General features: G+C 42.1%; 64 protein-coding genes, 1 tRNA gene and 1 pseudogene (2 of these 66 cut by a window edge). 21 read left to right on the forward strand and 45 right to left on the reverse strand.

Annotation, left to right across the window (positions count from 1 at the left end):
• Positions 1 to 367, reverse strand: the 5' portion of a protein-coding gene (rsgA, locus tag PCY71_RS07910) for a ribosome small subunit-dependent GTPase A (RefSeq protein ID WP_048773915.1). The gene continues 512 nt to the left of window position 1, outside the view; only the first 367 of its 879 coding nucleotides appear in the window; the start codon lies at positions 365 to 367; its stop codon lies off the left edge, out of view.
• A gap of 234 nt (positions 368 to 601) precedes the next feature.
• Positions 602 to 5284, reverse strand: coding sequence for a Cna B-type domain-containing protein (locus tag PCY71_RS07915; protein ID WP_301412503.1), 4683 nt, complete (start codon positions 5282 to 5284; stop codon positions 602 to 604).
• Between the two features lie 195 nt (positions 5285 to 5479).
• Between PCY71_RS07915 and PCY71_RS07920 the strand changes: the two genes are divergently transcribed.
• A tRNA-Leu gene (locus PCY71_RS07920) sits at positions 5480 to 5562 on the forward strand.
• Positions 5563 to 5593: 31 nt separating this feature from the next.
• On the opposite strand, the pseudogene PCY71_RS07925 reads toward PCY71_RS07920, so the two are convergent.
• The 7 genes and pseudogenes from PCY71_RS07925 to PCY71_RS07955 all read right to left on the reverse strand — a co-directional run.
• Positions 5594 to 5986: pseudogene (locus PCY71_RS07925) on the reverse strand (hypothetical protein); the annotation flags it as partial.
• Between the two features lie 55 nt (positions 5987 to 6041).
• Positions 6042 to 6914 carry a 16S rRNA (adenine(1518)-N(6)/adenine(1519)-N(6))-dimethyltransferase RsmA gene (gene rsmA / locus PCY71_RS07930; RefSeq protein ID WP_048773912.1) on the reverse strand — a complete coding sequence of 291 codons (873 nt, stop codon included), beginning with the start codon at positions 6912 to 6914 and terminating at the stop codon, positions 6042 to 6044.
• 20 nt (positions 6915 to 6934) lie between these two features.
• Entirely contained in the window at positions 6935 to 7789 is an 855-nt protein-coding gene (locus PCY71_RS07935) for an SDR family NAD(P)-dependent oxidoreductase (RefSeq protein WP_048773911.1), read from the reverse strand.
• An 11-nt stretch (positions 7790 to 7800) separates the two neighbouring features.
• Entirely contained in the window at positions 7801 to 8391 is a 591-nt protein-coding gene (gene rnmV, locus PCY71_RS07940; protein ID WP_192837344.1) for a ribonuclease M5, read from the reverse strand.
• A complete protein-coding gene (locus PCY71_RS07945) occupies positions 8363 to 9133 on the reverse strand; it encodes a TatD family hydrolase (protein WP_009660099.1) in 771 nt (256 codons plus the stop codon). Before PCY71_RS07945 ends, rnmV begins: the two co-directional genes overlap by 29 nt.
• A gap of 95 nt (positions 9134 to 9228) precedes the next feature.
• Positions 9229 to 10470 carry an MFS transporter gene (locus PCY71_RS07950; RefSeq protein ID WP_048773909.1) on the reverse strand — a complete coding sequence of 414 codons (1242 nt, stop codon included), beginning with the start codon at positions 10468 to 10470 and terminating at the stop codon, positions 9229 to 9231.
• Between the two features lie 130 nt (positions 10471 to 10600).
• On the reverse strand, positions 10601 to 11683 hold the full coding sequence (locus PCY71_RS07955) for a helix-turn-helix transcriptional regulator (RefSeq protein ID WP_048773907.1): 1083 nt from the start codon (positions 11681 to 11683) through the stop codon (positions 10601 to 10603).
• 205 nt (positions 11684 to 11888) lie between these two features.
• Between PCY71_RS07955 and PCY71_RS07960 the strand changes: the two genes are divergently transcribed.
• The 3 genes from PCY71_RS07960 to PCY71_RS07970 are packed head-to-tail and all read left to right on the forward strand — an operon-like array spanning position 11889 to position 14010.
• Positions 11889 to 12365, forward strand: a complete 477-nt coding sequence (locus tag PCY71_RS07960) for a DUF2975 domain-containing protein (RefSeq protein WP_048773904.1) — start codon at positions 11889 to 11891, stop codon at positions 12363 to 12365.
• A gap of 8 nt (positions 12366 to 12373) precedes the next feature.
• Complete coding sequence (locus tag PCY71_RS07965) at positions 12374 to 12592, forward strand: helix-turn-helix transcriptional regulator (RefSeq protein ID WP_002899126.1); 219 nt, start codon at positions 12374 to 12376, stop codon at positions 12590 to 12592.
• A 2-nt stretch (positions 12593 to 12594) separates the two neighbouring features.
• On the forward strand, positions 12595 to 14010 hold the full coding sequence (locus PCY71_RS07970; protein WP_048773902.1) for a DUF4153 domain-containing protein: 1416 nt from the start codon (positions 12595 to 12597) through the stop codon (positions 14008 to 14010).
• Between the two features lie 131 nt (positions 14011 to 14141).
• On the opposite strand, the gene PCY71_RS07975 is transcribed toward PCY71_RS07970, so the two are convergent.
• A complete protein-coding gene (locus PCY71_RS07975) occupies positions 14142 to 14702 on the reverse strand; it encodes a DNA-3-methyladenine glycosylase I (RefSeq protein WP_048773901.1) in 561 nt (186 codons plus the stop codon).
• A gap of 11 nt (positions 14703 to 14713) precedes the next feature.
• On the reverse strand, positions 14714 to 15178 hold the full coding sequence (locus tag PCY71_RS07980) for a pyridoxamine 5'-phosphate oxidase family protein (protein WP_048774131.1): 465 nt from the start codon (positions 15176 to 15178) through the stop codon (positions 14714 to 14716).
• A gap of 24 nt (positions 15179 to 15202) precedes the next feature.
• On the opposite strand from PCY71_RS07980, the gene PCY71_RS07985 reads away from it, so the two are divergent.
• A complete protein-coding gene (locus PCY71_RS07985; RefSeq protein WP_048773899.1) occupies positions 15203 to 15820 on the forward strand; it encodes a YafY family protein in 618 nt (205 codons plus the stop codon).
• Positions 15821 to 15881: 61 nt separating this feature from the next.
• Here the strand turns inward: PCY71_RS07985 and rpmH are convergent, their stop codons facing one another.
• From rpmH to PCY71_RS08065, 16 genes are all read right to left on the reverse strand, one after another.
• On the reverse strand, positions 15882 to 16016 hold the full coding sequence (rpmH, locus tag PCY71_RS07990; RefSeq protein ID WP_075202721.1) for a 50S ribosomal protein L34: 135 nt from the start codon (positions 16014 to 16016) through the stop codon (positions 15882 to 15884).
• A gap of 138 nt (positions 16017 to 16154) precedes the next feature.
• The gene (locus tag PCY71_RS07995; protein WP_048773898.1) at positions 16155 to 16787 is read right to left on the reverse strand and encodes a hypothetical protein; all 633 of its coding nucleotides are present in this window, start codon (positions 16785 to 16787) and stop codon (positions 16155 to 16157) included.
• Positions 16788 to 16835: 48 nt separating this feature from the next.
• Complete coding sequence (gene jag / locus PCY71_RS08000) at positions 16836 to 17861, reverse strand: RNA-binding cell elongation regulator Jag/EloR (protein ID WP_002908633.1); 1026 nt, start codon at positions 17859 to 17861, stop codon at positions 16836 to 16838.
• Between the two features lie 21 nt (positions 17862 to 17882).
• A complete protein-coding gene (locus tag PCY71_RS08005) occupies positions 17883 to 18698 on the reverse strand; it encodes a YidC/Oxa1 family membrane protein insertase (protein WP_048773897.1) in 816 nt (271 codons plus the stop codon).
• Positions 18682 to 19041, reverse strand: coding sequence for a ribonuclease P protein component (rnpA, locus tag PCY71_RS08010; protein WP_002928077.1), 360 nt, complete (start codon positions 19039 to 19041; stop codon positions 18682 to 18684). The genes PCY71_RS08005 and rnpA overlap by 17 nt, the downstream gene beginning before the upstream one ends.
• A 148-nt stretch (positions 19042 to 19189) precedes the next feature.
• Positions 19190 to 20575: an argininosuccinate lyase gene (gene argH / locus PCY71_RS08015; RefSeq protein WP_048773893.1), complete on the reverse strand. Its 1386-nt coding sequence runs from the start codon at positions 20573 to 20575 to the stop codon at positions 19190 to 19192.
• 15 nt (positions 20576 to 20590) lie between these two features.
• Complete coding sequence (locus PCY71_RS08020) at positions 20591 to 21790, reverse strand: argininosuccinate synthase (protein ID WP_301412504.1); 1200 nt, start codon at positions 21788 to 21790, stop codon at positions 20591 to 20593.
• Positions 21791 to 21965: 175 nt separating this feature from the next.
• Positions 21966 to 22601, reverse strand: a complete 636-nt coding sequence (locus PCY71_RS08025) for a DUF6287 domain-containing protein (RefSeq protein WP_301412505.1) — start codon at positions 22599 to 22601, stop codon at positions 21966 to 21968.
• Positions 22602 to 22690: 89 nt separating this feature from the next.
• Positions 22691 to 24148 (reverse strand): glutamate--tRNA ligase, encoded by a 1458-nt coding sequence (gltX, locus tag PCY71_RS08030; protein WP_301412506.1) that lies wholly within the window; start codon positions 24146 to 24148, stop codon positions 22691 to 22693.
• A 106-nt stretch (positions 24149 to 24254) separates the two neighbouring features.
• On the reverse strand, positions 24255 to 25034 hold the full coding sequence (locus PCY71_RS08035) for an alpha/beta hydrolase family protein (protein ID WP_002916601.1): 780 nt from the start codon (positions 25032 to 25034) through the stop codon (positions 24255 to 24257).
• Positions 25035 to 25108: 74 nt separating this feature from the next.
• Entirely contained in the window at positions 25109 to 26776 is a 1668-nt protein-coding gene (locus PCY71_RS08040; RefSeq protein ID WP_301412507.1) for a ribonuclease J, read from the reverse strand.
• A 770-nt stretch (positions 26777 to 27546) separates the two neighbouring features.
• Positions 27547 to 27750 carry a CsbD family protein gene (locus PCY71_RS08045; protein WP_002899152.1) on the reverse strand — a complete coding sequence of 68 codons (204 nt, stop codon included), beginning with the start codon at positions 27748 to 27750 and terminating at the stop codon, positions 27547 to 27549.
• A gap of 76 nt (positions 27751 to 27826) precedes the next feature.
• A complete protein-coding gene (locus PCY71_RS08050) occupies positions 27827 to 28426 on the reverse strand; it encodes an Asp23/Gls24 family envelope stress response protein (protein WP_048773890.1) in 600 nt (199 codons plus the stop codon).
• Between the two features lie 14 nt (positions 28427 to 28440).
• Positions 28441 to 28611 (reverse strand): DUF2273 domain-containing protein, encoded by a 171-nt coding sequence (locus tag PCY71_RS08055; RefSeq protein ID WP_002905455.1) that lies wholly within the window; start codon positions 28609 to 28611, stop codon positions 28441 to 28443.
• 11 nt (positions 28612 to 28622) lie between these two features.
• Positions 28623 to 29204, reverse strand: a complete 582-nt coding sequence (gene amaP, locus PCY71_RS08060; RefSeq protein ID WP_048773887.1) for an alkaline shock response membrane anchor protein AmaP — start codon at positions 29202 to 29204, stop codon at positions 28623 to 28625.
• Between the two features lie 55 nt (positions 29205 to 29259).
• Positions 29260 to 29499: a GlsB/YeaQ/YmgE family stress response membrane protein gene (locus PCY71_RS08065; protein WP_002920347.1), complete on the reverse strand. Its 240-nt coding sequence runs from the start codon at positions 29497 to 29499 to the stop codon at positions 29260 to 29262.
• A gap of 293 nt (positions 29500 to 29792) precedes the next feature.
• Here PCY71_RS08065 and PCY71_RS08070 point away from each other — a divergent pair, with 293 nt between their 5' ends.
• On the forward strand, positions 29793 to 31274 hold the full coding sequence (locus PCY71_RS08070) for a M protein trans-acting positive regulator PRD domain-containing protein (RefSeq protein WP_048773885.1): 1482 nt from the start codon (positions 29793 to 29795) through the stop codon (positions 31272 to 31274).
• 150 nt (positions 31275 to 31424) lie between these two features.
• Here the strand turns inward: PCY71_RS08070 and PCY71_RS08075 are convergent, their stop codons facing one another.
• The 15 genes from PCY71_RS08075 to PCY71_RS08145 form a co-directional block, all read right to left on the reverse strand.
• A complete protein-coding gene (locus tag PCY71_RS08075) occupies positions 31425 to 32183 on the reverse strand; it encodes an ABC transporter ATP-binding protein (RefSeq protein WP_048773884.1) in 759 nt (252 codons plus the stop codon).
• A complete protein-coding gene (locus PCY71_RS08080) occupies positions 32180 to 33046 on the reverse strand; it encodes an ABC transporter permease (protein ID WP_048773883.1) in 867 nt (288 codons plus the stop codon). Before PCY71_RS08080 ends, PCY71_RS08075 begins: the two co-directional genes overlap by 4 nt.
• Before the next feature lie 97 nt (positions 33047 to 33143).
• Complete coding sequence (locus PCY71_RS08085) at positions 33144 to 33641, reverse strand: carbonic anhydrase (protein WP_002905460.1); 498 nt, start codon at positions 33639 to 33641, stop codon at positions 33144 to 33146.
• 163 nt (positions 33642 to 33804) lie between these two features.
• Positions 33805 to 34290: a GNAT family N-acetyltransferase gene (locus tag PCY71_RS08090; RefSeq protein ID WP_002908601.1), complete on the reverse strand. Its 486-nt coding sequence runs from the start codon at positions 34288 to 34290 to the stop codon at positions 33805 to 33807.
• 290 nt (positions 34291 to 34580) lie between these two features.
• The gene (locus PCY71_RS08095) at positions 34581 to 35276 is read right to left on the reverse strand and encodes a TIGR00266 family protein (protein WP_002908599.1); all 696 of its coding nucleotides are present in this window, start codon (positions 35274 to 35276) and stop codon (positions 34581 to 34583) included.
• A 113-nt stretch (positions 35277 to 35389) separates the two neighbouring features.
• Positions 35390 to 36106 carry a TIGR00266 family protein gene (locus PCY71_RS08100; RefSeq protein ID WP_002911557.1) on the reverse strand — a complete coding sequence of 239 codons (717 nt, stop codon included), beginning with the start codon at positions 36104 to 36106 and terminating at the stop codon, positions 35390 to 35392.
• 116 nt (positions 36107 to 36222) lie between these two features.
• Positions 36223 to 37590 (reverse strand): DNA repair protein RadA, encoded by a 1368-nt coding sequence (gene radA, locus PCY71_RS08105; RefSeq protein WP_075202720.1) that lies wholly within the window; start codon positions 37588 to 37590, stop codon positions 36223 to 36225.
• A gap of 5 nt (positions 37591 to 37595) precedes the next feature.
• Positions 37596 to 38228 (reverse strand): methyltransferase domain-containing protein, encoded by a 633-nt coding sequence (locus PCY71_RS08110; protein WP_002911546.1) that lies wholly within the window; start codon positions 38226 to 38228, stop codon positions 37596 to 37598.
• 52 nt (positions 38229 to 38280) lie between these two features.
• Complete coding sequence (locus PCY71_RS08115; RefSeq protein WP_002911545.1) at positions 38281 to 38796, reverse strand: histidine phosphatase family protein; 516 nt, start codon at positions 38794 to 38796, stop codon at positions 38281 to 38283.
• An 18-nt stretch (positions 38797 to 38814) separates the two neighbouring features.
• Entirely contained in the window at positions 38815 to 39273 is a 459-nt protein-coding gene (locus PCY71_RS08120; protein WP_002902132.1) for an isochorismatase family protein, read from the reverse strand.
• A 9-nt stretch (positions 39274 to 39282) separates the two neighbouring features.
• A complete protein-coding gene (locus tag PCY71_RS08125) occupies positions 39283 to 39729 on the reverse strand; it encodes a dUTP diphosphatase (RefSeq protein ID WP_301412508.1) in 447 nt (148 codons plus the stop codon).
• A gap of 94 nt (positions 39730 to 39823) precedes the next feature.
• Complete coding sequence (locus PCY71_RS08130; RefSeq protein ID WP_301412509.1) at positions 39824 to 40969, reverse strand: site-specific integrase; 1146 nt, start codon at positions 40967 to 40969, stop codon at positions 39824 to 39826.
• A 182-nt stretch (positions 40970 to 41151) separates the two neighbouring features.
• Positions 41152 to 41706 carry a hypothetical protein gene (locus PCY71_RS08135; RefSeq protein WP_301412510.1) on the reverse strand — a complete coding sequence of 185 codons (555 nt, stop codon included), beginning with the start codon at positions 41704 to 41706 and terminating at the stop codon, positions 41152 to 41154.
• A 104-nt stretch (positions 41707 to 41810) separates the two neighbouring features.
• Entirely contained in the window at positions 41811 to 42479 is a 669-nt protein-coding gene (locus PCY71_RS08140) for a Fic family protein (protein ID WP_301412511.1), read from the reverse strand.
• Positions 42480 to 42610: 131 nt separating this feature from the next.
• Positions 42611 to 43141 (reverse strand): helix-turn-helix domain-containing protein, encoded by a 531-nt coding sequence (locus PCY71_RS08145; protein ID WP_301412512.1) that lies wholly within the window; start codon positions 43139 to 43141, stop codon positions 42611 to 42613.
• A gap of 155 nt (positions 43142 to 43296) precedes the next feature.
• Between PCY71_RS08145 and PCY71_RS08150 the strand changes: the two genes are divergently transcribed.
• The 13 genes from PCY71_RS08150 to PCY71_RS08210 all read left to right on the forward strand — a co-directional run bounded on the left by PCY71_RS08150 (position 43297) and on the right by PCY71_RS08210 (position 49092).
• Positions 43297 to 43485, forward strand: coding sequence for a helix-turn-helix transcriptional regulator (locus PCY71_RS08150; protein ID WP_301412513.1), 189 nt, complete (start codon positions 43297 to 43299; stop codon positions 43483 to 43485).
• Positions 43486 to 43501: 16 nt separating this feature from the next.
• Positions 43502 to 44128: a Rha family transcriptional regulator gene (locus PCY71_RS08155; protein WP_301412514.1), complete on the forward strand. Its 627-nt coding sequence runs from the start codon at positions 43502 to 43504 to the stop codon at positions 44126 to 44128.
• Between the two features lie 201 nt (positions 44129 to 44329).
• Positions 44330 to 44545 (forward strand): hypothetical protein, encoded by a 216-nt coding sequence (locus PCY71_RS08160; RefSeq protein WP_125402840.1) that lies wholly within the window; start codon positions 44330 to 44332, stop codon positions 44543 to 44545.
• Positions 44546 to 44558: 13 nt separating this feature from the next.
• A complete protein-coding gene (locus tag PCY71_RS08165) occupies positions 44559 to 44693 on the forward strand; it encodes a hypothetical protein (protein WP_260425629.1) in 135 nt (44 codons plus the stop codon).
• Between the two features lie 26 nt (positions 44694 to 44719).
• Entirely contained in the window at positions 44720 to 45016 is a 297-nt protein-coding gene (locus PCY71_RS08170) for a hypothetical protein (protein WP_301412515.1), read from the forward strand.
• The gene (locus tag PCY71_RS08175) at positions 45006 to 45257 is read left to right on the forward strand and encodes a hypothetical protein (RefSeq protein ID WP_301412516.1); all 252 of its coding nucleotides are present in this window, start codon (positions 45006 to 45008) and stop codon (positions 45255 to 45257) included. The genes PCY71_RS08170 and PCY71_RS08175 overlap by 11 nt, the downstream gene beginning before the upstream one ends.
• Position 45258: 1 nt before the next feature.
• Positions 45259 to 45597 carry a hypothetical protein gene (locus PCY71_RS08180; RefSeq protein ID WP_301412517.1) on the forward strand — a complete coding sequence of 113 codons (339 nt, stop codon included), beginning with the start codon at positions 45259 to 45261 and terminating at the stop codon, positions 45595 to 45597.
• A gap of 6 nt (positions 45598 to 45603) precedes the next feature.
• Positions 45604 to 45879: a MerR family transcriptional regulator gene (locus PCY71_RS08185; protein ID WP_125402844.1), complete on the forward strand. Its 276-nt coding sequence runs from the start codon at positions 45604 to 45606 to the stop codon at positions 45877 to 45879.
• Entirely contained in the window at positions 45872 to 46684 is an 813-nt protein-coding gene (locus PCY71_RS08190) for a DnaD domain protein (protein ID WP_301412518.1), read from the forward strand. The genes PCY71_RS08185 and PCY71_RS08190 overlap by 8 nt, the downstream gene beginning before the upstream one ends.
• Before the next feature lie 11 nt (positions 46685 to 46695).
• Positions 46696 to 47418, forward strand: coding sequence for an ATP-binding protein (locus PCY71_RS08195; protein WP_301412519.1), 723 nt, complete (start codon positions 46696 to 46698; stop codon positions 47416 to 47418).
• A gap of 23 nt (positions 47419 to 47441) precedes the next feature.
• Positions 47442 to 47966 carry a hypothetical protein gene (locus tag PCY71_RS08200; RefSeq protein ID WP_301412520.1) on the forward strand — a complete coding sequence of 175 codons (525 nt, stop codon included), beginning with the start codon at positions 47442 to 47444 and terminating at the stop codon, positions 47964 to 47966.
• 74 nt (positions 47967 to 48040) lie between these two features.
• Positions 48041 to 48544, forward strand: coding sequence for a hypothetical protein (locus tag PCY71_RS08205; RefSeq protein ID WP_301412521.1), 504 nt, complete (start codon positions 48041 to 48043; stop codon positions 48542 to 48544).
• 203 nt (positions 48545 to 48747) lie between these two features.
• Positions 48748 to 49092, forward strand: coding sequence for a hypothetical protein (locus PCY71_RS08210; protein ID WP_301412522.1), 345 nt, complete (start codon positions 48748 to 48750; stop codon positions 49090 to 49092).
• Between the two features lie 635 nt (positions 49093 to 49727).
• On the opposite strand, the gene PCY71_RS08215 is transcribed toward PCY71_RS08210, so the two are convergent.
• On the reverse strand, positions 49728 to 50417 hold the full coding sequence (locus PCY71_RS08215) for a gamma-glutamyl-gamma-aminobutyrate hydrolase family protein (RefSeq protein WP_002902127.1): 690 nt from the start codon (positions 50415 to 50417) through the stop codon (positions 49728 to 49730).
• A gap of 228 nt (positions 50418 to 50645) precedes the next feature.
• Between PCY71_RS08215 and PCY71_RS08220 the strand changes: the two genes are divergently transcribed.
• Complete coding sequence (locus PCY71_RS08220) at positions 50646 to 52619, forward strand: peptide ABC transporter substrate-binding protein (RefSeq protein WP_048773880.1); 1974 nt, start codon at positions 50646 to 50648, stop codon at positions 52617 to 52619.
• Positions 52620 to 52735: 116 nt separating this feature from the next.
• Here the strand turns inward: PCY71_RS08220 and PCY71_RS08225 are convergent, their stop codons facing one another.
• Positions 52736 to 54505, reverse strand: a complete 1770-nt coding sequence (locus tag PCY71_RS08225; protein ID WP_048773878.1) for an ABC transporter ATP-binding protein — start codon at positions 54503 to 54505, stop codon at positions 52736 to 52738.
• Position 54506: 1 nt separating this feature from the next.
• Positions 54507 to 56213 (reverse strand): ABC transporter ATP-binding protein, encoded by a 1707-nt coding sequence (locus PCY71_RS08230; RefSeq protein WP_048773876.1) that lies wholly within the window; start codon positions 56211 to 56213, stop codon positions 54507 to 54509.
• A gap of 160 nt (positions 56214 to 56373) precedes the next feature.
• Here PCY71_RS08230 and PCY71_RS08235 point away from each other — a divergent pair, with 160 nt between their 5' ends.
• A protein-coding gene (locus PCY71_RS08235; RefSeq protein WP_048773874.1) for an NAD(P)H-dependent glycerol-3-phosphate dehydrogenase crosses the window boundary here: on the forward strand, positions 56374 to 56596 show its beginning. It continues 800 nt past the right edge of the window; the window shows 223 of its 1023 coding nt (coding positions 1-223); its start codon is at positions 56374 to 56376; its stop codon lies off the right edge, out of view.

The raw sequence follows: 56596 nt of genomic DNA on the forward strand, positions 1-56596 counted from the left end.
CCAAGCTCTGCTCATCTTCAAGCAGATCTAACTTGCTGATGTAGATAATAGGATGAATCTGTTTATGCTCTAAAAGCACCAGAAAACGATCCAATAGATTAGCATTGAAATCTGGCTCTTTCGCGCTCATGATTACAACTGCCTGGTCAATGTTGACAATCGGAGGCCGAACCAGGCTGTTTTTACGCTCTGCTATTTGTAAAATATAGCCTTCCGAGTCTTTTTCTGCTGAAAATTCGACTTCATCACCGACATAAGGTGTCTGCCCTTTTTTGCGAAAATTACCCCGCGCTCTGGTTTGATAAACCTGTCCATCCGACTCTACATAATAGAAACCAGCCAGAGCCTTAATGATTTTTCCTTGCAAGATTGCTCCTTAAAAGTTAATACACTCATTATAACAAAAAATGCGAGATTTAGCTTGCTTGTTTTACATAGAAGGCATTTCTTAAGGTTGGATCCATTTTTCATAGAAAGCAGCTGCTTTAAAATATTTGGAATAAAAACGGCATGATAAAAGCGAACAAGTCCAAAAGAACCTGTTCGCTTTTTTATATCGAATGAGATGCTCACTGTAATTTTCAGTAAGTCACAAAACTGATTAGCTGCGTTTCGCCTTAGCCATCAGCATTCCTCCTGCGAGAAGAGCCGCTAAGAAGCCAAGAATAGTAACAAGAAGACTTTCTTCCTGTCCAGTACGAGGAAGAGCTTTCCCTCCGACTTTCGGAGCTTGACCGCCTGGCTTATTAGTTATCGCTCCGTCAACAACCTCTTTCTTAGCAGGGATATGACTAAAGGTCAGCTGAGTACCGTTGATCTCAAGCTTGTAGCCATCAACTGGATCAGCCGCAACACTATAGACAATTTCCTTGCCATCCTTGTACTTAGGAAGGCCGCTAAAGTCATACTGCCAACCATTTTCTCCTGACACAACCTCTTCTTTGATTGGCTTGCCATCTGCCAAGAGGCGAACAGTAATCTTAGAAGGTCGTACCTTATCTTGATTTTCAGCATCTGACCATACCGCAGTTCCCTTAACAGCAATCTGTGTTGGTTTATAGCTGTTAGTCAAAGTGAAGCTACCATCTGTTGCTTGTTCTTGGCTGCTGCTATACCCCTCAACCGTCACTTCTTCAAGGACTGTATAGTTGATTTTCTTGCCCTTCCTATTCTTAGGCAAATCCTTAGACTCAAACTTCCAGTCAGTAGTAGCTGTTACTTCCAGTTCATCTACTACCTTGTCTCCGTCCAAAATCTTGACCTTGATAGATGCTGGGCGCTTGCCATCTTGATTATTAGCATCATCCCAAACCTTTTGACCAGAGACTTTAACGGTTTCTGGAGTATAGGAGTTGGTAACGGTGAACTTATCAATCTTAGTTTCATACTGAGCAACAGCATCTTCTTTAAGTGTGTAGGCAATCTCTTGACCATTTCTATATTTAGGCAGGTCTTTAGATTCAAACTTCCATCCATTAGCAGCTGTTACTTCAAGCGTATCAACAATAGTGCTTCCATCCATTACTTTAACTGTAATAGATGCAGGGCGTTTACCATCTTGATCATCTGCATCATCCCAAACTTTCTGACCAGAAACTTTAACCTGCTCTGGAGTATGAGAGTTAGTGATTGTCTGACCTTCTACTTTCGGACTGTAACCTTTTTCTTTCAAAGCGGCTACTGTTGCATCATCTTCTTTGACAGAGTAGGTAATCTCCTGTCCCTTGTCAAACTGAGGCAGATTGGTGAAGCTTGCTTTCCATGTGTTGTCATCTGCCTTATCAGCAGCCGTCAAGGTCAATGTCTTACCTGCGACAGCAACTGGCTCTTGACCGTTTACTGAGCTATACAGTTGCACTGTGATAGAAGCTGGACGCTTGCCATCTTGGTTATTAGCATCATCCCAGACCTTCGTAACAGCATACTCCGTACTTTGAGGAGTGTAAGAATTAGTAATGGTGAACTTATCAATCTTAGTTTGATAGTCCGCAACTGCTTCTTCAGTAACTGTGTAGGCAATCTCTTGACCTGCTGCATACTTAGGAAGGGCTTTAGACTCAAACTTCCAATCGTTAGCAGCTGTTACTTCCAGCTCATCTACGACAGTATCGCCATTTTTCACCTTAACCTTAACAGAAGCTGGACGCTTGCCGTCTTGGTTATCCGCGTCATCCCAGACTTTTTGACCAGAAATCTTGATCATCTCTGGAGTGTAAGAGTTGGTAACAGTGAAATCTTTGATTTCTTTAGTGTAGCCAGCTACATCATCTTCCTCGATAGAGTAATCAATCTTCTGACCATTTTCATAAACTGGCAGATTTTCAAATTTAGTTTGCCATTGATCAGCAGCCGTCACTTCCTTGCTAGCGACTTCTGTCTTGACACCGCCGACTGTCTTCATCAGCTTAATGCTAATCTTAGTTGGACGCTTGCCGTCTTGATTGTCGCTGTCATTCCAGGTCTTGCTAGCAGTGATTTCTGTCTTTTCTGGTGTATAAGAGTTAGTGATATTGTAGCCATTAAGATTAGTTGAATAACCCGGTACAGCTTCTTCCGTTACTGTATAGGTAATTCGTTGGCCATCCTTGTAGACTGGCAAGCCAGTAAAGTTGTAAGACCAGCCTTCTGCCTCTCCGACTGTTTGGGTATTGACTTTTTGACCGTCAGCCAGCAGATTAACTGTGATAGAAGCTGGACGTTTGCCATCTTGGTTATCGCCATCTTCCCAAGTCTTGCTGCCAGACACAGTCGTTGTCTCTGGAGTGTAAGAATTGGTGATGTTGTAACCCTCTACCTTACTAGTATAACCTGGAACAGTTTCCTCACTTACGGTATAAGTGATTTCTTGGCCTGCCGCATACTTAGGCAAAGCCTTGGACTCATACTTCCATTCGTTAGCGGAAGTCACATTTTGCTCATCAACAACCGTATCACCATTCAGAATTTTAACCTTAACAGAAGCTGGACGCTTACCATCTTGGTTTTCCGCATCATCCCATTTCTTCTGACCGGAAACCTTGACCGTTTCTGGGGTGTAAGAGTTGGTGATGTTGTAGCCGTCCACCTTGCTCGTGTAGCCCGGTACAGCTTCTTCTGCAACAGTATAAGCAATTTCTTGACCTGACGCATATTTAGGAAGAGGATTAGATTCATATTTCCAACCGTTAGCAGCCGTCACTTCCTGCACATCGACAATATCTTGGCCTTTCAAGATCTTGACTCTAACAGCATTTGGGCGCTTGCCGTCTTGGTTTTCCGCATCTTCCCACTTCTTCTGACCAGAAATCTTGATTGTTTCTGGTTTGTAAGTGTTGGTCACTACAAAGCCGTCAGCAGCATTGCCAGTTACCTGAGATTGATAGTGAGGGACCGCGTCTTCTTCCAGAGAATAAACAACTTCTTGTCCCTTTTCATATTTGTTCAAGTTGGCGAACTCGGTTGCCCACTGGTCAGCTTCAGTCAGAGTTCGGTTCGCAACTTCTGATTTCTGACCGCCGACTTCTTTATAAAGTTTGACAACAACATTGGCAGGACGTTTGCCGTCTTGATTCTCGGCATCATCCCATTTCTTGCTGGCTTTGATAGCGATTTTCTCTGGCGTACGAGTATTGGTAACAGTGAGATTCCCCTGATCTACTTCTGGAGCATCGTAACCATCAAGCTGATCTTCACCGATTGTATAGGTGATTTTTTGACCGCTTGCATCAAAGATTGGTAAATCAGTTGTCTGAGCTGTCCACTCCGCATCTGTACTACCGCCAGTTACGGTCACTGTCTTATCAGCCAGTTTTTGACCGTTAGCGTAGACATCTACAGCAATAGAAGCTGGACGCTTGCCGTCCTGATTGCTTTCATCTTTCCAAATTTTCTTGACTGTCAGCTTTTTGCTGGCATTTGGATCTACCGTATTCTTGACTGTTTTGACTGCACCATCAGCCTTGATAGTCACTTTCATCGGATTGCTGTCCAGTACATAGCCTTCCGGAGCTGTGACTTCTTCTACTGTGAATTGGCCTTTCTTGATTTCTTCACTTGAGAAAGGCTGTGTAGAAACCCGCCCGTTAGCATCAGTCGGCGGCAGAGTAATCTCTTGGCCGCTAGGAGTTGTCACCTTAAAGACAGCACCTTCCAGCATTTTGCCAGTCTTAGAATCCTGCTTATAGAGAACCAGACTGTTGCTGATATCCGCTGTGATAACACCGCCTTCTGTAATCCGGCTGCTGCGCTCTACCGTAGAGCTCGTCTGACCAGGACGATCATCTCTGAATGGCAGTTTTGTATTATCAACTTCCATCTCAGCCGTATTGGATACCAAAGAACCATCAGCTGGTGAAGTTGTCATATAGTTCAACATAAAGGCACGATTACCTGGATTATTGATAGTTAGAGTAAACTCTGTATAAGTGTCATTATAGGCAACCGTATAATCTTGACCTTCTTTCAAGATAACAGAATTCGCAATACTTGATAAACTCTGTGTGTACTCCCCTTGGCGAAGGACAAGTTGCTCCGGAACGAATTGCATTGGTGCACTGCTATCTGGAATGACGTCCTTGATAACAATCGGAGAATTATAGGTCTTTTGCTGAGTATTGATACGAACAGTCCAGTTATGCGAGTAGTCACCGCTCTTGCCTAGAATAGCCGAATTATATGGCTTCTTAGCAATGACCCCTCCAATCTTAGCGTAGTTTTCACCAGCTGTTGAAAAACTGTTTTGTTTGCGCTCGTTAATGGTTACCTTATGGCTCATCGCGCCTTGAGTTTCCTCAGGCTTATAATTCCAGTCTTGATCAGCACCTACTGTCGTCGCCTGAAAATCAAAGAAGAAGCTCCCTCTTACTCCACTAGCAGTTGTCTTAGACTTGTAATCTGCCAAATTCTGAATAGTAACCGTGATCAGACCACCCTTACCCGAACCATTCGACGTCATCTTAGCCGCTCCAAGTTGGACCTGCGTTTCATTATCCGTCAGAGTAAAAGTTGTACCATCAGCAATGGTTGCACCGTTCGGTACTGTAAAGGTAAAGGTATCCCCATCCTTGAGCTTGTTATCGTAAGCAGACAAATCAAAAACTAGCTCATAGCGATAATTCCCCCCTTGGACCAAATTGTAAGCACCGTTAACCTTGGTTGCTTCGCGGCCATTAGAATGATCCCAGATTTTAATGTCTGTGATTGCATTCTTCAAAGCATCAGCTTGAGCAGTTGCTGTAAACAGCTTCAAATCCAGCAAAAACAGAAGGGGCAGCATCAAAAACAGCAGCCATTTTTTCAGTTTCATAACATTCTCCTTTTTTATTTCGTTACCTAAATAAGTAATTAATCTTATTGTAACAAATACTTACTATAATGGCAATATTATAGAACTATTTTAGTAAAGAAAAAAATAGAAATTTTTCCGCTTTTTTTACTGTATGAAAAAAACTGATATTCTCTATTGGCATTTTCACAAAAATAAGTTATAATAGAATCTCAAGCGGAGGTGGTGGAACGGCAGACACGCATGCTTCAGGCGCATGTGCCCGTACGGGTGTGAGGGTTCAAATCCCTTCCTCCGCATAAAAAGCAATCCTATCATGATTGATAGGATTTTTTTGTTATTATGAAGTAGAATTACACTGCTGAGAAAAGCCAGAAAGGTCAGTCCCCCTGTTAAATACTTCTCTAATAGACTCGCGGTCACAAAGAAATTGAAAACAGTAGCCAAAAAGAGAAAAACAGTTCCACTTAAGATGATCTTTCTCAGAACAGAAGACTCCAAGCTACTTCTTAGCCAGCCTCCAAACGATAAATAACTGAAACTAAAGAAACCCCACAGCAAGAAAAGCAGGAAGTTGACAGGCCTCAGCCATAAAGGAAATACTATATAAGTGCCGCCAAATACCAAACATCCCAGAGGCAGACCTAGCATAAGCAGGAAATGGAGTAAAGACTGCGAAAACCAGAGCAGGGCAGAAAACAAAGACAGAAATTTCACTTTCATATTTACCTCATTAGCAAAATAGAAGACCAGCTATATAGAGCGATCTTCTATTTTTTTATAATCCTTCAGACTTCAAAGCGTCTGCCAAGCGCGCAAATTCCTCTAAACTAAGAGCTTCTCCCCGAACACTTGGAGATAAGTCAGCTCGTTCTAAAGCCGCTGTCAATTTACCTTTAGTCTCCTCTGACTTTCCAAAACAACTAGTCAGGTTATTCCAGAGAGTCTTCCGACGGTGGACAAAGCTGGCCTTGGAGACCTTGAAAAAGAATTTCTCGTCCTGTACCGCAACAGCAGGCTGGTCTCTGCGCACCATCTTGAGAATAGCCGAATCTACATTAGGCGCTGGCACAAAGACTGTCCTCGGCACGATAAAAGCAACCTTGGCCGTCATATAATACTGGACTGCGATTGACAAACTACCATAAGCCTTGGTATTCGGCTGAGCCGAAATCCGATCGGCCACTTCTCTCTGCATCATCACGACGAACTCACTAAAAGGAATTCCGCTTTCAATCAAATGCATAAGAATAGGCGTCGTAATGTAGTAGGGCAGATTTGCCACTACCTTGACAGGCAGGTCTGGATTTTTAAACTCTGCTATGTACTGAGCCAGATCAACCTTGAGGATATCTTGATTGACCACTGTCACATTGTCAAAATCGCGCAGAGTATCCGCCAAAATCGGCACTAGCCGATCATCAATCTCAAAGGCCATGACCTCTGCAGCATTTTCCGCCAAAAATTCCGTCAAAGCCCCAATACCAGGCCCAATTTCAATGACATTGACATTTTTATCAATCTCGGCTGTATCCACAATCTTCTGGAGGATGTTGGTATCAGTCAGGAAATTCTGACCGAAAGATTTTTTAAAAGTGAAACCGTGACGCTCCAGAATGGCACGGGTCACACTATGGTCTGCAATACGCATCTTTTCTCTTTTCTAATTCTTTATTCGTTATCTTTTAAGAAAGTCATTTGCTCAAGCAAAGTGCAAAGTTTTTTCTGCTCTTCTTCCTTGTAAGCAAATGCGTTAGCCTTTACTTCTCTGCATTTCTCATCATACAAAAAGCCCTCATAACCATCTTCTGTAGATAAGGCTGTATAGACTTTCGCCATTTCTTCAGGACCAATCGAAAATCTCGACTTAATTTTATACAGATTTTTCATAAAAGCGCTGAGGTGATCATAGCGGCGCATATCAACTTTGACATTGGTTACACGGATTGCCTGAATTTTGATGCCTTTCCACTGTTTCTGCATGTAAAGGGATAGAATCAACAAGGCCAGCTTATTCTGATAATATGTCTTAGCAGGACTGTAATGTTTTTGACCGGATAAATTTTCAAAATCAAGCTTCATGAAAGGATAAAGCACCAGTCCTTGAGAAGAAACATTAATAATTCGGCCACTTTCTGACTTTTCTAACAAGCCCTTCAACAAGGTAGAAAGTAAAAAGGGAGCAACCACGTTGGTCGCAAATTGTTTTTCCAATCCGTCTTTGGTAAGAATTGGCTTTTTGATTGATAAGTCAAAATCAGCCGCATTGTTAATTAAAACATCTAAAGTCACTTCTTTTTGGATATACTGCTCCACTGCTTTCCTGACGCTCTTCATCTCAGATAAATCAACCAAGATATAATCTACATGCGAATTTCCTGTTTGTTGACGGATTTTCTCACAGGCTTGCTCAGCAGCTTCTTTTCGCCGGCAGAATAAGGTCACTGACCACCCCTTTTCAGCCAACTGTTTTGCAGCCTGATAGCCAATACCACTATTGCCGCCCGTAATAATTACTTTTTTCATTTTTGACTCCGTTAGTCTGAATACTTAAGCATCACTTCTTCCACTTCCGTCAAGGTCACCCCAAACAATTCCAAGCGTTTAAGCAGCTGCTTGCCGTTAGAATAGCCGATGCGGAGCTGATCACCCAGATACTCTCGGCGCTGACGGCTGTCACTTCCCATAAGCAGTCCCAGTCTTACGAGGTCACTTTTGCTGATATCAAAATTATCCTCATCATCGAAATATCCGACTAGACCAGCCAATGCTTGCTGCAAATCTGCAAACGAAGCGTGCTCTACTCCCAGCGATTGACCTTTGTTCTTAGACTTGGGAGCCGCCTCATCACGGCGGAGAAAGGCATGCTGAGCAGTTGGCACTGCCTCCATAATCATTCGACGGATACGCTCGCCATTGTAGTCTGGATCAGTAAAGACAATAACGCCACGCAGCTGGTGCAGTTTCTCAATCCGCTCTAGATCTTCTTCATTGATAGCGGAACCTCTCGTCTCATAAGTATCAACTTCATAAAATCGCTGCAGATTGGCTGTATCATCCTTCCCCTCAACGACAATTACCTGAGGGATTTTTATCTTATCAGTCAAGCCCAAACACCTTCTTTGCATTGTCATAGGTCGCCTGCGCTGCTTCTTCGACAGTCAGCCCACGCAGCTCAGCAATTTTCTCTACCACATAGCGAGTATAGGCTGTTTTGTTTTCTCGGCCACGCTTGGGAACAGGCGCTAGATAAGGCGCATCAGTCTCGACGAGAATTTTGTCCAAAGGCAGGTTCTGCGCAGCTTCTTGAATATCCGTCGCTTTTTTAAAGGTAACAACTCCAGAAAAGGAAATCATCATCCCTAGCTCGATAAAGCGCTCTGCCATTTCCAAAGAACCGGAATAAGAGTGCATGATACCGCCCCGAGAACCAACTCCCTCACTCTTGATAATCTCATAGGTATCCTCCAATGCGTCACGTGTGTGAACGACAAAGGGGAGGTTCAGTTCTTTGGAGAGCTGGATTTGGCGTCGAAACACCCGCTCCTGAACATCCTTGGGCGCAGTCATCCAGTGATAGTCCAGCCCAATCTCGCCCAGAGCCACCACTTTGGGGTGACGAAGCTTGTCCAGCAGATAGGCTTCCACCGCCTCATCATAAGTCCCAGCCTCAGTCGGATGCCAGCCAATCGTAGCATAAAGCTGATCATAACTGTCTGCTAACTCCAAGGCGCGCTCAATAGTCAGTCGGTCAAAACCGACAATATTTATTTTGCTGACGCCCATTTCTGCAGCCAGCTGCAGTTCCTCTTCCTCTCGACCAGCAAATTCTTCCACATTTAAATGCGTGTGTGTATCAAAAATCTTCATGGTTTACTTCCTTGTATTTCCTGTCCTTTATTATACCAAAAATGACCTGAAAAATCAGAAGTCTCTTCAAAGCAGAAAAATAAGATAGCTGCCATTCAACAGCTATCCGAATCTGCCTTCAAGTTCTCCATTGGAATAATCAAGTAGAAAGACAGTGCCAGCATTAACACAAGCGGGAGGAGAATATAAATAACCCCCAAACTGCTGGCAAGAGCTATCAACAGCATAGATAAAACACTAGGAACAGCCATGCTAAATAAATTAATAGCTGACTGGATAGCTCCCATGGACTCTTCTGGTATTAGGCTGAAAACAGATTTCTGCAATCTTGGACTCAGCAGACCGACTGTAACAGAGCAAGCAAAGCTCGCTATCAGGACAAGTAAAAAATTTTGCCAGAAAAAACCGCAAAGAATAAAACCTTCACATACTTGGCTACTATACATAGCAAGCTTCGTCGAAAGTTTTTTCAGCAAACTGCCACTCAAAATATTTCCTAAGATCAGACCAGCGGAACTTAGAACAATTAACACGGCAATGGACTGACCAACCTGCAAATTCCAAAAAGGCCTTTTCAGCAACAAAAGAGTCGCTACTGGCGTCAGAATATTCAGAGTGACCTGTCCAAAGGTTGAAACCAATAATAACCTCACAACATTTTTCAATCCCAGTAAGACTTTAAGAGAATCCAATAAATGCTGCCAATAATTTTCTCTATTTAGCTCCTTGGCACTGCTGAGCTCCGGTTCTAAATCCTGTAAGCTTTTACTAATATGCCAAAAACCAAGGTAAGCTAGTAAGAATGTCAGAGCATTTAGTCCTGCCAAAGCTCCAATACTCATCCAAGCGATGAGAAAACCGCCAGCTAGATTCCCCAAAATATGAACCAGACTCATACTAGCCTGTCGAAAGCCCATAGCAGAGGTCATATCTTGCTCAATCACCTTTACATAAACAGGGGTCAGCATGGCACCTGAAAAATAACTCAGACTATCCGACAGAAAGTTAATCAGGCAAATCACAAGCAGAGTCAAGAAAGAGAAATCTTGTCCAAGAAGCAAAAACGTTACCAGGCTATATAGCACGACCTTACTAAACTGTATAAGCAGGTATTTATGAATACGATTCTTTTGAAAGTCCGCCGCAACTCCCGTAAAAACTTGAATTAACTGGGGTAGCGTTTCAGAAAGAGAAATCAATAAAACCGCAAGTGGAGCAAAGGAATAGGCGGAAACATAGTTCATCAAAGCCAAATAAAAAACAACGTCTCCAAAACCTGAAATCCATTGATTGATGAGCAACTGGCGAAAATTTTTGTTTTTTGTAAAAACAATCATACGACATCTCCTTTACTCTTGTTAGATTTTTGTTTAACAAATCATAGCAATAAATTAGTCAATTGTCAAATTTTTATTAGATTATTATTTTACAAAAAGAAGACCTAGAATGAATCCAGGTCTTCTCAAACTATTTTAGGTCTTGTTTGAGCTTCTCTATAATTTTTTGAATCAGTTCTTTGTTGACCGTGTATTTAACAGAATCATCATCCACCACAAGCTCCAGCAAGCCAGAATTTAGCAGCTTCTGCGTATGGAATGAGATAGAGGCTCTTGTAAGCCCCAGTTTTTTAGCTATATCTTTATTCTTGGCATGCGGCTGAATCAATTCAATCAAGACTTTATAGCGTGTTTCATCACCAAGAGTTTTTAAGGTCAGAGCCAATGTTTCATCATTAAGCTCCGATTCCGCCTTTGATAACTGGGAACTTCTCGTCGAAAGGACTAAGGAATAGGAAGTGAAATCAGGAACCTTTTCGAGAAAAGAGTCAATAAACATGGGTGACAGAACAAATATTTGTGTGTCCTTTTCAAAGAGCTTGGCATTCTGCTCTTCGTCATCCATCACATCAGATAGGCTAAATTCTTGTTCAAAAGCTAGTACTTCCTGCTCAAACTGCTCATAAATAGGCTGATAGAGCTCGAACACTCTTTCCAACAAGGAAACTAATTGGTTCCGAAGCTTCTCTGGATGCTGAATAGCTTGGTACCAGTACCATTTATTTTCCGGAGACTTATCACTATTCTCTATAAAAGCCAGCAGATTCTCAGGACGTTCCTTGGCAACTTCCCCAGCAGAAAGCTTAAGTGATAAGCAATAGATGATTTGCTTTGCGTCTAGTTTTTTCAGACATTCTAACAAGTCATGCAAATTGGCCGGATCTTCTCCTTTTTCTAGCAAGTAGAGGTAGAGGAGCGGAGCCAGTCCCACCGTAGCTCCTTCAAACAAACTAACCGCAACAAGCTCGCTTTTCAAAGGAAGTAAAGCCTGATAGAGCTTATCATAGTGCGGCTGTACATCAAGAAGCAGCTCCTTTTGATTCTGCCGTAAATCCTTCCACATATGTTTATCATCCCTTGAAACGATGGCAGGCACCATGAGAAATTCATATAACTTACTACGATAGTGAACAAGCTTTACACCCACAGATTCTTCCCTCCTTACACATACTCCGCTTCTGACCAGAAAGAGTATACAATTCCTGTTTTTCATTATACCAAAAATCAGGCGAAATATTCATCGTCTTCCACTCTGTTCATCTCCTGACAAGAAATCCATCTCTATACAATAAGAACTTTTTAGAATCTTTCATCTAGTCCTTAAGACTGATTTTATCTTTTTTCGATAGTTTTTTATTGATTATCGATAAGAGTCGTGTTATAGTTACTAAGAAATGAAACGTTAGTCGGAGGAAATTATGACAGACAAAATGAAAAAGACTGCTGAAGATATGAGCATTACTCTTACAAAAATCAGTATCAGCCTTTTATTTATTGCTTCCATTATCCTGATTGCTCTTGGACCTTGGGTCGTCAATCTAGTTATCAAATTTCCCTCTCCTTTCTTTCAAGGGGAGACGCGTTTTTGGATCTTGCTGCTGCTCGGCTATGTCCTAGGCTGCCTAGCGCTGGCCTGCATTGTCCATCTCTATCGGCTCCTTAGCCGCATCGGTAAAAATCAGGTCTTTATCACACAAAATGTTCAGTACATGCGCTATCTTGGCTGGGAAGTCGGCACTGTCGCTCTTATCTCCCTCTTTATGGGACTGACAGCCTATTTGCCCATGCTCTTAGTCACTGTTTCTTGCAGTATCTTGACCCTGATTATCCGTGTCATCCGCAACGCCTTTGGCAAGGCCATTGAGCTGCAGGATCAAGTGGACTACACTATTTAGGAGGTCTTATGATTCAGATAAATTTAGACCTTGTCATGGCGCAAAAGCGCATCAGTGCTGGCCGTTTAGCAGAGCTGATTGACCTAACACCAGCCAATCTATCTATCCTAAAAAATAATCGAGCCAAGGCCGTCCGCTTTTCAACACTCAACGCTCTCTGCCGTGAACTAGACTGCCAGCCTGGCGACATTTTGGAGTATATCCCTGACGATGAGGAGGAGAAATAATTATGGAATATCCAGCACAAGAGCAGATGAATGTCCAGCCTTGTCTGCCCGCAGAAGCAGAACGACAGACCATCTTCACAGGCCTAGAGGATAAGCAACTGCGATTCTTTAAAATCAGCTATCTAATCCTCTATCTTTTAACCTACTTTTACTCTGCAGTATTTTTTAATTATCAAACTGCATCCTTTTTCCCTTTTGCAATTGGTCTTATATTGCTAAGCGAAGCCCTAATCAGGAAATTGGCCTATCCATCACTGCAGATAAAAAATCTTGGCAGCAGATTAGAGGCTAGAAGCTTTCTGATCATGACGCTAGCTCAAGCTCTGGCTTTAAGTCTCTGGGGGCTTCATCGTCAGCTAGAATTGTTTCAATTTCTAGCCATCCACATCTCATTCGCTTTCTATATTCTGTCCCGCACCGGCTGGTTAAGCCAGGGGCGTTTGGGTATCCTGGTCTGGTTTGATGCCATTCAAGTCTTCTGTATCCTGCCCTTTAAAAATTTCATTGCTGCTATTCTAGTCTTTATAGAAGGCAAGCAGCAGGACTCTTCCGACTGCTCTGATAGTCTATCTTCAAAGAAATCCCAACAGCTCGCGATTATTGTCAGCAGCTTCTTTGTAGCAGGAATCTTGGTCTACTTTGTCTGGTCCCAGCTAAGTCAGGTTTCAGACAGCTTTGCCTCCTTCTTCAGCAATACCGCTGATATTATTGAGAATCTACTTGACTCCCTCTTTTCAAGTCTTGATAGCAGCATGATTCTCTTCAAGGCCTTCCTGGCTGTTCCTGTCAGTCTCTACTTGTATGGCCTCCTAGCCGGCAGTCTGTTAGGCAAAAAAGATACTAAACTTAGCTACAAAAAATTCCAAGCAAGTATCCGCCCTTTGCGAGTAGCACCCGCTTTCGCAGCCTACATTATCATCGGCAGCCTCTGCTTGACCTATGCGCTCTTTTTCCTGACGGGTCTGGGTGAGCTCGGTCAGCTCCTAAGCGCCGGAACAGTAGCTCAGTCTATTTCTCCCCAGAATGCTTCGACTGTTGCCGTAGCTGGTTTCTGGCAGCTGGTTCGGGTCTCTATCCTTAACTTTGCAGTCCTAGGCGTCTTCTATCTGATTGCCAAAAAACCGCTCTGGGACCAGAAAGGGACACGATCCGCAGCTACTATTCTCTTTATCTTTACGGGTCTGCTGGCCTTGCTAGCTGGCTGGAAATTATTTGGCATCTATATCTACCTTTACGGACCAACACCGCTGCGCTTGATTTCGGCTTGGTTCATCCTAGTTCTCTTAGTCTGGTGCCTACTGACCCTGATTCGTTTCTATAAACCTATCCAAGCTATCCGCATCGGTATCTTTTACGCCCTGATAAGCTTTACCTTACTCTGCTATCTGTATCCAATACTTTTACCAGTAGCAAAATAAGCAACTGTACTTAACTATACACAAAAAACCAGAAAGAAAATCAATTTCTTTCTGGTTTTATTCTCCTTTTTTACATCATTTACCGGTGTTCGATAATAGACCGCTCACCTTTCTCATTCAAAGGAAAAAAATTATATTCTCAAATCACAGGTCAGCAAATGATCATTGACCATGCCAATGGACTGCATAAAGGCATATACAGTCGTAGAACCAACAAAAGAAAAACCTTTCTTTTTGAGTTCTTTACTAATTTTATCGGATAGATCCGTTCGAGCGGGCACCTCTTCAATACTAGACCATGAATTGACAATCGGTCCATTCTTTACAAAAGACCAAATATAAGAATCCAAACTACCATATTCTTCTTTTAGTTTTAAATAGGCTTTAGCATTTTTTATAACTGCCTTTATTTTCAGCTTATTTCGTATCACTCTTTGATCACTAAGCAATTCTTCAATCTTCTGCTCGTCATAGTTGGAGAGTATTTCAGGATTGAAGTTTTCATAAGCCTCTGTCATAGCATCCATTTTTGACAAAATAGTTTGCCAGCTCAAGCCCGCCTGCTGACCTTCCAAAATCAACATTTTAAAGAGTTTATGCTCGTCATGCACAGGTCGCCCCCAGTCATGGTCATGATAATTTCTCTCAAGCTCACTATTTTCAGCCCAATTGCATCTTTTTATCTCAACCATCTATTTTCTCCTTATAGTTTGATTTTCTCAACTTGATTATTATCTAAGACCAAGAAAGCATCAGAAAAAGAGACTTCAAAAACTTGCAAGGAGTTTATGTGTTGCTCAATAATATCTTGATAATAAGGATACTTCTGGACAAAAACGCTTCTTATATCCTCAATAGAAAGTTGGCTTTCTTTGACTCTTCCTTGAATCCGGACATACCTCCCATCACCTTTCGGGACTGTTGTAAGAGCAATACGATTATTGATTGCCAGCTCTTGGATTTTATGACTATTTTTAAATGAGATAAAGAACAATTTCTTTGTCTCCTCATCATAGTAAAAATTTACAATTCTTACATTTGGGATATCCTTTACAGAAGTTGCTAGGGCCATTTCTGTCTGTTCTGCCAATAAGGCCTTAAAATATTGCTTCATATTTGACTCCTTTATTATTTTCTCTAAAACTAGTATAATATAAAAAGGTATCATTATTTGAAACCATTTTATAAAAATATGGAGCTTAGCATGAATAAATCTCAAAGAATTAACGATATGCTTATTTTTCTCAATAAGAAAAGACAATTCAATCTAAAAGATATTATGAATCGATATCATATTTCAAAAAGCACTGCCCTTCGTGATATTGCCAGCCTTGAAACGCTGGGAATTCCTATTTATTCTGATTTAGGTCGGAATGGCAGTTATAAAATTCTTAGCAACGACTTGTTATCTCCTATTATTTTCTCCATAGATGAAATTTCTGCCTTGTATTTTTCCATGCTGACTCTGGAAAACTACAATATGTGCCCTTTTGATATTGACCTGCAAAAATTAAAAGAAAAATTTGAAAACTCGATTTCAGAACAGCAGTTAAGCAAGATTCAAAAAATTGAGAAAATCCTTCAACCAGAAGTCAGGAAAACAATCAACAACTCTCAGTTGCGAATCATTCTTGATATTTTATTGCACAGGCAGGGAGAATTTTTTCCAATTAAGTATGAACAGCAGTCTCTTCAGGTTCAATTTATCAAACTATTTAGCCACAAAGGAGACTGGTATGTAGAAGTCCTAAATAAAGACACTGGCCAAAAAGAGGAACTTTCCTGCCAATCTATCGACTTTAGTCAATAAATTAAGACAAAAAAAACCAGCGGTCTCGAGTCTCCGCTGGTTTCTTGATAAATCGTTTGGATTAAGCAGCCAAAACTTTGCGTCCTTTACGACGGCGAGCTGCCAATACACGACGACCGTTTTTAGTTGACATACGGTGGCGGAAACCATGTTTACGCGAACGACGGATTTTACTTGGTTGATAAGTACGTTTCACGATGAATACCTCCTCTTAGATTCTTGTATTCGTTTAGCCGGCTAGTTGTGATCAGTTACTAAACATACTTTACTATTCTATATGATTCCGGGGCTTTTGTCAATACTTACTTAAATAACTTTCTCTTTGTAAACGTAATCATATGGTCCGAGTTGCCTCATAAAAGGGAATCAAGGCTGTCATGGCCTCCTGCAGCTGGGACAGCACTTGCTCTCTTGAAGCAGTCTGAGAAAGGGGAATATCGTATTTGACTAAGACCTTACGAACCTGACCGGCCGCTAACTGTCGAGTAAGGAACTGGCGATTTTCCTCTGTTCCTTCAAAGCGCTGACTCACACCATCTATCTGAGCAAAATAGTAAGCTGGCGACTGAATAGGCAACTCCAAGACCCGATTTTGCTTGCTGAGGCTGTGCTCATCTTTCTTGCGCTCCATGAAGCTCACCTCCAGCGATACCCCAAAATCTTCTGCAGTTCCATACAAGCGCAGGGCAAACATAGGTTCTGTGATTTCCCCATAGCCTTTAAGATAATTCCAAAAATGGGGCCGCAATATCTGTGCCTGATTCATCCACTGGCTGGTTCGCTCCAAGGTCAGCTTGGGATAGAGACTCTGAAAATCCTTGACCAAGTCCGCAAACTCCTTGCGTGCCGCCTGGCCTTTAGCTCTCAACTCCAACATAGACTCACGCAGCTGCCCTGCCTTGTCTGGAGATATATACTTAGCCCCTTGATGAGGCAGATAATTTTCAATAGCTGGAAAAAGTGACATAAAAATCCTTTCTATATGCAAAAACCAGCATCTCTGCTGGCTTTCTTTTTATTCGCTATCAATATCCACGACGACATAGCGGTTAGGCTCGTCGCCTTCGGAATAGCTAGTCACGCCATCGATGCGAGAGATGATGCGGTGGATAATTTTGCGCTCGCTGTTAGACATAGGGTCAGTGTGCTGACCGCGTCGGTCTTCCAAAGCCCGCTGAGCCAGTTTCTGCGCATAGCTTTGCAGCACTTCTGCCCGATGCTCAACATAATCATTGACATTAATGGAAATATAGAAGCTCTTAGAATATTGGTTATAAAGATAGTTTTGCGCCAAGAGTTGCAGAGCTTTCAAGACTTTTCCGTGGTAGCCAATCACGCGCCCCGGTTCATTGGTATCAATCTGCATGTTAATGGTACGGCGGTTGTGGCTGCTGGAAATACCCGCTTCAACATCCATCTCATCAACGATTTTCTGAACATAGTTCGTTACGTTGTCAACCACTTCTTCAATATCGTAGTCAGCTTCGACTTGGATGCCTAAGTCAGCAAAAGAGCTTTCTTCCGTTTCTGTCGGCTCAGCCTTGTCTTTAGCCGCTTGTTCAAAAGAGATAACCTTGCTATCGTCCGCTTCTGCTTGAGCAACTGCCTCATCAATAGCTTGGTTGGTCTTGAGAAGATCAATGGTGCCAGTCTCTTCTAAAATCGTATTGGCTTGCTTATCATTTTTGAGAATTTCAGCCTTGACCTCATCTGAGATAACTTCGCCTTCTCCTTCGACCTTCTTGATGGCAGCTACCACACGGCCCAAATCAACCGTTGCTTCACTGACAGACTGCACAGGCTCATTCTGAGCGTTAATCTCTTCGGGAACACCTTTTACAGCCTTTTGATTGGCCTTGACAACTGTCGTCTCAGCAATCGGCTCGACATCCACCTGAGCTGGCTTCTTGCCAAACAAGCCTAAAAAGCCTTTTTTCTCACGAGAAATAACAGTGATATGAGCTCTCATCCGTGGAATATCCAACGTTTTCAAGCCATTTTGAATGGCTTCTTCAACACTTGCTCCTGTAAAAATAACCATTGCAAGAGTCCTCCTTCTTACTTACTTTTTCTTTTTCTGTGCTTTTTTCAGGGCACGTTTCTTTTTCTGTTCCAATTGGCGCTCTGACCGTTCCTTGGCTTCCCGCTCGGCGATGATTTTAAAAGGATTGCTCAGCAGTAAGGTCTGAACCACCTGATAAGCATTTGAGACTGCCCAGTAGAGGGCCACCCCACTCGCTGCATAGAGGGCAAAAAAGAAAATCACAACTGGCATCAGGTACATCATGACTGTCATCCCGCCATTTCTCTCAGGCAAGGCCTTGTTTGAAAGCCAAGTACTGAAGAAAGTGAAGAGAGCCGCCAACAGCGGAAGAATAAAGGTCGGATCTGTCGCTCCTAGATTGAGCCAGAGGAAGTGACCTGTCTTCATAAAATCAACCCGAGTCAGTGCTTGAAACAGAGCCAAGAGCACTGGCATCTGGATAAAGAGCGGAATGAATGAGGCATAAGGATTGACACCCTTTTCTTTGTAGAGCTTTTGAGTTTCCTCAGCCAAGGCTGTTCTGCTCTCCATATCCTTACCAGGATACTTTTCCTGTAGCTGCTTGATATGCGGCTGCACTTCCTGCAGCTTGCGCGAAGAAGTCGTCTGGAATTGGAAGACCGGCAGAAGAACTGTCCGAATAATCAAGGTAAAGAGAATAATCCCAATCCCCTTGCTTCCACCAAAAGATAGAAAACGAATGGTGTCCGCAAAGAAATAGACCAGCTTCTCCCAAAAGCCATTTGAATCAGCCGTTACTTGACTGGTTCCGCAGGCTGTGAGAAAGAGCAGCGAGGCAACCAGCAAAATCCCTAATTTACTTTTCTGTTTCACAAATGAATCCTTCCTGATAAAGTTTAGCAATCTTTAATACATGCAATAAATTTTGTTCAACTTGGTGGTAGTCCAACTCTTCCACTCCTTTGCGAGCGATAACTACGAAGTCTGCCTGGACTAGCTGTTTCTGATGCTGCATCAAGACATGGCGGATTTTTCTTTTAATACGATTACGAACCACTGCATTCCCCAGCTTTTTACTGACAGAAATTCCTACCCGAAAATGCTTTTGCTCTTTTTCTAACATGTAAACGACAAATTTTCGATTAGCAAAACTCTGTCCTTTTTTAAAAATCGCATTAAAATCTTTTTCGCTCTTGACGCGATAGTTTTTTCTCAAAACTCAACTCCATCCACCAAAATTATATCTATTATACCATATTTTTCGAAAATGCCAATAAGAGCTGCTATGACGCCGTTTTTGCAAATATTTAAAAGGTCAATTCACCAAAAGAACACCGCAATTCCCTTGCGATGTTCCCTATATCTTATTTCTTTTCCAGCTGTTTCTTAGCCCGTTCCAACTCCTGACGGATCTGTGCAAATCCTGTCCCGCCAAGGGAATCCCGCTTTTGTACAGCGGTCTGCGACTCAAGAGCTTGATAAATATCTTCCTCAATCAGCGACGACACTTCCTGATAGCGGCTCAGCGGGATATCCTGTAGATAATAGCCTGCCTTGCTGCATTCCAGCACCAACTTTCCGACAATCTCATGGGCTTCCCGGAAAGGCAGTCCTTTCTTGGCCAGATAATCAGCCAATTCTGTAGCATTAGAGAAGTCTTGCTGGGTTGAAACCAGCATTTTTTCTTTGTTTACTGTCATACTAGACAGCATACCCGCCATAATATCCAGCGATTTTTGGATGGTATCTACCGTATCGAACAAGCCTTCCTTGTCTTCCTGCAGGTCCTTATTATAGGCCAAGGGCAGGGATTTCATAACCGTCAGAAGACTGAAGAGATGGCCATAGACCCGGCCGCTCTTACCCCGAATCAGCTCCGCCATGTCCGGATTTTTCTTTTGCGGCATAATGGATGATCCTGTACTAAAGGTGTCTGACAGACTGACAAAGCCATATTCATAGCTGCACCAGTTAATCAGCTCCTCGCAGAGACGAGACAGATGCATGATGAGAATGCTGCTGTTAGATAGAAATTCCAAGATAAAGTCTCGATCACTTACCGCATCCAAGGAATTGTGGTAAATACCTTTGAAGCCCAATAAATCAGCCGTCAGCTCCCTGTCAATCGGAAATGTTGTCCCCGCCAGAGCCGCTGCTCCTAAAGGAGACAAATCCGTATGCTCCAGATTAAAGTCAAGGCGCTGACTATCACGGCTGAACATCTGATAATAGGCCAGCAGATGATGGGCAAAGCTAATCGGCTGAGCATGCTGCAGATGGGTATAGCCTGGCATGATGGTCTCTACATGCTCTTGTGCCAAGTCCAGCAGCACCTGACGCAAATTCAAGAGTTTATCCGCAATCTGACCGAGCTGATCCTTGAGATAAAGGTGCATATCTGTCGCCACCTGGTCATTACGCGAGCGAGCCGTATGGAGCTTACCAGCTACTGGCCCAATCTCCTCGGTCAGAAGAGCCTCCATATTCATATGAATATCTTCATTACGCACATCAAACTCAATCTCTCCAGCCTCATAACGTGCCAGCAGCTTTTCCAATCCTGCCTGAATAGCAGCCGCTTCCTCTGGAGCAATGATTCCTGTCTGCCCCAGCATTTTGACATGGGCTAGGCTGCCCTGCAGATCATAAGGAGCCAGACGATAGTCAAAGCCAATGCTAGCGCCAAACTCTTCTACCCATCCCTCCAGAGAGGCTTCAAAACGCCCACCCCACAGTTTATGATTTGCCATAGGAAAAGCCCCTTTCTATTTGTCTTTGTGAGCCTGAACCTCTGCGTGAACCTTAGACGGAAGCCCCCACAGCTTGATAAAACCAATCGCGGCATCCTGGTCAAAGGTATCTGCACTGGTATAGGTAGCCAGACTTTCGTCGTAGAGAGAATTGTCAGACTTACGCGCTACGACTGTCGCAGAGCCCTTATAAAGCTTCACCTTAGCTGTTCCATTGACCACCTGCTGAGTGGACTTGAGATAGGCAATCAAAGCTTCTGTCGCTGGATTAAACCAGAGACCATTGTAGATGAGATTGGACAGTTCGTTTTCAATAATCGGCTTGAAATGAGCCAATTCTCTGACTAGAGTCAGATCCTCGATTTCCTTGTGGGCAGCCAAGAGAGTCACCGCCCCAGGGCATTCATAGATTTCCCGAGACTTAATCCCCACCAGACGATTTTCCACATGGTCAATCCGACCAACACCGTGTTGTCCTGCCAAGTTATTCAGCTCAAGAATCAAGTCCGCCAGCTTCATCTTTTTGCCATCTAAAGCAACTGGCACACCAGCTTCAAAGTCAATATTTACATAGACTGGACTATCTGGCGCTTCTTCTGGCGCAACCGTCAAATCATAGGCGTCTTCCGGTGCTTCATTCCAAGGATTTTCTAAAACTCCGCACTCATTAGCTCGTCCCCAAAGGTTTTGATCGACTGAGTAGGGGCTATCTAGATCTGCAGGAATTGGCACACCATTAGCTTTGGCGTAATTAATTTCTTCTTCCCGAGACCATTTCCACTCCCGAACCGGAGCAATGACCTTGAGACTGGGATCCAAGGAGGCGATAGCCACTTCAAAACGTACCTGATCGTTTCCTTTTCCGGTACAGCCATGGGCAATGGTTGTCGCCCCCGTCTTGTGGGCAATTTCAACCAATTTCTTGGAAATCAAAGGTCGGCTCAGAGCGGACACTAGAGGATATTTTCGTTCGTAGAAGGTGTGTCCTTGCAGAGCAACCAAGACGTAGTCTTCTGCAAACTCGTCTTTAACATCAATAACATGTGATTCGATAGCGCCAACTTTCAGCGCCTTGTCATGAATGAAATCCAAATCATTTCCTTCACCTACGTCCATACAGACCGCGATCACATCATAATCCTTGTTCAGCCAAGTAATGGCCACTGAAGTGTCCAAGCCGCCGGAATATGCTAAAATGACTTTCTCTTTAACCATATGATTACCTCTATCCTTCTACATTTTATTTTTAAACATTCTACTGTATGAAAATGCGAATGTCAAGAGAAATTTTAATATTTATTAAAATAAAAACGTTTTATCAATTTTTATTCAAAATCAATATATTATATACTGGACTCAAAACAAGAAAAAAAGAGTCCGTCAAGACTCCTTATTTTACGCGGTAAAAAACATCGGGATGTTCGGAAACGCTCTGGGTGATGATGAAACGATCTTGACTGGTATCAGTCGGATCTGTCCCATTGACAGTCTCCCCGGCTGGCAAACTCTTTCCTGCTGGAATGATGAGAAAGGCAGCACCGGTTTGGTTTTTCCAACGAATCCCTGCTCGGTAAATCCCATTTTCATCTGGCCCAGAGTAATCTCCTGTCTCAAGCTTGGCAACATCTGACTCAATACCAGACGCATCGAATGTATAGCTGTTCCCTTTGGCATCCTGCCAAGTACCAATCATGCTGGAAAAATCTCCAGAAGCAATAGCCTTCATATCCAAATTAGAAGTTGGTGCCATCTCTTTCTCTTCTTTGCTAGCTCCCTTGGTAGACTTTTCACTTTCTGTTTCCGAATGCTGCTGAGAGCCAACATCAGAAGTTTCTTGATTATCTGAGTCGCCAGAAAGTTCGCTCGAACTGGCCCCTCTCTCAGACTTTTTAGAAGATGCAGAGCTAGTCGAACTTGCTTTAGAATTGTTGGAAGCAGGATTCGTCTGCTCTTTCTTTTGGTTACAGGTTACTAACACGAGTAAGGCTACTAGTCCTCCAATCAAGATGATGATCCATTTTTTCATTTTTATCTCCTTAAAGGATTTTCTTATTACAAGTGTGACATAAAAACAAAAATTTGCAAAGTAAAAACCAGCTTTCAAGCTGGTTCATCTTATTGAATTTGATTCAGCATGTTTTCGATATGCTGGATGGATTTTTCGCGGCCTAATAGGTAAATCGTATCTGGCAGCTCTGGTCCATGCATTTCACCCGAAACGGCAATCCGAATCGGCATAAAGAGATTTTTGCCCTTGATCCCTGTCTCTTTTTGGACAGCCTTGATTTGAGGGAAGATGTTTTCTGTCACAAAATCTGCGTCCGACATAGCTTCTAGCTTTTCCTTGAAGGCTGTCAACACAGTCGGTACCGTTTCACTAGCCATGACCTCACGCTCCGCATCTGTCAACTCTGGGAAGTCCGCAAAGAAGAGGTCAGTCAGCGGCACAATTTCGTCTACAGACTTCATTTGTGGTTTGTAGAGCTCTACAAGCTTTTCTGCCTTATCAGTCAAACGACCTGCTTCTTCCAAGTATGGCTTAGCCAGAGCAAAGATTGTGTTAAAATCCGCATTCTTGATGTATTCGTTGTTCATCCAGTCCAGCTTCTTCTGGTCAAAAGCAGCTGGGGACTTACTGAGACGTTTTTCATCAAAAAGCTCAATCAACTCTTGGCGAGAGAAAATTTCATGCTCACCGCCAGGATTCCAGCCCAGCAGTGCAATAAAGTTAAAGACTGCTTCTGGCAGGTAGCCCTTCTTGCGATAATCTTCGATAAATTGCAAAGTATTGGTATCGCGCTTGGACAGTTTCTTGCCAGTTTCAGAGTTGATAATCAAGGTCATGTGGCCAAATTCTGGAGCTTCCCAGCCTAAAGCTTCATAAACCATGAGTTGCTTAGGTGTGTTGGCAATGTGGTCATCTCCACGAATAACGTGTGAAATTTCCATTAGATGGTCATCAATAACCACAGCAAAGTTGTAGGTTGGGTAGCCGTCTTTCTTCTGGATCACCCAGTCACCACCGATATTGCCACCCTCGAACTCAATTTCGCCCTTGTCCATGTCCGTCCACTTGTAGACACCAGCTTCATTGACAGCCAGACGAACCGTCGGAATAACGCCCGCTGCTTCGCGCTCAGCAATATAGGCTGCCTTCTCGTCCTCTGACATACCTAGAAACTCATTGATATAACGCGGTGTTTCACCAGCTGCTTCCTGACGTTCGCGTTCAGCCGCTAATTCTTCCTCAGTTACATAGGACTTGTAAGCCAAGCCCTTGTCCAAGAGTTCATTGACATATTTTTGGTAAATATCCAAGCGCTCAGACTGGCGGTAGTTTTCGTGAGTCTCAGGACTTTCATCCCAGTCAATACCCAGCCAGCGTAAGTTTTCAAGCTGTGAGCGTTCTCCGTCTTCTACATGGCGCTTGCGGTCTGTATCCTCGATACGGATAATGAAGGTTCCACCATAGTGACGAGCATAGAGGTAGTTAAAGAGCGCAGTCCGCGCATTTCCGATGTGTAAAAGTCCAGTCGGACTTGGTGCATAACGCACTCGAATCGCTTTTGTCAAAGTTCCATTCTCCTATTTGTATTTCGGGGAATCATTCCCACTCCGATTTTCAAACGTAATCATTATATCATACTCTGAGGGCAGAATACGACTTTACAGTCTATTTTTACGATAGGCGCTCTTCCAGCTGGAAGTCGATAGGAAGCCAGGCCAGCACATTCTCCAGCTGCTTTTCCCAGTAATACCACTCATGCTTACCTGGACTGTGGCTGTAAGTAATCTCCAAGCCTAAGTCTTGCAGATTTTTCACTGCCTCTTGATTGGCCTTGTAGAGAAAATCCTCTTCGCCGCACCAAGCCCAAAGCTTGGTCTTTTTATCAGATTGCTTGGCTATACTTTCCAGCGAATGGGGGCTGCTAGTCCAGTCTTTATAGTCTCCGAAAACTCCTCGCCAATAGGCTGGCGTTGCCATTTCAGCATTATCTGGACGAGCATCAAGAAAACTCAAAGCGCCAGAAAGACTAGCTGCGTATGAAAAACGGTTAGACTTGAGAGCCAGCTTAAAGGCTCCGTATCCGCCCATGGAAAGACCAGCGATAAAATTCTTCTCCCGCTTATCCGACATATTTGGGAAAAAGCGCTTGAGCACCCGAGGCAGCTCCTCAGCGATGGCTTCGTAATAGTTAAAGCCGTACTGAGTATCGGTGTACCAGCCATTGCTGGTGTTAGGCATGACAACAATCAGATTAGTCGAGCGAACCAGACGCTCAATATTCGAGCGCTTGAGCCAGCTATTGTGATTCCCGTTCATACCATGAAGCAGATACAAAACAGGAATATCCTTATCATCCGGCTTGTCTACGCGAGCTGCATCCGGATAGAGGACATTAACGCCCCATTCCATCTCCAAAGCTTCAGAATAATACTCTATTTTCATCACTGCCATTCGCATTTCTCCTTCGTATCTTACTGACAAGAAAAAGCCGAAGCCCGACTTTTCTTGTATTCGTGTTCAGATTTTTACCGCACTTCCATAACAACCGGCAAAATAGCTGGGCGACGCTTGGTTTGGTCAAAGAGATATTTGGCCAGACTGTCACGGACAGCACCCTTCAGCTCACCCCAGTCAAAGCTATCCTGCGCCAGATAATCTTCCACTGTTTTATTGATAATGTCAGAGCTTTCACGCAAAATATCTCTGCTCTTCTTGACATAGACAAATCCGCGGGTGTGTACTTTAGCCTTGGAAATGATTTTCTTTTCCTTACGGTTAACTGTGAGTGCCACGATGAAAATACCATCTTCAGACAAGACCTTGCGGTCGCGGAGGACGATATTACCCACATCGCCAATCGCATTTCCATCAATCATGACATCTCCAGCTGATACTGCACCAGCCGGCACAAAATCACCATGGTCGTATTCCATAATGCTGCCCCGCTTAGGAATGAAGATATTTTCCGGCAGCATGCCAACTTCCATGGCAGCCTTGGCATGAGCATCCAAGCCGCGGTACTCACCCTGAATCGGGAAGAGGTACTTAGGCTGCAGCAGGTTAATCATGAGCTGCAAATCACGCGCATTTGCGTGACCCGACACCCACAGGTTTTGGGTAATCAGCTTGACAATGCCCCCAGCCTGATAAATCATATTTTCTACACGAGCCACGACCGCTTCCTTGGCAATTGACGGCGTCGTTACGATGTAAATCAAATCGCCTTCCTTGATTTCCACATAGCGGTGACGTCCAATTGACATCTTGCGCAGGCCATTGATAGGCTCACCCATCCGGCCAGTCTCCAAGATAATCAGCTCATGGTCTTCAAACTTAGACATTTCCTTGGGCTTGATCAAGAGGCGTTCGTCCACCAAGGACAGCTTCTTGAGGCGGATAGCCGTACGAACGATGTTTTCAACATCGAAGCCTGTCAAAACCACACGGCGGCCAGTCTCTGCCGCTGCATCAAAGACCTGCTGGATACGAGACAAGTTGCTGGCAACCGCCGCAACAATCACACGACCATCCCAGTCAGCAATCGTATCTTCGATTTCCTTGCCGACCTCGCTCTCGCTAGCCACCTGAACAGTGCTATCTGCATTGGCTGAATCACTGAGCAAGGCCAGAACACCCTCGCGGCCAATCTCAGCCAAACGGCCAAAGTCTGTCGCATAGGACGGGCTGGCAGACTGGTCAAACTTGAAATCGCCTGTATAAACGATACTGCCTTTTCTGGTCTTGATGACAACTCCCAAACTCTCAGGAATCGAGTGAGTCGTCCGGAAGAAGGAAACCACTGTTTTGCCAAATTCAATCTCAGTATTTTCATCAATCACATGGAAATCATTGAACTTCTTAACCGCATCGTTATTTTTAACAAAAAGCTTGGCCAGCTCAATCGTCAATTCTGATCCAAAAACCGGCACCTTAGCATCTGCCAAAAGATTAGGCAGAGCACCAATCGCATCCGCGTGTCCGTGCGTCAGAAAGACACCCGCAATCCGCTTCTTGTTTTCAAACAAATAGTCCATGTTGGGAACGACATAATCCACACCCAACTGCTCATTTTCTGGGTACTTCAACCCAACATCCAATACAAAAATGGAATCATCCACTTCGGCAACGTAGAGGTTTTTACCATTTTCACGTACGCCGCCTAAAGCAATCAATTTAATATTGCTCTTGCTCATTTTTTCTCCTATTCAATTTTCAGAACCTCACTTTTATCAAAGATTCTTTATTTTATTACTAACGGTCCTTGGCTAGCCAAGTCGAATTACAGTCTTGCAAACCTAAGGTTCGCATATCTAACCTATTATAGCATTTTTTCATGTTTTTTCAAAGTCAAGCGTGCCTTCTTAGCACCCTCTACAACAAAAACGACCTCTAGCTTTACTCGGCTAGAGGTCTGGTTTACTTCGCTGGTATGAGAGCAATCAGTTCATCCAAGGTGTAACTGAATAACAATTTTTTTGATTTATTGTTTTTATTATTTTTTATAAACTTTTAATTCCTTCAACCGCTAATGATTTTCTTTTTATCTTAGCATTGGAAATCTCTATAACATAATAAAGCACTATTGATTGAATTCTCGAAGTTTGAAAACCATCTAAAAGCTTCTACTTTCTATACTATCGTTACAATCAGGCAAGCTAAGCAGGCCTGTCTGACAATTCAACCAATATGTCAAGTAAAGCAACTACTTATGTATTACAAACAACTATACCAACAAAGTAAACTTAAAACCGAATGAATTTGGTTTCCTTTCTTTCTATTTCCTTAATTCTATTATAGTACTCTATCCAGATTTTTGCAAGCGTTTACAACTAAGAAATTAAAAAACTTTTTAGCTAAGAAAAAAGAAAGGAGACCTTAAAATGATCTCCTTTAAATTCTAGATAATTTTTATCAGTAACTATAGCTAACAAAGACTTTTTATAAGGAAAATCAACTATTGGTTTTATTTATCGTCTTTTTTAACCATATTTTTAACGCCTTCGATTGCGCCTTCAACAGCATCTTTGGCATCTACTGCAACTTCTTTAACTTTAGAAACTACTTTTTCAGCAGCTCCTTCTTTTTCTGTTTTTTTATCACCAGTTAATTTGCCAAGGCCTTCTTTAACAGAACCTTTAGCTTGGTTGAATTTTTCTTCTGTAGACATAATTGATACCTCCGTTATTAGTTTCAATTTTTAAAGCAATGAAAGAATATAAGAATTCCTAATCTCAGCTAGAGAATTAACGAACGCGAGCTTTTTCATTTGATGCAGCGTCTTTAACAGCCTCTACACCATCGCCAACTTTTTCTTGAACAGCTGAGAAACCACCGCTAATGCCAGATTTTGCTTTTTCGAATTGCTCTGAAGCAAATTCACCTGTTGATTCAGCAACATCTGTCACACGATCTTGCAGGCTTACTGAGTCAGCTTCGTGTTGTTCTTTTGTTTTAATATCAACAACATTGACATTAACCTCAACAACTTCCAAATCAGTCATCTTAGATACTTCCTCTACAACAACTTTTTTGATTTCCTCATATAATGCAGGGACATTCTTTTGATATTCCACAACTACGTTCAAGTCAACAGCTACTTGTTCTTTACCAACTTCAACATTGACACCATGAGTCACGTTGTCAGAATTGACAATTTTATCTTTTAAGTTAGAGAAGAAGCCACCATCAACAGCAAGCAAGCCTGAAACTTTCTCTAAAGAGATACCAATGATTTTTTGAATGACTTTGTCATCGTAAGTCAATTCACCTTTTACTTCATGAGTTGCTGGAGCAACTTCCTTTTTTGCAACATCTTTTACTTCTTTAACATCTTTATGTGACATATTAAACTCCTTTATTATTTAAATATATTATTTTTTTGAATATAATATCCAATTCCTGCCCCTAGAGTAGCGCAAATCAAGACAAATAGAGTCTTAAAGAAGCCAAAGGATAGGATAAAACACGCTAGAATAATGCCTGCTAATCCAGACAAGATTGGATATTGATATTTTTTAAACCATTCCATTTTTTACTTCCTTACTTTACACGGCTAGTAGTTTTTTTAGCCGATTCTTTTGGCTTGAAGTCTGAGACAGAGATTTTAAGCTTGACATTATGATTGATTCCGAAGAATTCTGTCAATCCAGACGCAATTTCTTCTTGAATCAACTGACTTCTCTTGATGATGTTTTCCGAAGGAACGATTGCCCCTTTAACGGAAACCATGCATTTGTTTTTACGGCTATTTACTGAAACTGTAGGATCTTTAATTAAACCGTGGTCTGTTAACAGACTACGAACAAACCCTTCAATGGCTGAATTTTTCAGCATCAGTTTCCCATCCGCATCAGCTAGCTGAATTTCCAAACGTCTCTTAGGATAAAAAACTATCACTAACATTAGTAGTAAGATTAAGCTTGCTAAAACCACAGTGCCCCAGAAAACATACCTAGAAAGATAGTAGCCCACAAAAGGAATCTGCTTCCACGTGAATAACTTCCAACTAAATAACTGGAGCCCCAGACCGCTGACTTTATGAAAGTCTAGCAAAACAGGAATCAAAATTGTCAAGATTAAAATACAGAAAATAAGGGAAAGTATTTTTCTTGATTTTGACATATTGAATCCTCACATCATTAAATTTTAAATTGTATTTTGAAAGTAAAAAGACAATTTATGCATTTTTACCTACAAAAAATGATACAACAGCTACTACAATAACTGCACCAATGATAGAAGGAAGCAAGGCCATACCAGCCAAACTAGGACCCCAAGTTCCCAAAAGTGACTGACCGACAGCAGAACCAACTAAACCTGCAACAACGTTTGCAATAACACCCATTGAGCCGCCTTTTTTAGTGATTGATCCAGCAATAAGACCAATAACACCTCCAACAATAATAGACCAAAGCATATTGATTCTCCTTTCTAATTTTTTCTAAATCAAAATTGTTTAATAATATTTTTTACTATTATTTTTTGATTAACATAATTATATAATTTTCCAACTTGGAAACATAATAATTCAACTTGGTTTTCTTTCCGTTTATCTGTACTATAGATACGCAAAGATAAGAATTCCTTGTTCTATAGGCTTTTATCAGCATTTTTAGATATATTTTAGAGTTGTTAAACGAGGTTAAATGCATAAAATATGGTATAATTGCCTGATAATAAAAACACTATATAAAGAAAGATAATATTTTAATGCGAGAATTACTGTCTAAAAAGAGCCACAGGCAATTAGAACTATTAGAACTACTATTTAAAAACAAACGCTGGTTTCATATTTCTGAACTGGCTGAACTATTGAATTGTACAGAACGTTCAGTAAAAGATGATTTATCCCATGTCAAGTCTGCGTTTCCTCAATTGATTTTTCACTCGTCCACTAATGGTATACGTATCATTAATACCGATGATAGTGATATTGAGATGGTCTATCACCATTTTTTTAAGCATTCAACCCATTTTTCAATTTTAGAATTCATCTTCTTTAACGAAGAATATGAAACTGAGAATATTTGTAAAGAGTTTTATATAAGCTCTTCATCACTCTATCGTATAATCAGTCATATTAACAAAATTATAAAAAAACAATATAATTTTAAAATTAGTCTCAATCCTGCTCGGATTATTGGAGATGAGATTGATATCCGCTATTTTTTTGCACAATATTTTTCGGAAAAATATTATTTTCTTGAATGGCCCTTTACAGATTTTTCAGTAGAACCTTTGTGTAAGCTGTTAGCACTGGTCTATAAAGAAACTGCATTTCCTGTCAATTTCGCAACTCAACGAATGTTAAAATTGCTCCTCGTTACGAATTTATATCGAATAAAGTTTGGTCATTTCTTGGAAGTTGAGAAAGATTCTTTTAACAATCAATTGTTAGAATCTTTCATGCAGGCAGAAGGAATCGAAGACATTGTAGCGAGCTTTGATTCTGAATATCATATCTCTCTGAATAAAGAAGTGATAGGTCAACTATTTGTCTCCTATTTTCAAAAAATGTTTTTCATTGATGAAAATCTATTTATGAGCTGCGCAAAAACAGACAGCTATGTAAAAAATTCGTATCAATTATTAAGTGATTTAATTGATCAGATAGAAAGCAAATATAATCTAAAAATAGACAATAATGACAATCTTATTTGGCATTTGCATAATACAGCACATCTGCATCGTCAGGAACTATCTACAGAGTTTATTCTGTTTGATCAAAAAGGGAATACCATCAAGAACTTTCAAAATATTTTCCCTCAATTTGTTTCAGATATTAAAAAAGGGATTGAACATTACCTAGAGACTTTGGATATCCATAGCACACCAATGAAAGTCAACCACCTATCCTATACTTTTATCACTCACAGCAAACATTTAGTGCTGAATCTTTTACAAAATCAGCCTAAATTAAAAGTTTTAGTCATGAGTAATTTTGATCAGTATCATGCAAAATCAGTAGCAGAGACCCTTTCTTATTATTGCAGCAACAATTTTGAACTTGAGGTTTGGAATAAATTAGAACTATCAATCGATTCTTTAAAAGAATCACCTTACGATATCATCATTTCTAATTTTATTATTCCACCCATTGAGAATAAGAGACTGATCTATTCCAATAATATTAATACGGTCGCACTCATCTCCTTACTTAACGCAATGATGTTTATTCGATTAGATGAGTGATTTAGACTATTTTGATAACAAAAAAACCGCAATCTAGCGGTTTTTATTAATCTACGAGAGCCTTTTGATCATTAATTGTCTAACGTTGTGGGAGCAATACATTATTTAGTACATATTCTTTCTCTTGTTTTTACAAAACTCTGAGCAAGCCTATTCAAACAAGCCATAATAATCCGCGATGGTCATCTTGCCCTTCTCTTCTTTGTTCAAGTCCTGAATAATCTGCCCATCTTTCATAACGATTAGTCGGTTACCGTATTTGAGGGCATCCTCCATGTGATGAGTAATCATAAGGGCTGTGAGGCGGTCACGATTGACAAATTCATTGGTCAGCTCCATCAAGGCTACACTGGTCTTAGGATCCAGCGCCGCAGTATGCTCATCCAGAAGCAAAAGCTCTGGGCGCTTGAGCGTTGCCATGAGCAGACTCAAAGCCTGTCTTTGTCCGCCAGAAAGAAATTCAATCGGTGTATCCAGATGCTTGTCCAGACCATTGCCGATTTTCTCAATCGTCGCCTGAAACTCTTCCCTGTAACTGTTGAGTCCACGGGGCACCAAGCCACGCTTTTCGCCTCGGAATTTGGCAATGAGAAGATTTTCCGCCACTGTCATCCGCGGAGCCGTTCCCATCTTAGGATCCTGAAAGACACGGGACAGGTACTTGGCCCGCTTTTCTGGTGAAAAATGAGTGACATTTTCCCCCAAGATATGAATGCTGCCGCTGGTTAGGGGGAGAGTTCCGGCAATGACATTGAACAGGGTTGACTTTCCTGCACCGTTTCCACCTAAAATTGTAATAAAATCATGCTCGTGAATGTCTAAAGAAACATCATTTAGGATGATTTTTTCTTCATCAAAGCCGCTCTTTACAAGCTTGGTTGCATTTCTTAATTCTACAATCGCTGTCATTTGCTTAACTTGGCTCCTTTAAAGAATTTATTTTTCAGGGTTGGAATCATGAGACAGACGGCCAGAATCACCGCGCTGTAAAGACGGAGATAGTTGGTATTGAAGCCGAGAGCAATGACACCCCAGATCAAGAACTGATAGGCAATCGCACCAACTACAATGGTAATCAGCCGCTCTGCCAAGGTCAGACTCTGGAAGAGTACCTCGCCAATGATAAGACTGGCCAGACCAACTACGATTACTCCAATCCCGCGGGAAACATCTGCATAGCCTTCCTGCTGGGCAATCAGCGCTCCAGCCAGAGCAATCAAACCGTTTGATAGAATCAGACCCATCAACTCCATACGGCCGGTATTGATACCAAAACTGCGAGCCATGTCTGGATTATCTCCAGTCGCGATATAGGCCTGCCCTAGCTTGGTATCCAAGAAAAAGAGCAGAGCTGCAATCACTAGACTGACAAAAATCAAACCAGTCAAGAGGTCATTGACTTCCCCTGAAAAGGGCAGAATATCCTGAATTTTACTGCTGCCTAAAAGCCCCAGATTGGCACGGCCCATCAGCATCAGCATGATAGAGTGGCAGGAGGTCATGACCAAAATCCCAGAAAGCAAGGTCGGAATTTTCCCCTTGGTATAGAGCAGACCTGTCACTGCACCCGCAGCACAGCCTGCTAAAACGGCCGCTGCTGTTGCCAGAAAAGGATTGACTCCTTTAGTAATCAAGGTAACAGCCACCGCCCCGCCCAAGGGGAAGGAGCCTTCTGTCGTCATATCAGGAAAGCCCAGAATCCGGAAGGTCATAAAAATACCTAGACCTAGGACGGCCCAAACCAATCCCTGAGAAATAATGGAAAGAATCATAACATTGTCCTAACTAATTAAAATCGTTTCTCTATTTTAACATAAAAAAGGAGCCAATTTCAATGCTGATGCGCAGACAAAGAAATTGACTTCCCAACTATTCCTCAACAACTGTCATTCGACCAGTATCTACATCATAAACCGCACCTGAGATTTTTACATCAGCTGGGATCAGCGGCGACTGCCTCAGCAAGGCCATATCCTCACGCACACTTTCCTCTACATCTGTAAATGGCAAAAAGTCCTGCTCGCTGACATCGACACCTAGCTCTTTATGAAGATAGGCGGTAAAATCCTCATTCTTAAAGGTCTGTGCCCCGCAGTCTGTATGATGCAAAACTACGATTTCCCGCGTTCCTAGCTGCTGCTGAGAGATGACCAGCGAGCGAATCATGTCCTCTGTTACCCGACCGCCAGCATTGCGCAAGATATGGGCATCTCCTAGTGCCAGTCCCAGAGCCTGAGCCACGTGTAGCCTAGAGTCCATACAGGTCACGATAGCTACCTTGGTCTTGGGATTAATGGGCAAATGCGCTGTCCCATGCAGATCAACATAAGCTTTATTGGCCTTCATAAAGTTTTCAAAATATGACATTTTGACTCCTGACTAATTATATTATTTGATGTTCAAACGGATTAACCTTATCATACTAGGTTTTGGCTTTAGAACTTCCCTAACTTCAAAAAAGAGAGAACCTATATGAACTGCTCTCTGTGCTAGCTTTTATCACCCACTACAGTTGACAAAGAGCCGTGAGTTATAACTTCTTAAAGTAGCGAGCAACGGGCCATTGTTCAAAACCAAAGTTCTCATAGGTTTTACGAGCCGGTGCATGACCTAGATCACCACCCGTCTCAACCATGACCATTTCCATTCCTTTTTGTTTAATCTGATCACAAGCATAGGTCATGAGCGCTTTTCCAATACCTTGACGCTGATATCTTGGAGCAACAGCTAGGATATAAATCTCACCCATCTTATCCTCAGGGTGCAAGCGAATGTGAATCCATCCGACTAATTCTTCCTCCAGAAAAGCTAACCAGACAAACTGACTCTCTTCATTTAAGACTGCTGTTAGATCATTGATTTGCCTTTTTTCCCACCCTTGAGGATAAAAATTATCATAAACAAACTTAGGAACTCCTTTTTCCATTTTTGGAAAAACTGGAGACCAAGCTTGAATTGATAATTCTAAAACAGCCTCTTTATCCAATTTCTGATAAGGTTTTATAGTAATTGTCACTTTATTCTCCTAACGTTTCTTTAATCCGCCAAAAATGCCACGAACGAGTTAGCATCCGATGGTGCTAACAGCTAAATCATAAAGGCGGCCGTTGCCTTTTCAAGGCTTGATTGGCCTTCATAAAGTTTTCAAAATATGACATTCTTTCCCCTTACTGGTACTTTGATATGCAAATAATTTTATATTATCTTACCATCTTTTCTGTTATTTGTCAGTTCTCGACTTTGTTACAAAAAAATAGGACAGTCAAATCCAGCATCTAGCCTGATCTTCTATCCTAGTTTTATTTCTTATGAGCTTCTTGGAATAAACTTGCTGAGTGAGCCTGCAAAGGTTTGAAGATTGAGACTTTGCACATAGACTTCACCAGTACCTTGGAAGGTGTTGACCACTCCTTCACCCGTTCCGATAGACTGCCAGAAGCCATTTTCTAAATGGATATTATAATTCAAAGACTGGCTCCAAGCTACTACATGGGCATTGTCAATTGTTACTTCTTGGTTATGAAGCTCAATTTTCTTAATAGAACCAAAGGCATTAGCCAAAAGAGTGCCTTGACCTTGGGTCGTCATAACGAAGAGACCGCCTTGCCCGCCAAAGATAGCCTTGCCGACAGACTGGCGCTCCATGGTATAGTAAGCCGTACCATCAAGAGCCAGAAAGGCGCCGTCATTAAGCCGATATTGTTTTTCGCCTAGCTGAAGGGGAATGACTTGACCAGGAGAATCTGGCGCTAAAGCAAGGTAGCCATTATCAGACTGGGCAACAGCCTGAGTAATAAAGGTACTTTCACCAGAAACCATTGACCGACCTACAGCCTTGACAAAACGTCCCAAGCCAGAACCGCTTGCATTGAGCTGGGTATTCAGGGTCACATTCGGCGTGTGGTAGACCATGCTGCCACGCTGGATAAAGACGGTTTCTCCTTGATTGAGCGACAACTCAACCAAAGGAAACTGCATGTTACTGTCCATAGAAAATCGCATAAGAAATGCCTCCTTCTTATTATGACTTGATTATAACATTTTCCTATATTTTGAACAAAGGAAAACTGAAGCATCAAAAAAGAAGAGACTGCCTGAGTCTCTCCTAGAAATTTTCAAGAATTGTCAATATTCAGGTGTGGGCGAAGAACATTTGCAAAGGTTTCAATATTGAGACTTTGGATGTAAATTTCCCCAGTTCCATAGAAGGTATTAACCACTCCTTCACCAGTCCCCATGGACTGCCAGAAACCATTTTCTAAATGAATATCATATTCCAACTCTCGGCTCCATGCTACTACGTGGGCATTGTCAATCGTTATCCTATCATTATGCAGCTCTACCTTTTGAATCGAGCCAAAGGAATTTACCAAGAGTGTCCCCTGACCTTGGGTACTCATCACATAAAAGCCTCCTTGGCCACCAAAGAGAGCTCGACCTACCGACTGCGTCTCCAAAGTATAAGAGGCAGAGCCATCCATAGCCAGAAAAGCCCCATCATTAAGGCGGTATTGCTTTTCACCTAGTTCCAGAGCAACAATCTGACCAGGTACATTAGGTGCTAAGGCTAGACGACCGTTATTTGATTGAGCAGTTGCTTCAGTGATAAACACTCCTTCGCCAGAAGCCATAGAACGTCCTACAGCTTGGATTGCCTTGCCAAAGATTGATTGAGACTCTGCATTCACTTTAGCATTCAGGACAACATTGGGAGTGTGGTATATCATGCTCCCAGTCTGAATACGAACAGACTCTGATACATCTAAGGCAATCTCCGCCAAGGGAAATTGAGCATTATTGGTAATAGAAACATTCATACGATGATCTACCATGGTTGATTATCCTCCTAAAAAATCTGGAAAAACAACTTATAGGAATTTCCAGACAAATCCTATTTTTTCTAGCAATATTATAGCACGCACAACAACTTTTCGCAATACTACTTTAATCAAGAAAATACCTTCTTTAAAACTTCCCCAATCGTCGTCACACCGATGACTTGGATATTGTCTGGAACTTTGAGGCCGTTCAGAGAGTTTTTAGGAGCGTAGACTTTGGTGAAGCCCAGCTTTGCTGCTTCGTTGATGCGCTGCTCGATGCGATTGACTCGACGGATTTCACCAGTCAGGCCAATTTCACCGATAAAGCACTCTTGAGGATTGGTAGGCAGATCCTTGTAGCTGGAAGCAATGGCGACCGCTACTGCCAAATCAATGGCTGGCTCATCTAGCTTGACACCACCAGCTGATTTGAGGTAGGCGTCTTGATTTTGCAGGAGGAGCCCTGCCCGTTTTTCCAGAACCGCCATGATGAGGCTGGCTCGGTTAAAGTCCAGTCCAGTCGTGGTTCGCTTGGCATTGCCAAACATGGTCGGAGTCACCAAGGCCTGCACCTCTGCTAAAATCGGCCTCGTTCCTTCCATGGTCACAACGATAGAAGAACCTGTCGCGCCGTCCAGACGCTCTTCCAGAAAGACTTCACTTGGATTGACAACCTCAACTAGCCCACCAGACTGCATCTCAAAAATACCGATTTCATTGGTCGAACCAAAGCGGTTCTTGACCGCTCTCAAGATACGGAAAGTATGCTGACGTTCACCCTCAAAATAAAGCACGGTGTCCACCATGTGCTCCAAAGTTCGAGGACCAGCTAAGGTTCCTTCCTTGGTCATGTGACCAACGATAAAGGTCGCAATATTATTGGTCTTGGCCAGCTGCATGAGCTCAGCTGTCACCTCTCGAACCTGAGAAACAGAGCCTTGAACACTGGAAATCTCTGGCGACATCACCGTCTGTATAGAGTCAATAATCAGAAAATCTGGCTTGTTTTTCTCAATCTCCGTACGGATATTTTGCATATTGGTCTCGGCGTAGAGATAAAATTCACTGTCAATATCACCGAGACGTTCCGCTCGCAACTTAATCTGCTCAGCTGATTCCTCTCCGCTGACATATAGGACGGTGCCCTGATGAGAAAGCTGAGTGGACACCTGCAGAAGCAGGGTGGATTTCCCGATACCGGGATCCCCGCCAATCAGGACCAGACTGCCAGGTACTACGCCACCACCTAGCACACGATTGAACTCGTCCATTTCCGTCTTGGTCCGATTGACATCAATAGAAGTGACCTCAGCCAGCTTCATGGGCCGAGTCTTTTCGCCCGTCAAGGAAACACGGGCATGCTTGACCTCAGCAGCCTCTACTTCCTCAACAAAAGAAGACCAAGAGCCGCAGTTAGGACAGCGGCCTAGATACTTGGGCGAATGATATTCACAATTTTGACAGACAAAGGTCGTTTTTTTCTTAGCGATGGTGATTCTCCTTATTTTCTAATAATCCAAACAAAAGTTGATAAAACCTGACACACTTGCTCTATATTAGTAAAGCCAGCCTCTTCCAGCATGTCTGCAACTTCTTGAGGCGAGAGGGAATTCATCAAACCAGCTTGATTCTCATAAGTACGCTGAACTTGTTGCTGATTAGCTCCTAGCTCTGAAGCAAGTGTTTTCCAATAGCCCAGTTGCTGGTTGGAAAAAAAGCTAAGAATCAGAAGGCCATCTTCACTTAAAGAATCATAAATTTTTCGAAGAAATAAGCTGGGATTTTCAACAAACTGCAATACTAGCAAGCAAGAACAAATCTGATAAGCAGAAGGCAGCACTGCTTCTTCAAACCGACTATTAAGATACTCCGCTTGAGGCAGATGAGCCTGTCTTTTAAGCTCTTGTAGCATCGCCTCACTTGGCTCTACTACCGTCAATCCGGCCTTAGGAAATAAGGATGCCAAACCATTCAGCTCATCCGTCTGGCTTGCCAAAGCTAACACCTTATCGACTTTTAAACTGGGTGCTAACCTAAGCAATACTCCTCGGAAAATCACATCTAGCATCACATCATAGCCTGGAATTTTCTGACGAATTTCTGTTGCATAGTCCTTGTTCTTAAATTCTTTCATATTTTCTTCTATCTCAAAATCCTTTTATTAAGATTCTTTTTACAACGAAACATTAAAACTTCAATTCACATTCAACAAACTGACAAAAATCAATCTGCTGATCAACTACAAACTGGCGGATGAGCATGCGGTGGGCTACAAGAGCTACCGTCTCGTATTCTCTGTATTTGTTTATGGTGCGCAAAAAACGGACTTTCATCTGCTCAGCCGTCTCATAACGGACAGGACTTCCTGCAGGAAGAGAACCATTATTTTCCAAAAATAACTTCCGAGCCTGCTCAAACTTATCTATCCCACTCTCATATACCTGCCATTCATGCAGAAAAGGCTCCACAAAAAGCGGCAGTTGGCGGTCTCGAATCAGATAGGAAGCCGTCTCCAAAGCCCGCGTCACAGAAGAGGAGATCAGAATTTCCGCCTGTTCCAGCAAAGGATTAGCAGCGGCCTCTGTCGCCATCCGACGACCAGCAGCCGACAAGGGAGCCAAATCTAGTCCAAAGCCAGTATAACCAGCCTCTTCCAAAAGTGAATAATCTGGTTCTCCGTGACGGATAAAAATGATTTTCATACTAATGCCCTCATAAAGCTATCTAATCTTGATTCCGCAATCTTGCCATTGCTTCAGTGTTTTAGAGAATTTCTTCTGGTTGGCAACTCCGACAGCGGACAAATCGATGGAAACCTGATAATTCTCCTTGACAGCTGCCAAAACGGAAGCTTTGACACAGCCATTGCCATCTACCCCTATAAACTCTATGCTTTTAGCACCATTTCCCTCTAAAAACTCTTTTAAATCCGGATTGGTAAAACAAGAAGCCCGACGCTTCTCAAAGATGCGAGAAGATACAACCTGCAAACCAGTCGCAAATTTCTTCTTCCTATCTTTTCTCTCCCAGAAAAAACGGTTGAGAATATAAATAACCCGGTCGCTGGGATAGCTGGCAATTTTGTCATTTATAGCCACAGTCAGTGCTTCATTATCATATGCTTTTCCTGCAGCAACATAATCTGACTGCATATCTACAACTAATAAATAGTCTGCCATTTTCTTACTCTATTTCCCTGTCGATCCAAATCCGCCGGTCCGCACACCTTCTGCTTCATCTCCATCAGCAATCAAAAATGGCGCAAAGACAGCCTGCACTACACGTTCGCCAACTTCAAGGACGACTTCCTGATCTGTGATGTTTTTCATCTGAGCAAAGATATGGCCTTCGTTTCCTGGATTGCCATAGTAGTCGCCATCAATGACCCCAACGGAGTTAATCAAGACCAGGCCTTTTTTACGAGGGTTAGACGAGCGGTCGTAAAGATAGAGCACCTCGCCCGGCTGCATATAGGCCTTGACACCAGTCGGAACCAGCTTAATCTCCCCTGGCGCAATAGGGGTACGCTCTGCTACTTTCAAGTCGTAACCAGCTGCGTGAGCCGTCTCTCTCTTGGGCAGCAAATCTTCATTTATAAAGCTGGAAACCAGCTCGAATCCGCGAATTTTCGTCATATTTTCTTTTATTATCCTTTCAAACGTTGATTTAATAAGGTTTATAACCTTTGTAAGTAAGTTTTTTTATAAATTTGTTCACCTTTTTGTGGACTTATAGATTATTTATAGCTTTTTCATAATATGAAACAGCCTCTTTCTCTTTGTCCTGGGAGAGGTGACTATACACATCTAAGGTCATGGATATATTAGAATGTCCTAACCTATATTGCAACTCCTTGTAGCTGATACCAGCATTCAGCAATAAACTAGCATGAGTATGGCGGAAAGCGTGACAAGTAAATCGTGGGATGCCCAAAGTCTCGCAACGCTTGTCAATAATCTGTTGGAGAGAATGCCTTGGCAGATAATCTCTAACCGTAGTGGCAAAGACAACAGACGGAGCCTGAGCCCCAACTTCTAAAAATATAAGGCGCTGACGATTCTGATACTGTCTCAGCATAAGCGTAGTTTTGGGATCTATGCTTATCTTTCGAGTACCTGCTTTTGTCTTTGTTTCCCCTATCATCCGAATTTCTTGGCTGTAGGTTTTACTGATTGTGATTGTCTTTTCCTTTAGGTCAATATCCGACCATTCCAGGGCCGTCAACTCTCCTATGCGGCAGCCTGTGGCCAGTAGCAACTTAAAGACCACAAAGCGGTAATAATGCTTGTAGCTCTTTGTAGATAGCCTTTCAGCGTAATCGATAAACGCCTTTAGGTTATCTGGCTCTATGAACTTAACCGCTTCTCTGCCTTTCTTTTGCTTCTTAGGCAGAATCACATCACGCGCAGGGTTAGAGGTCAACAGTTGCAAAGTTACTCCATGCTGCAGTATTCTTCTGTTAATTGAGTTAATCTCCTTGAAATTCACAAGTTTAGGAGCTAACTGATTTATAAACTCTTGAATGCTGCTAGGCGTTATCTTATCTATCTTCATACTCCCAAACTCAGGGATAAGATGATGATTAACTTGTCTCCTAGTTACTGCAAATGTTTGCGGTCTAACTGTCAGCCTGTGACTTTCTAGCCATAGGGCAGCAAGCTCTTTATAAGTCTTGATCTGTACCGTCTTTTTGACTGTCGATCCATTAGTTTTAAAATCAAACTGCGCGTGCTGAGCTTTGCTCTTGACCTCTTTCCTTGTCCGTCCAGTGATACTAGTCTTTACTTTCTTACCTGTTACCTGATCCACTCCCAGATAAACACTTGCGCGGTACACTTTACTACCGTCTTTCTTTTTGACTTCTACTATTTTCATGATATACCTTTCCATCAGCAGGCAAGCTATTATTAAAAAGGTTTTAGATTGAATTAGGTTTATATCATGCGAGAAGCTGCGAGAGGGCCCCTCTATTCGATTTTAAAAGGTCAGTCGATAAAATATACCAGAGATAAAAATAAGGGCTTAAAAGGGCTTATATTGAGTTTTAAGATATACAGCTATTTTACTTTAACTTCCATTTTCCCGTTCATTTTTTGGGAAACTAAGGAATTTCCGTCATCAGTCTTGATGTGCATCATAGGATATGAATTAAAGTCTACTCCGTTAATTGCTGACCAAACGTTAAATGCCTCATGTTCTTTCTCTTTCAGACCGTCAGCGAAAGATTGTAAGTCTGCTTTGCTATATGTTTTATACACATCCGGAACTTTTACATAAAGGATAGTATCTTTGTTATAGAAAGTATATGTACTAATATCCACTCCTTTGTCTGTAAGGTCTTGTTTTAGGTAATCGATAAAGCTAGCCATTTGCTCTGCTTTGACTCTTGGAAGTTCATCACCAGAACTAGAGCTAGAACTACTTTCTTTGGGCGTTTCAGTGCTTTCTGAGGTTTTCGAGGTCTCTTTTTTGTCCTCGGTCGTCGAACTTTGGACGGCTACTTTGGGCGTCTCTGGTGTTTTCGTCTTAGGTGCTAACCCTAGAGCCTGCATGATAAAGCCAAGGGCAGCCAAGGCTAGAAATCCAACTAATAAGAATTTTGTTTTTTTCATAATATCCTCCTAAAGTCCACCAGCGAATTTCAGATATTTATCTTGTATCATGACTTCGTCGGTGGTTGTTTTTTAATTTATTTTTGTACAAAAGCAGTCCAGCACTAAAACTGGCTCATTCTCTCCCTTTCGGCATCTAGTGACTGTTGCAATAAGTTAGCCAGCCCTTGGATATTTTGATTGGCTAAAAGCTCCATATACTCCGCCCTGTCATCCTTACTGATAATGACCGGAGCACCTAGGTACTTCATAGCTAAGTACATAAGAACCAAGCGGCCAGTGCGTCCATTCCCATCACTAAACGGATGAATACGCTCGAACTGGATATGCGTATCAGCCAGTATCTCTACTGTCTCGCGCTCACTCTTTGCCATATCCAGCCTATAAGCTGTATTGTCCGCCCATTGAGCCATCAAAAAAGGCGTTTCCTCTGGTGAAGCTGTCTTAAATTCAGCCCCTATAATAGCATTCTGAACAGTTTTAAACTGCCCTCTATCATGCTGCAGGCGGTCTGTCAATAGCGCATGGAAATCTTGCACCAGCCCCACAGTCAAGGGGGCGTTATTAGCTAAGCTATCTAGCAACAAAGAAAAGGCCTGTTTGTGGTTCTCTATCTCATAGAACTCTCTAATGCTCTTGTGCTTCCCTGGCAAGGTGCTTTCCAAGATGATGCTGACCGTTTCAGGAAGCGATATAGTGTTGCCCTCAATCCCGCTGGAATGATAGGCCATACGGATCAGAATATCATCCAGATAATCTTGTTTATAGGTCATTCAGTTTCCTTTCTGTTTTTAGTGTATTTGATATAGCTGACTCGTTAAAGTTTTAGAAATCACGCGCTTTAGGCTTGTTGACTTTCTTTAGACACTAGGGATAGATTTATTATCTGCGAATCTGGGGGATTTTATTCGTCGTCAATTGTGATAAATCGGTAATCTTTTTTATCCACAAAATCAAGAATACTTTTATTAGGACTAGCTTGTTTTTGTAAAGTCTTACCTAACAAACTACCTTCTCTGTTAAAGTTAAGGGTTGTTATTAAATCGTAAATCAATATTATATCTTTGTCACTTATATAAAAATTACAATCATTGATATATTTGATAAATTTTATAAAGTTATCTTCTGATAATTTTTTGAGATTTTCATTAAATAATAAATCATTTTCCTTAGTGATGAAGTCAGAAAAATCAACAGGATTCAAATCAGTAGTACCGTGGACTAGGTGATTTCTTAAATCACGGTTACTTTCATATCCCAATAGATACCCCACGGTTACACCAAAATATTCTGCTAGTTGCTGAGCATTTTTCTTTCGTATAGCCGTTTCATTATTTTCCCAGCGCTGTAATGTTCTTAGGTTTACTGCTAATTGTTTAGCTAATTTGTCTTGCGATAACCCTTTTTTCTCTCTCAATTCTTTAATTCTATTCATAAGCAAAAATTACCTTTCGAATAAATTATAACTCATGACGGCAATAAAAGCCATAAAAAGAGCAAAAAAACATAAAAAGTGGTTGACTTACGTAATTTAATGTCTTATAATTTAATCAAACAACGGCAATAAAAGCCGTAGAAAGGAGGGGCGTAATGCTAATCACGCTTGAACTAGCAGAAAAAGTACGTGTAAAACGTGCAAAAAAACAGCAAACAAAAAAAGCAGTTGCTGAACTTTTAGGAATTAAACCGCAGACTTATACCAAGGTTGAAAACGGCGACTATGACGCGCCTAAGCGCATCTATCAAGTAGTTATGAATTGGCTAGTAGAAGACTGCTAATAGAAAGGAGCACCCAATGAATCTAGTCTACATGGACGGCAAGAAAGAGCCGTATACAACAAGCGAGATTATCGCTGAATGTGCTGGAGTGAGGCACCACGCAGTACAGGAGCATATCAGAAAGAATGTTGAACGCCTAGAACGTTTTGGAAAGGTCGCATTTGAAATGAGACCTTTACCGAGTGGACAACAAGCTAAAGATTATATTCTGAACGAGCAACAAGCAACTTTGCTGATTACATTCTTAAAGAATACAGAGCAAGTGGCTAACTTCAAAGAAAACCTTGTCAAAGCATTCTTTGAAATGCGGGACGAGCTAGCAAAGTTTAAGCTGCAGCGTGCTCTAGAAAAGCCAAAGCGTAAGACTTTGCATGATTGCATTGAAAGCTGGGGAAGCGCACCCAAACACGCGCATCCAACAATAAACAATCTACTACTCAAAGGTGCTAGCGGAATGAATAAAAAGCAACTAGTGGCAGCGCGAGGCGGTCTTACAGGCATTGATAGCTTAACCAGTGATGAGCTAATCAGATACCAAGCTTTGGAAGATATGGCTATCGCCATGATTGGCTTAAATATGAGCTATCAGGATATCAAGTCTATGGTATTCAGGCCAAAAGAAAACGCACCACAAGGCGCGTGAGAACAACAAAAAAGCCTTAACAGACGACCAAATCAGCAAGGCTTTCACACTATCACCAAAACAAATTAACAAGCAGGCAAGCTGTTATTAAAAGGGTTTTAGTAAAGATTTTATAGCTAAATTATAACATAGGCTATTGAAAAATGCTACCGCAGAGAGCAGGCATCTCTAACTGCCAAACAATTCAAAAAGGACAAAGCTATGATTCAAGAAATTGACATGACGCCAGGGCAAGCAATCGTCTTTGTATTGCTTCTGCTTTTCCTAATCTGGAAGCTATGGCATCTAAAAGGCTCTCAGAGCTCACCAGAGCCCCTCAGAGCGACGAAAAACACTCAGGCGGTAGAATATACCACCGAGGAACTAAACCCCGAATACGGGGCTTATATTCAGCTTGCAGGACGCAAGTACAACTAAAGGAGACAAGAACATGGAAATCTCAATCTTTGACCACAACAAGCTAAATCGTAACGCATTTTACGTTAAAGAACTAGATGTGCTTTTTGTAGCAGACACAGTTAGCGAAGAAGAAAAGCAATCACTTATCCAACAATGCGGGAAATAGGTACTATAAAAGCGAGGAACAAGAAAATGGCTAAAAAAACAGAACAAACTAAAACTGTACAACTTACTGTCGAAGAACTGCAGGGCTTAGGCTGCCAACTGTCTAATATCCTAAAGACAATAAAAATGGATCAAGTGGCTCAAGCTGGATTGTCTCTTGCAAAAGACCGAGATTCATTCACCTTTACACACCTAGCCACAAGCTATCTAAGCTCTTCCTACGAGGTATTTGAAACGATTATCGCCGAGCTTGATGATATAGCTAGTCAGCTTTTGGAGTGTGACGATGCTGAGGAGCTGGAGGGTTTTAGAAATGGCCGATAAATTCGAACCAAACAACAATATTCTCAGTTTCTCTGAGTATATGAAAGAGCTAGAAGAACAGAAAAAGAGCCTAGCAAAGTCTAAGAATGATGAATCATTCAACAGCATGGTTTGCGAGTTTGCTGTTAGGACGAATGCCAATATCGGCAGACTAATTGCCATTGTGGAAGAACAACAGAAAACCATTCACAGCATGGGCAAGGAAATTGAAAACCTAAAACAAAATAAAAGCGAGGTATGAAATGACACAGACAAATATGCCAGAGAATTATAAGCGAGTTCTCAATCTAATCAAGGTTGGGGGTGAGAATGCCATTACAGGCGCTGAAATTGCTAATATCTTGAAAATCGAAAGGCGAGCCGTCCAAGAGATAATCAGTCACTTAATAACTCGATACAAGATTCCGATTATCGGAGCTCGTCTTATCCCTCACAGTGGCTACTATATCCCAGCCAGCAAGGCAGAACTAATCGACGGAGTGAGAGCTTTGAAAAACCAAGTACAAAAAGAACAAGTCCGCCTAAACGTCCTCTTAAATGCCGATTTAGAGAGCTATAAGGCCTTTCTGAATAGGGGGTGATAGTTATTGTTCAGTCTGAGTAAAGAAAGCGAAAACAGCTTAAATCAGGGCATTCTAAAGTTAGTTGCTGACTTTCTAAAAGTCAGTAAACAGCCAACACCTAGGCAGCTAGGACTAATGACACCCCGACAGATTAAAGAGGAACTAGGCATCACAGCCCGGACACTGCAGCGCTGGGAGCGTGCCGGATTGAGACGCTATCAACCACCAGTAGAGGACACACGAAAAGTCTTTTACAGAGTGAGCGATATTCTAATATTTTTGGGGGTGGATAATGGCTAAAACAAAAGTATATTTTTGGCTAAAAGTCGATAAAAAGTTTTTTGATAACATTTTTATTAAAAGGCTTAAAAACATGCCCGGCGGCTATACTATGACGGTTATTTATATCCGTTTAATGCTTGAAAGCTTAGAAAGCGACTGCGTTTTATATTATGAGGGGTACTTCAACGATCTTGCGGAAGAATTAGCTCTAAAACTTGATGTGTCAGAAGATGATATACGGATGACGCTTAGCTATTTCACACAGTGCGGTCTTATTCAAGTTGATAGTGATAGCAATGCCGAAATGCCACAAGCTAAAGCGATGCTAGAAAGTGAAACAAACTGGGCATGGTACAAAAGAGAGCAGAGAAAACAAGCTAAATTGGACAATGTCCAAAATAAAAAGAAAAAGTCCAACTCATGTCCAACAGAGATAGAGTTAGAGAAAGAGATAGAGATAGATATAGAGAAAGAGATAGAATCAGAAGAAAGAGATAGAGAAAAAATATCTGCTTCTGCTGAAATCTCTAAATATTATCAATCTAGAATTGGAGTTATTGACGGAGTACAATATCAACAACTAATGGACTACCACACGCAAGATAAGCTAGAACTAGATTTAATTAAACTAGCTATTGATAAAGCTGCAGACAATGGTAAACGCTCCTTTGGTTATGTCAATACTATCTTGAAGAACTGGACTCAAAACGGTATAAAGACCGCTGCACAGCAAAAAGAAGAACAACAGCGTTATATAGCTGATAAAGGACACGCGCAGAAAACAGTAAACATTACTGATCCATTTGGTGGAAATCTAGGCTAAGAGGTGAAAAAATGGAATCATTAAACCACAGCAAAGAGGATTTTGAACTTGATTTCATGGAATCACTCGATCCAAACATAATAGCTACTATACGACGCAATGCCAATCTCGAAGCCTATCGAGTATTTGAAAGAGATAGTACGGTGACAAATGAAATTTTGAATGCCACTTTTGAGAATTTCAAAGCTGAGACTCCAAAAGAAACCACAGCAAAATATTTTGTCATAAAACAAGCCAAACAATACTTAGACGGTATGCGAGGAAATACTATCATTACTGGACCGCCAGGAGTAGGCAAAAGCCACTTGTGCTACTCCCTTGCTCGAGCAATCAACGAGGGCTACCATAGCAAAGAGGATTCTAAGCGCGTGTTATTTGTCAGCATTGCTGAGATAGTCACACGCATTCAGTCAGGGTGGCAAGATAAAACAAGCGACTTTACAGAAGATGATGCTGTTAAGCTTCTTACTTCCGTTGACTATCTTTTCATTGATGACTTAGGAACAGAAAGCGCCATGACTTCTCAAAAACGAGAAGCTAATAACTGGGTGCAGACTTTTCTTTTCAAAATCTTTGACAAGCGAGAAACAACAATCATCAACACCAATCATACTGGTAAAGAGCTAGCACAAATCTACAATCCTAAACTAGTCAGTCGGATTGGCAAACGGTCAGAGGGGAATGTATTCACTATGGCCGGTATCACAGACAAACGCATGAAGCGGAATTTTTAATCAAAGAAACGGAGACAGACAAAATGACACTAAAAACTATTTCAGAGAAAGCAAAATCATTTACTTTCACTTACTATTTTTATGACCAGACGACCGCTCAAGTAGCAGGTCACGCGCTACTGGGATATATGACTGGAACATATTGCCAGCCTGTAATCTCAATAACCTACAAGGATAAAGGCACGCTAGTAGCTGAGTATGTGGAGGATAACAAGCTAAACGAGACTTTCAAGCGTATTTGTGACAGCTTCAAAGACTATTACAAGCAACCTGAAGAGGATGAAGCATTCGAAGAACGTTACAAACGGGAGCGCGTGCTTCAACTCAAAGAGTCAGAGGATTTTGATAATTTGCTGGAAAAAGTAACAAACTACGAGCTGGAACTATTAGACTATGCTGATCGCTTGCTTTCTGATAAGCCTATCTCTATGGACTTTATGACTGCTGAAGGTACGTTGGAACTGCTGGGTAATGAAAGTGTTAGCTTGCTCCAACAGTTAGACATAGAGGGCGAATATAGAGGGCTTGCTGACTATTCTGGTCAATAAAACACAGGGAGGGGAACAATCCCCTTTTTGTTATCAAGTCAATAGTTTTGGGTTTTTCTATATAGGGGGAGATAATGAAGCAGTTAGCAATAGAAACATTTATAAAGCCTATGAAAATCAATAATATCTCCCATGGTATAGCTGAACTAGCCGGCAGAAAGCTAGAAATAGACTTAGATAACTTATGTATCACCTTTGATAAAGATTACTTTAATTTGGCTAAAATACCGGGAACTAAAGGGGGCAGCCGCTACTTCTTTCTATGCCCCCTTTGTGGCCGGCGGTGTAGAATACTCTATAAGCAGCTTATACTTTATGGTTGCGGATCATGCCAACAAGTACATAAGCAAACCCTAAACCGCAGCAAGACAGACTGCCAATACTACTGGGAGCGTGCATTGAGAGAAGCTAGAAAGGTAGAGCCGGGTTGGAGTCCTAAACGTGGCGGCTATATGTTTGATGCTTTTCCTGCAAGACCGAAGTTTATGAAACGCCAACGGTATTATAAGCACTATCAAAGGTTTGTAAACTATACTAGAAAAGGTGATAGTCTTTGGATGAATGGCTTAAATAATTGATTGAACTAATAGGAGTTGAGAATATTGAAATTAGGACATAGGCACTTTTCAAGTGTTAGGTATCTTACATTGATAAGGCTTGGAGTACAAAAAAGGAAGTAACCATCATTCCGACCACACAGTGGACAAGGGGAACAAGATTACTTCCTTTGTTTAATTTTAGTATACAATATTTTTACTTAAAAGGGAAAGGATCAAGATACATGATTTTAGATGAAATAGAGACCGCACGAAGAGCCTACTATTTTCTAAAAAGTTACAAATCGCTGCTTACACTAGCAGAACGAAAAAACGATCAGGGAGCTTTCAAAGATAAAGCCGTGGAGTTGGTTACAGAGATCGAAGCTTACAGAGATAATCTGGACGAGGTAAAGCGTGAGATATTCGCTAATTTGTTCACTACGAAGTCAAGGAACCGAAAAACCTTAGCCCAACTCTACAAGATTTTTTATATTGATAAATCCGAATATGAACGCCTCAAAATGGAATTCTTGCTTGATTTTGCTAAAAGCTATCGGGAGGGCACTTTATTGGTGTATAAGACATGATTTTTATATCCTTGTTGCTCTATCTCGAACTACAAAAAGGAACTGACATAGGCGCCGACCTCAAAGAGACCATAGGGTGCCAAACCAGTTCCTTATCTCATTTTAACATACAACATTTCTTTTTAAAAATTAAAGTATTATGCCCTGGTGTGATACGTTACATTCAAAAAGCAAAATATGGTATAATGACATCAAGCAATTAAAAAAGCACGTTTGACCGTGCTAGTTTCTTGCCTGCTGAACTCATAATTTTCACGCCCTTTTTTAGGGCTTTTTTTGTTCACCTTTTTGTGGACTAAGAGAGGGCATTTAATACCTTGTATGATATATAATTTCTTCTAAAACCTTATACAATCAAGGGTTAATAGCTTAAAAAGGGCTGTAAGAATAACTAGAAGAATATTCCGCGAATTTTCATGCATTTCTCTTTTCTATTTTTGCTGTCCCTATTATACTAAATTCGCAAAGAACAAGCAAAAAAACCGCCAATTGGGCGGTTCTTATAGGGAGATTATTATGAAAAAGAAAAGTTTTAGGATTTCTAAACAAAGTTAGGAGGTCTTTGTTTATAGTCTTAGTATAGAACACTTATCTTAAATTTTCCTAAAAGTAACTTAAAAAAATGAAATAATTTTTTACAGCTCTTGCAAGAGGTACTGAAACAGCTCCAAATTGCCCTTTTCTTCGTTAATTAAAAACTCTGGATGCCATTGAAGGCCTATGATACGATGATTGTCAACCGATTCGATCGCTTCGATGGTATTGTCTCTTGGGTCAAAGGCTGTCGCGCGGAAATTAGGTGCCAAGTCCTTGATGCTTTGGCGATGAACCGAATTAATCTGGCTAGCCTGACCAAACAAACGCTCCACAACGCTGTCTTTCTCCGTGCGAATGGAGTGCGAAGTACCAAATGGCAAGCCCTGCCAGTGATTTTCGATATGCTGATTGAGAGTTCCGCCAAAAGCAACATTTACCAACTGCAGACCGCGGCAGATGGCCATGACTGGCTTGTTTTGGCGCAGGGCTTCTTTCAAGAGTGCCAACTCAAACTCATCGCGGACAAGATTGTAGTCGTCACTGTCAATGGTCTTTTCTTCCCCATAAAACTGCGGATGAACATTTTGCCCGCCTGACAAAATCAGCTTGTCAATCGTTTCAACATAATCCTGAACTAAACTTTTATCCCCAATGGGAATCACCATTGGCAGGCCACCAACCATTCGTACGCCGTCCACAAACTTGCGTGAGACAGAGGTGTGAATATTCTTTCCAGCTTCATCTACTGGACAAAGATTGGCTGAAATTCCAACAATTGTTCTACACATACCGTGATTCCCCCTTATTTTGATATAGTATATCTTACCACTCCTCTGCGAAGCCGTCCAATAGATTTTTTTAAAGCTGGTTATAAAAATTTTTTATCAGAATATGCAACACTATAAATCTCTTTTTTAAAATTTAGAAAAATATTTCAGAATTATCAGAAAATTATTTACTTTTGGCAGAAATTTGTTATAATAAGCAGTGTAAAAACTCATGACTTGGAGGTCCCTATGAGAAAATCAAATATTCTTCTTGCCGCAGGGCTCACTCTGCTCTCTGTCGGCTTACTTACAGCTTGCTCTGGAGGTGGAAGTTCCCAATCCAGCAAAAAAATCTACAGCTATGTCTTTACGTCTGATCCAACAACTTTGGACTACATCCAGTCGGCAAAGGGGTCTACCCACGAGCTGACTACAAATGGTGTAGATGGCTTGCTGGAAAATGATAAATATGGAAACTTAGCTCCGTCTATCGCAGAAGATTGGACAGTCTCTCCAGATGGTCTCGTCTATACCTATAAGCTGCGCAAAGATGTTAAGTGGTATACCGCTGATGGCGAAGAATACGCAGATGTCACGGCTCAGGACTTTGTGGCAGGTATCAAACATGCTGCCGATATCAAATCAGACGCCCTCCCTCTTATCCAAGATTCTATCAAGGGGCTGAGTGAATATGCAGCCGGTACCAACAAAGACTTTTCAGCTGTTGGAGTCAAGGCACTGGACGATCATACGGTTCAATATACACTCAACAAGCCTGAAACCTACTGGAACTCTAAAACAACATCAGGTGTTATGATGCCGGTCAACGAAGCCTTTTTAGAAAAGCAAGGCAAGGAATTCGGTCAGGCAACCAAAGCCGACTCCATTCTGTATAACGGTCCATTTATCATGAAATCCATTACTTCTAAATCCTCTGTCGAATTTGAGAAGAACCCTAACTACTGGGATAAGGACAAGGTCAAGATTGATGGTGTCAAACTGTCTTACTACGATGGTTCTGACCAAGATTCATTAGCGCGGACCTTCGGAGATGGCGGCTACAGTTTGGCAAGACTCTACCCAGCAACTTCCAGTTATTCCTCAATCGCTGAGAAATACAAAGATAATATCTTCATGACAGAAGCAGGAGCGGGTGTCGGTCTAATCAGCTTTAACATTGACCGTCAAAGTTATAACCATACTTCTAAAACCAGCGATGAACAAAAAGAAGCTACCAAAAAAGCTCTGCTGAACAAAGACTTCCGCCAAGCTCTAGCCTTTGCCCTTAACCGCGAAAGCTATTCAGCTCAGGTCAACGGAGAAGATGCAGCCAAGCCAGCTGTCCGTAATCTCTTTGTTCCGCCAACTTTCGTACAAGCCAATGGCAAGGAATTTGGCACTCTGGTCGAAGAAGCACTGGCTTCCTATGGTGACGAGTGGAAAGGTATCAAGCTGGATGACGGTCAAGACGGTCTCCACAATACTGACAAAGCCAAAGCGGAATTTGCCAAAGCCAAGCAGACTCTTGCAGATGAAGGCGTACAATTCCCAATCCATCTAGACGTTCCTGTCGCTCAGAATTCTACTAACTTCGTCAACCGCATGCAATCTCTGAAACAGTCACTAGAAGAGGCTTTAGGAAAGGACAATGTCTCTGTAGATCTACAGATGCTGGCTGAGGACGAAGCACTAAACATCACCTTCAATGCTGAAGCTGCTAGCCAGGAAGACTGGGATATCAACGGTCTCGTTGCCTGGGATCCAGACTACCAAGATCCATCTACTTACCTGGACATTTTAGTCCCAGGTAACAGCACTCAGACCAGAACCTACCTTGGATTTGAAGGCAAAGACAATGCTGCTGCTAAAGCTGTAGGACTAGATGAGTACAGCAAGCTGATCGAAGAGGCCGGAAACGAAACACAAGATGTTGACAAGCGCTATGAAAAATATGCTGCAGCTCAAGCATGGCTGACAGATAGCGCCCTCGTTGTGCCAACTATGAGCAGCCGAGGAGCAGCACCGTTCATTTCTCGGATTGTGCCATTTACCAACTCTTATGCTCAGACAGGTACAAAAGACGCCAACTATCATAAATACGTGGAAATCAGTGATGAGATTGTCACGACTAAAGACTATCAGAAGGCCCAAGAAAAATGGAAAAAAGAAAAAGAGGAATCCAATAAAAAGGCCCAAGAGGATCTGGCTAAACATGTGAAATAATCACTACTTTGATGTTAATTAAAAATCCAGCAGGAACAGAAACCTGCTGGATTTTTTAACTTTTCTATCTAATATTTTAAAAGCCTGGCTGATTATCCAGCTGCAAAACCAACCAGCTACTCAAAGACAAACTGGTTGTGATAAAGTTCCGAGTAGAAGCCACCGAGTTTTAGGAGCTGGTGATGATTGCCCTGTTCAATGACCTCTCCATCTTTGAGGACGATAATCTGGTCTGCATTTAGAATAGTCTTGAGGCGATGAGCAATGACAAAGCTAGTTCGGCCAGCCACAACGGCTTCCATGGCTTGCTGAATCTTACTCTCTGTTACCGTATCGACATTAGAAGTCGCTTCATCCAAAATCAAGACTTGCGGATCCGTCAGCAGGGTTCTGGCAATGGAAATCAGCTGTTTCTGCCCAATTGAGAAGATATTCTGATCATCATCCACCAGAGTATCGTATTTGTCAGGCAGACTTTCGATATAGTCATGGATATGGGTCGCACGCGCAGCCGTTTCGACCATCTCCTGACTGGCATCTGGCACACCGAAGCGGATATTGTCCCGAATCGTGCCGCTAAAGAGCACCGAATCCTGCAAGACAATGCCCACATGACTCCGTAAGCTATCCAGCTCATAGTCTCGAATGTCGCGACCGTCAAACTCAATGCTGCCACTGTCCACATCGTAAAAGCGATTCAGCAGGTTCATAATGGTCGTCTTACCTGATCCAGTCGGGCCAACAACAGCCGTCATCTTCCCCTTAGGGGCTAAAATAGATACGTATTTGAGGATAGGCTTGCCTTCCACATAAGAGAAGTCCACATGCTTGATCTCCACGGAGTCTGTGAGCTCTGTGAAAGCAGGTGCATTCTCTGGCCGGACTTCCTCCGGCGCATCAAACATCTCCTGAATCCGGTCAGCCCCAGTAAAGGCTAACTGCAGACTGCCCCAGCTGGCTGCAATCTGGATGATAGGCTGATAATACTGCTGGGAAAACTGAGTAAAAGTAGTAATCAGGCCGACTGCAACAGCCGTTTCGACATTAGGGTCGCTCAGTAAGACAGCCGAGCCAACAAAAATAACAATAGCTGTATTAATCAAATTCATCCCGTTCATAATAGGGAAAAGAAGCCCTGAAAATGTCCGGCCTTTAAAGGTTGCCGAGCGTACGCGGTCATTCTGCTCAATAAAACCTTTAATGACCTCCTCCTGCATTCCCTGAACGATAACGGCCTTCTGACCGGAAATGGTCTCGTCCATATAAGCATTGAGGCGGCCGACTTCTTTTTGCTGAAGATTGGTGTACTTCCGAGCCAGCCTAACAATGACCACTAGGAGAAGAAAAGCAACCGGTGTGCTGGCTACCGTTATCCAGGCCAATCTAGCATTTTGGACAAACATGATAATTACTAGACCCAGATAGAGCAAGGCATTGCTCATAACCTGGATCATGCTTTCATTTAGAGCCTGCAGGATATTGTCCAAGTCACTGGTAAAGCGCGACAGAATATCTCCATCCTGATGGCGGTCAAAGAAAGCAACTGTCATCTTGGACAGCTTGCCAAACAGGCCCTTACGCATCTCATTGGTCGAATGGGCAATAACTCGGGTCATCAAAAGCATGTAAATTAAGCTAGAAACAGACAGGCAGACAAAGGACACTAATACACTGCCCATAACGCTGCCAAAAGTTGACAGAATCTGATCAGTCTCACCCTTCTCAACAAAAGCCCGGCCCAACTCAACCAAATGCTGAACAGCCTGACCGACATAAACCGGAAAAAGGACCTGAAAAACAGTCGCTGTTACCATCATCAAAAGGACAATGACAAAGGATAATTTGTAACGCTTAAAATATTGCCAGAAAAATGCAATCGTCCGCATCTTAGTCCTCCTTTCCTTTCTGAGTTTCGTAAATTTCGCGGTAAACATCGTTAGTGGCGACTAATTCCGCATGCGTCCCTTGACCAATCAGCCGTCCTTGATCCAAGACCAGAATCTTATCTGCATGAACAACGGAGCTAATCTTTTGAGCAATGATAATCGTCGTCGTTCCTTGCAGCTCTTTATTCAAGGCTTCTTGAACCAGCTTTTCTGACTTAGCATCCAAGGCTGAGGTTGAATCATCTAAAATCAAAATATTGGGATTGTTGACAACACCTCTAGCAATGGACATCCGCTGCTTCTGACCGCCAGAGAAGTTGTTGCCACGCTCCTCCACTACACTGTCAAAGCTTTCTTCCATACGGCTGATAAATTCACTGGCTTGGGCAATACGAGCCGCTCGCTCCATCTCAGGCAGTGAAGCATTGAGCTTGCCCTGACGGAGATTGTCCGCAATAGTCCCGCTAAATAGAATCGCCCGCTGCAGAACGATAGAAACATTTTTTCGAAGAGTTCCCTGACTAAGCTCTCGCAGATCCCGACCGCCAATCTTGACAGAACCTTCCTGCGGGTCAAAAAGACGGGGAATCAGCTGAGCCAAGGTAGATTTACCAGCACCTGTCGCACCGACAACGCCAATCATTTGCCCCGGCTCAACCTTAAAGCTGATATCCTTTAGCATTGGCTCGTCATCATTGGGATAGGAAAAAGTCACATGCTCAAAGCTGAGGCTGCCTTCTAGTTCTTCATCTGGTGAGTCTGGGAAAGTCATAGCTGGCTCCGTCGCCAATACTTCCTTGATCCGACGGATAGAAATGATCCCCCTCGTCACGCCATTACCCAAGAAACCAACCATAATGATAGTGAAAATAATCTGGCTCAGATAACCGATAAAAGAAGCGATAGAGCTAACCAGCCCTGGCTCCGCCTGAATCATGCCAGACAGAGTCCAGATAGCCAGGTAAACAGAGCTGTAGCCGACCAACATCATTATCGGCTCAATGATTGAAAATGCATAGCCAATATAGAGATTCTCTGATAAAAGTTCATCAGACACCTGACTGAACTTATGAAACTGGTCTTCCTCCCGAACGAAGGACTTGACCACTCGCACACCTCGAAGATTTTCCTTGGCAATGGCATTAATCTTATCCAAAAGAGTCTGGAATTTCTTAAAACGAGGCCCCATCATCCCCATCATGACAGCCGTTAGACCAGCTATGAGCACAATCAGCAAGAAGATAATCCACCAGAGAGAGGGCATGGTCACAATGGCCAAGATGACTGATCCGATAAAAAGGATGGGCAATCGAAGAAGAATTTGAAAGAGCATCATAGTTACATTTTGAATCTGATTGATGTCATTCGTCATCCGCACGACTAGATTACCAGCGTTGAATTCCTCGATATTGGCATAAGAAAAGGTCTGAATCTTGCGGAAAGTCTCTTCACGGAGATCTGATGAGACAGCCTGGGCAATGTAAGCTGCCAAGGTCACATTAATCCCTCCTGCTACTAGCCCGACAAAACCGATGCCAATTAGCCAACCGCCCATACTGTAGATGGTCTGGCTATTTTGCTCCTGCAGAGCATCTAAGATGTGCTTTAAAAACCAGGGCAGTAAAAGAGAGCTGGCAATCATCAGCGAGGTCATCAAAAGCGAACTCAGGGCATACCATTTATACCGTAATAGACTTTTAAAAAACATGCTTCCTCCTACTTTTTTCATATTTGACTTAGTTTCCTTACTATATCACAGATAAAAACAATGTCAAGCAAGAAATTTCTTATATTATATGGTAAAATGAGATATAGAACTCTAAAACTGATTTAAATTCAGACTCGGAATTTCATCATAAGGAGAAGATATGGATAAACAACGAGTTGCTGTGATTGGTCCTGGTTCTTGGGGAACAGCCTTATCACAAGTATTAAACGACAACGGACACGAGGTTCGTATTTGGGGAAATATCGCTGAGCAAATCAACGAAATCAACGACGAACACACCAATAAACGCTATTTCAAAGATATTGTACTGGACGAAAAGATCAAGGCTTATCATAATCTGGAAGAAGCTTTAAAAGATGCCG

This window comes from Streptococcus sp. SN3, from assembly GCF_030439905.1.

What these genes read in the sequence shown, in the direction of transcription:
- PCY71_RS08065 (WP_002920347.1), bottom strand. Translation starts at nt 29,499, where the DNA reads ATGCTTTGGTCTATTATTGTTGGAGGTGTTATTGGTCTTATTGCTGGA.
- PCY71_RS07975 (WP_048773901.1), bottom strand. Translation starts at nt 14,702, where the DNA reads ATGGTTGAGATAAAAAGATGCAATTGGGCTGAAAATAGTGAGCTTGAG.
- PCY71_RS08225 (WP_048773878.1), bottom strand. Translation starts at nt 54,505, where the DNA reads ATGCGGACGATTGCATTTTTCTGGCAATATTTTAAGCGTTACAAATTA.
- PCY71_RS08200 (WP_301412520.1), top strand. Translation starts at nt 47,442, where the DNA reads ATGACACTAAAAACTATTTCAGAGAAAGCAAAATCATTTACTTTCACT.
- PCY71_RS08095 (WP_002908599.1), bottom strand. Translation starts at nt 35,276, where the DNA reads ATGCGATTTTCTATGGACAGTAACATGCAGTTTCCTTTGGTTGAGTTG.
- PCY71_RS08220 (WP_048773880.1), top strand. Translation starts at nt 50,646, where the DNA reads ATGAGAAAATCAAATATTCTTCTTGCCGCAGGGCTCACTCTGCTCTCT.
- PCY71_RS08075 (WP_048773884.1), bottom strand. Translation starts at nt 32,183, where the DNA reads ATGACAGCGATTGTAGAATTAAGAAATGCAACCAAGCTTGTAAAGAGC.
- amaP (WP_048773887.1), bottom strand. Translation starts at nt 29,204, where the DNA reads ATGTCAAAATCAAGAAAAATACTTTCCCTTATTTTCTGTATTTTAATC.
- PCY71_RS08045 (WP_002899152.1), bottom strand. Translation starts at nt 27,750, where the DNA reads ATGTCTACAGAAGAAAAATTCAACCAAGCTAAAGGTTCTGTTAAAGAA.
- PCY71_RS07950 (WP_048773909.1), bottom strand. Translation starts at nt 10,470, where the DNA reads ATGATTGTTTTTACAAAAAACAAAAATTTTCGCCAGTTGCTCATCAAT.
- PCY71_RS08175 (WP_301412516.1), top strand. Translation starts at nt 45,006, where the DNA reads ATGGCCGATAAATTCGAACCAAACAACAATATTCTCAGTTTCTCTGAG.
- PCY71_RS08115 (WP_002911545.1), bottom strand. Translation starts at nt 38,796, where the DNA reads ATGAAAATCATTTTTATCCGTCACGGAGAACCAGATTATTCACTTTTG.
- PCY71_RS07985 (WP_048773899.1), top strand. Translation starts at nt 15,203, where the DNA reads ATGGAGCTTAGCATGAATAAATCTCAAAGAATTAACGATATGCTTATT.
- PCY71_RS07945 (WP_009660099.1), bottom strand. Translation starts at nt 9,133, where the DNA reads ATGAAGATTTTTGATACACACACGCATTTAAATGTGGAAGAATTTGCT.
- rsmA (WP_048773912.1), bottom strand. Translation starts at nt 6,914, where the DNA reads ATGCGTATTGCAGACCATAGTGTGACCCGTGCCATTCTGGAGCGTCAC.
- PCY71_RS07980 (WP_048774131.1), bottom strand. Translation starts at nt 15,178, where the DNA reads ATGATACCTTTTTATATTATACTAGTTTTAGAGAAAATAATAAAGGAG.
- PCY71_RS07935 (WP_048773911.1), bottom strand. Translation starts at nt 7,789, where the DNA reads ATGAAAAAAGTAATTATTACGGGCGGCAATAGTGGTATTGGCTATCAG.
- PCY71_RS08230 (WP_048773876.1), bottom strand. Translation starts at nt 56,213, where the DNA reads ATGTTTTTTAAAAGTCTATTACGGTATAAATGGTATGCCCTGAGTTCG.
- PCY71_RS07915 (WP_301412503.1), bottom strand. Translation starts at nt 5,284, where the DNA reads ATGAAACTGAAAAAATGGCTGCTGTTTTTGATGCTGCCCCTTCTGTTT.
- argH (WP_048773893.1), bottom strand. Translation starts at nt 20,575, where the DNA reads ATGGCAAATCATAAACTGTGGGGTGGGCGTTTTGAAGCCTCTCTGGAG.
- PCY71_RS08110 (WP_002911546.1), bottom strand. Translation starts at nt 38,228, where the DNA reads ATGAAAGAATTTAAGAACAAGGACTATGCAACAGAAATTCGTCAGAAA.
- PCY71_RS08035 (WP_002916601.1), bottom strand. Translation starts at nt 25,034, where the DNA reads ATGGCAGTGATGAAAATAGAGTATTATTCTGAAGCTTTGGAGATGGAA.
- PCY71_RS08145 (WP_301412512.1), bottom strand. Translation starts at nt 43,141, where the DNA reads ATGAATAGAATTAAAGAATTGAGAGAGAAAAAAGGGTTATCGCAAGAC.
- PCY71_RS08055 (WP_002905455.1), bottom strand. Translation starts at nt 28,611, where the DNA reads ATGGAATGGTTTAAAAAATATCAATATCCAATCTTGTCTGGATTAGCA.
- PCY71_RS07995 (WP_048773898.1), bottom strand. Translation starts at nt 16,787, where the DNA reads ATGTCACTTTTTCCAGCTATTGAAAATTATCTGCCTCATCAAGGGGCT.
- PCY71_RS08215 (WP_002902127.1), bottom strand. Translation starts at nt 50,417, where the DNA reads ATGTGTAGAACAATTGTTGGAATTTCAGCCAATCTTTGTCCAGTAGAT.
- PCY71_RS08210 (WP_301412522.1), top strand. Translation starts at nt 48,748, where the DNA reads ATGATTTTAGATGAAATAGAGACCGCACGAAGAGCCTACTATTTTCTA.
- PCY71_RS07955 (WP_048773907.1), bottom strand. Translation starts at nt 11,683, where the DNA reads ATGAAAAACAGGAATTGTATACTCTTTCTGGTCAGAAGCGGAGTATGT.
- PCY71_RS08140 (WP_301412511.1), bottom strand. Translation starts at nt 42,479, where the DNA reads ATGACCTATAAACAAGATTATCTGGATGATATTCTGATCCGTATGGCC.
- PCY71_RS08020 (WP_301412504.1), bottom strand. Translation starts at nt 21,790, where the DNA reads ATGGTTAAAGAGAAAGTCATTTTAGCATATTCCGGCGGCTTGGACACT.
- PCY71_RS08195 (WP_301412519.1), top strand. Translation starts at nt 46,696, where the DNA reads ATGGAATCATTAAACCACAGCAAAGAGGATTTTGAACTTGATTTCATG.
- PCY71_RS08135 (WP_301412510.1), bottom strand. Translation starts at nt 41,706, where the DNA reads ATGAAAAAAACAAAATTCTTATTAGTTGGATTTCTAGCCTTGGCTGCC.
- PCY71_RS08070 (WP_048773885.1), top strand. Translation starts at nt 29,793, where the DNA reads ATGCGAGAATTACTGTCTAAAAAGAGCCACAGGCAATTAGAACTATTA.
- PCY71_RS08190 (WP_301412518.1), top strand. Translation starts at nt 45,872, where the DNA reads ATGGCTAAAACAAAAGTATATTTTTGGCTAAAAGTCGATAAAAAGTTT.
- PCY71_RS08050 (WP_048773890.1), bottom strand. Translation starts at nt 28,426, where the DNA reads ATGTCACATAAAGATGTTAAAGAAGTAAAAGATGTTGCAAAAAAGGAA.
- jag (WP_002908633.1), bottom strand. Translation starts at nt 17,861, where the DNA reads ATGGTTATTTTTACAGGAGCAAGTGTTGAAGAAGCCATTCAAAATGGC.
- PCY71_RS08165 (WP_260425629.1), top strand. Translation starts at nt 44,559, where the DNA reads ATGGAAATCTCAATCTTTGACCACAACAAGCTAAATCGTAACGCATTT.
- PCY71_RS08180 (WP_301412517.1), top strand. Translation starts at nt 45,259, where the DNA reads ATGACACAGACAAATATGCCAGAGAATTATAAGCGAGTTCTCAATCTA.
- PCY71_RS07965 (WP_002899126.1), top strand. Translation starts at nt 12,374, where the DNA reads ATGATTCAGATAAATTTAGACCTTGTCATGGCGCAAAAGCGCATCAGT.
- PCY71_RS08160 (WP_125402840.1), top strand. Translation starts at nt 44,330, where the DNA reads ATGATTCAAGAAATTGACATGACGCCAGGGCAAGCAATCGTCTTTGTA.
- PCY71_RS08205 (WP_301412521.1), top strand. Translation starts at nt 48,041, where the DNA reads ATGAAGCAGTTAGCAATAGAAACATTTATAAAGCCTATGAAAATCAAT.
- PCY71_RS08155 (WP_301412514.1), top strand. Translation starts at nt 43,502, where the DNA reads ATGAATCTAGTCTACATGGACGGCAAGAAAGAGCCGTATACAACAAGC.
- PCY71_RS08025 (WP_301412505.1), bottom strand. Translation starts at nt 22,601, where the DNA reads ATGAAAAAATGGATCATCATCTTGATTGGAGGACTAGTAGCCTTACTC.
- rnmV (WP_192837344.1), bottom strand. Translation starts at nt 8,391, where the DNA reads ATGCAAAGAAGGTGTTTGGGCTTGACTGATAAGATAAAAATCCCTCAG.
- PCY71_RS08085 (WP_002905460.1), bottom strand. Translation starts at nt 33,641, where the DNA reads ATGTCATATTTTGAAAACTTTATGAAGGCCAATAAAGCTTATGTTGAT.
- PCY71_RS07960 (WP_048773904.1), top strand. Translation starts at nt 11,889, where the DNA reads ATGACAGACAAAATGAAAAAGACTGCTGAAGATATGAGCATTACTCTT.
- PCY71_RS08040 (WP_301412507.1), bottom strand. Translation starts at nt 26,776, where the DNA reads ATGAGCAAGAGCAATATTAAATTGATTGCTTTAGGCGGCGTACGTGAA.
- PCY71_RS07970 (WP_048773902.1), top strand. Translation starts at nt 12,595, where the DNA reads ATGGAATATCCAGCACAAGAGCAGATGAATGTCCAGCCTTGTCTGCCC.
- PCY71_RS08100 (WP_002911557.1), bottom strand. Translation starts at nt 36,106, where the DNA reads ATGGTAGATCATCGTATGAATGTTTCTATTACCAATAATGCTCAATTT.
- PCY71_RS08130 (WP_301412509.1), bottom strand. Translation starts at nt 40,969, where the DNA reads ATGAAAATAGTAGAAGTCAAAAAGAAAGACGGTAGTAAAGTGTACCGC.
- PCY71_RS08170 (WP_301412515.1), top strand. Translation starts at nt 44,720, where the DNA reads ATGGCTAAAAAAACAGAACAAACTAAAACTGTACAACTTACTGTCGAA.
- PCY71_RS08080 (WP_048773883.1), bottom strand. Translation starts at nt 33,046, where the DNA reads ATGATTCTTTCCATTATTTCTCAGGGATTGGTTTGGGCCGTCCTAGGT.
- PCY71_RS08150 (WP_301412513.1), top strand. Translation starts at nt 43,297, where the DNA reads ATGCTAATCACGCTTGAACTAGCAGAAAAAGTACGTGTAAAACGTGCA.
- PCY71_RS08125 (WP_301412508.1), bottom strand. Translation starts at nt 39,729, where the DNA reads ATGACGAAAATTCGCGGATTCGAGCTGGTTTCCAGCTTTATAAATGAA.
- PCY71_RS08120 (WP_002902132.1), bottom strand. Translation starts at nt 39,273, where the DNA reads ATGGCAGACTATTTATTAGTTGTAGATATGCAGTCAGATTATGTTGCT.